This window comes from Rhizobium sp. SG570 (assembly GCF_012275345.1).
GTDB lineage: Bacteria > Pseudomonadota > Alphaproteobacteria > Rhizobiales > Rhizobiaceae > Rhizobium > Rhizobium lusitanum.
In genome coordinates this window covers 1-55,323 of the sequence record NZ_JAAZQI010000013.1, presented here as the reverse complement: position 1 = coordinate 55,323, position 55,323 = coordinate 1, and the positions used below count along the sequence as shown (strand labels likewise).

The window sequence follows — 55,323 nt, the reverse complement described above, 5'->3', positions numbered from 1 at the left end:
GGCTTTCCTGCGGGGCGCGGGCTCAGTCATAGATATCGAGATGTCCTCCCGACAGAATCATGCGCCTAGCCTCGATCTGGTCCATCAGGCCGAGGTCGTGCGTGGCGATGACGACCGCAGTGCCGAGGCGATTGAGCTCCAGGAACAGGTTGAGCAGCCGTCGTGCCATCGGCGGATCGACATTGCCTGTCGGCTCGTCGGCGAGCAGGATTTCCGGGCGGTCGATGAGGGCGCGCGCAATGGCGGCGCGTTGCTTTTCGCCGCCTGACAGAACCGGCGGCAGTACGTTGATGCGCTCGCCGAGGCCGACCCATTTCAGCAGTTCCAGCACATCGGTACGATAGGAACTTTCATCCTTGCCGCGCACACGCAGCGGAAGGGCGACATTCTCGTAGGTCGTCAGATGGTCGAGCAGCCGGAAATCCTGAAAGACGATGCCGACGCGCCGGCGCAGGAGCGGCAGCTCGTTGCGCGGGATCGAGGAAATCTCCCGATCGAACATGCGGATCAGCCCACGGGTCGGCTGCAGCGACATGAAGAGCAGCCGCAGCAGAGTCGTCTTACCGGCGCCGGAAGGTCCGGTCAGGAACTGGAACGATTTTCTCGGAATGTCGAAGCTCAGGTCGCGGAGGATTTCCGGACCCATGCCGTAGCGCAAACCGACGTTCTCAAAGTGAATCAACGGGCAGTCCAGTCTTCCGCAGGGTTCAATCAGGCGACTTGTTAACCAATGGCATTAACAGCCGGTAAATTTTTCTGGAAAGGCGCCCCATTCATGGCGATCTTTGCGAAGCATTAACCATTAAAATTTACGACTGGGCAGGATTCGTTTCAATGCCCAGATTAGCAATGGGCGTCGAAACCATGTGGATCACCGCAAAGGGAGGTCATCATGGGCGCTTTTCGCCACCGGCAGCAGCAGGCGGGGCTGGTTTATGACCTCATTCCGCCCGAACCTGGGTCCGGTTCGGGTCAGTCGCGCCGTTTCGTGCCGAAGCAGGATATCATCGATGCCGAATTCGTGACCGTCATTGGCGGCCGCGGCAGGAGTGCTTCGGTCGTCAACATGCGCCACGACGGTCCCTCCGGATCGAAAGCGCCGTCACGGCCGAAGCGCGGGAATGTCCTCTCGCGAATCCTATCCGCTTTGCGTTTTGCCGAAGGCGTTTTGCAGCAGGCGTCGCGGCGCTGCTTCGTGGCGCTCATCGTCGCCCTTGCCGTGCTCGTCTTCGGACTTGCCGGCGGATTTTCCGGATTGTCCAGCGCACCGAACGAGGCGGCGGGCGAACCGCTGCAATTCTCGCATGTGACGCTGACACCGCGCGACGAGAACGGCATGCGCGTCCTGACACTGAATGGCATCATCGAGAATGCGAGCGGCGCCACCCTGTCGATACCATCGATGCGCGCCGATCTCTTTGCCGGCGACCAGCTGGTGCGAAGCGTCGTCGTCAATGCGCCGATGAACCGTCTCGGGCCGCATGAAAGCCGCGGATTTTCCACACGATTGCAGCATCCTGGTGGAAAAACGCCGGATGTTCGTCTTTCCTTCATGCCCTAGGGAGTGATGCCGAAAAGTGTAAGCTGTTTTCGGGCGACATCATGCTCTACCTGTTTGATTCGAGAGCGGATTCAGATTTTAGGTCGATTCGACCTAAAATCATCCGGCTCTAGGGGGTGTGTCAGGCTTGCCGATTGTGCTACGGGCTTGTGCTTGATCGGCGGCCGAGCGCCGCAGCAGCCATGGAGCATGCCAATCAATGCCTGTCGTACGCGGGAAGAACATCGAGCCGCTTTTCACTGCCGAGCAGATTGCCGAGCGCAATCATGCCATGGCGAAGGAAATCGCCAGCGGACCGACGAAGGATCTCCTCGTCATCGCCATCCTCAAGGGTTCGTTCATTTTTGCCGCCGACCTGTTGCGCGCGCTGCACGAGACGGGGCTGGCGCCGGAGGTCGAGTTCATCACCCTTTCGAGCTATGGCGCGGGCACGGTCTCCCAGGGCGTGCGCATCGTCAAGGACATCGACAGCGATGTGAGGGATCGCGACGTGCTGCTGATCGACGATATTCTGGAATCGGGCCGTACGCTGCGTTTTGCCAAGGAACTGCTCTATGAGCGCGGCGCCCGCAATGTGACGCTCGCCGTCCTGCTGGACAAGAGCGTCAAGCGCCAGGAGGAGCTGGAGGCCGATTATGTCGGCTTCGAATGCCCCGACTATTTCGTTGTCGGCTACGGTATGGACGTTGCCTATGCCTTCCGCGAACTGCCCTTCGTCGGCGTGGTCCTGGGCGACGCCACCCCGTAATCTACGTTAATGGGGGCAGTCGGCCCGGCTGTCCCATTCTGCTCCGGCGATGACGACTCATTAACCACGGAGCCTAATCGTCCCCCCGTCGTTTACCTATCGCAAACGGAATTCTGGTGATTTCTGTCGCGGAACATGATGGACCACGGAGCACAGACCATGGCAAAAATTCTGATTACGGAAGACGAGGACTCTCTTCGCACCTTTGTCGCCCGCGCCTTGCGCTTGGACGGCCACGAGACCGAAGAAGCGGCCGACGGCGCCGAAGGTCTGGAAAAGCTCAAGCAGGGCGGTTTCGACCTGCTTCTCTCGGATATCCGCATGCCGGTCATGGACGGCATCGAGCTCGCGCATCAGGCGCATTCGACCTGGCCTGGAATGAAGATCCTGCTGATGACCGGTTATGCCGAGCAGCGCGAGCGCGCCGACGACCTTATGGAAAAGATCGTCGATGTCGTGGCCAAGCCCTTTGCGCTGCCGGATATCCGCAAGGCCGTCGCCCGCGCATTGGCTGCTTGATCTGCGCTGCCTGTCTTATTGCCCCAGATTCAGCAAACGCTCCAGATAACGCCGTTCCTCGCTTAGCGAAGGATTGTTGCTCAGCCGCTCGCGAATGGCATCGAGGATTTCGCGGGCGCGTTGGGCGTCGATAATCTTCGGCACCATGTCTCCGTCCGGATTGTCCATAAAGTTGCCGTCGTTGTTGCGCGATCGGCCAAGCGGATCGCGGCCGTTCTGATTACCCTGGCCCGGTTGCCCCTGCAATTGGCCTTGGCCCTGCCCCTGCTGCTGCATCTGCGCCATAAGCTGGTTCATCATGTCACGGGTGCCCTTGCGCAAGGCGTCCAGCGCACGGGCTTGGCCCTGTACGGCGCCTTCGCCGTTGCCTTCGGTCAGCTGGCCGGATGCGCCCTTCATCTCCTGCTGAGCCTTGCCATAATTCTGGTTCGGCTTCATCCCCATTGAACCCAAGTTTTTCTGGAGTTCGCCGAGTTGCTTGGCGAGATCGTCCTGCTGCTGGCGCAGCTGCTTCAAGGCATCGCGCAGTTGGTCGGCCGTCATGCCGTCGGTGGGGTCGCTGTCCTTCTTGCCTTGCTGGTTCTGGCCCTGTTGCTGATCCTGATTTCGCTGCCCCATGTCCGGGCGCATCTGGTCACCGAGATTGGGCAGTGGCTGGTCCATCAGGCCATCGCCGTCCTCGTTGGAGTCGCCGCGCTGCATGCGGTCGCGCATAGCCTGATCGAACTTGAAGGTCTGATCCATCAGCTTCTGTTGATCGCGCATGATGCGGCCGAGCTTGTCCATCTGCTCTCGCATCTTGTCATTTGCTTGGTTCTGTTGCTGCTGCCCAGGTTGCGGCTTGCCGGCCTGGAGGCTGTTCATCAGCTGCTGCAGCTCGGATAGCATCTGCTGCGCTGCCTGGCGATTGCCGGAGCGGGCGAGGTTTTCGATCTGGTCCATCATGCGCTGCAGGTCCTGCTGGCGCAGAATATTGGCTGAACGCTGGTTGGGCTGGGCGGGCATGTTGCGCATGCGTTCGGCCAGTTCCTTCATGTAGGCGTCCATCGCCTTGCGCAGCTCGGCCGTCAGCTTCTTGATCTCGTCATCGGAGGCATTGCGCTGCAAGGCGTCGGAGAGCTTCTGCTGGGCATCCCGCAGCGCTTTTTCCGCATCGGTCAGCTGCGCGTCTTCCATGCCGAGCGCGATCTGCCAGAGATAGTCGGCCGTATCCTTCAGCGAGGCTTCGCTGCTGGCGAGCTTCATGCGCGTCAGGGCCGATCTGATCGCCAGATAGTTGCCGAGATCGGAAATGGTTTCTTCCGGCCGGACGGTCAGCGATTTATTGAGCTCGATCGCCTCCGGCATCTTGCGGGTATCGAGCGCGAAGACCTGGCGTTCCTCGGCGACGGCAGCGGCAAGCGGCTGGCTGAAATTGCGCGGCGGCAGCACCATCTCATAGGGCGCGCTGCGCCCGGTCTGCCCGGCGCCGTCCTTGGCGACCAGGGCGATGCGAACACGCTTGCCGGCAAGGGGATCCTGCGTCAGATCGTGGCTCGCCAGACCCTTGCCGTTGCGGCGGTCTCGGCGCGGAATGTCCAGCTTGAATTCCGGCAGGTCATAGAGCGGCGTCGCTGAGGGATCGGAATCGACGGGCAGGATCTCCGCATGGGCTTCCTCGACGCCGTAATCGTCCTTGACCCTGAAGCCGAGTTCCAACGCGCCGTTGGCGGTCGCGTGCGGAATGCCGTCAAACGTGATTTCCGGCGGCTTGTCGGAGATCACCTTGAACGACCAGGACTTGCCGTTGACCGTCAGTTCGCCACCCTTTTCGAGCTTGAGAACATGGGTGCGCGCAATCATTGCATCGGTGCTGGACGCGTTGGCGGCGTTATTGACCACCGGCTGCGCGACGGGCGGGGCCGCCGGTCCGCTACCGGCAGGGGCTTGATTGCCGGCATCGGCGACCTGTTCCGGAACCTCGGTGCCCTTGTCGGCGCCAGTTGCCTGGAACAACACTTTTTCATCCGTGGAGGCGCCCGTAACCCGCACCGTGAGTTCGGAGAATTGCGGCACGTTGAGATTGTCACTGGCATTGGCGACGTTGCCTGTGAGATAGATCGGCGCCTGGCCGGTGTAATAGGGCGGAGTGACCCAGGCGTCGACGCGGACATCCGGATTGCTTGATGCGGAGGCCGATGCCGTGAAGGCATCGCTCAGCGAGCCGCCGCCATTGGATCCGGAAAAGCTGAAGGCGGTCACCAGCAGCAAGGCCGGAATGGCACGCAGTGCGAAGCGGTCGTAACGCGCGATATCCGGCCTCGGCAGGCCCGCATCCAATGCGGCGATACGCTGCGCCATGCGGGTCTGATGCTCGCGCCAAAGTGCGCGGGCAAAGGGCGTGTCGAAAGCCGGCTCGTCCTCCTGCACGGCGACCGGCTGGTGCGCCAGACCATTGCGTTCCTCCAGCAGGCGGTCGGCCTCTCTGACACTCGGCCAGCGCAGACGGCGCAGCGGATAGAGGGAGATGGCGAAACCGACGGCGAAGACGGCGAGCAGCAGAAAGCGCAGGACATCGGGCGCGATGCGGAAAATGCCGAACCAGGCGGCTGAAAGGAAGAGAGCAATAATGGACGCCGGCAGCAGCAGCCCCGGCAGCAGCTGCTCGGAAACCAGCACGAGCCGAGCAAACAGACGCTTGACCGCAACCATGCGCGCCAGCGCCGGGCGGGTGGCGAAAGCGCCCTTCTTAGGGTTGCTGGGGCTGGTCATCGGTCCGGTTTTCTCCCGATCTGACGTTGATGGCTAGTTGCCCGTTGGAAATGGCCGGGCATCCCACACGCCCGCGCTCGCGGCGCCCGGCGAGACGCCATTCGAACAAAGATAACATTCTTTGTGGCGAAGACGAGGGCAAGGGGTGCCAAAGGCTGCTTTTTCATCGGACTTCGCTGAAACGTGATCGATCGGACAGGGACGGATGGGTCTGCCCTTGCTGCCCGAAATCCGCGAGCAAAGCCGATTATCCCTCGAGCCAGGCCGGGATGGAATCCAGCCCGATCAGCTCCTCATAGGTGCCGCGCGGGCGGACGATATGGAATTCGCCGCCCTTGACCAGCACTTCGGGAACCAGAAGCCGGCTGTTGTAGGTGCCGGCCTGCACGGCGCCATAGGCACCGCCGGAGCTGACGGCGAGGAGATCGCCGGGCTTCGGCATCGCCATTTCGCGGTCGAGCGCCAGATAGTCGCCCGTCTCGCAGACCGGGCCGACGACATCGGCCTTGATGCGTGGAGCATTGGCAGCGGTGATCGCGACCGGCCGGATCTCGTGATAGGCCTCGTAAAGCGTCGGGCGGATCAGATCGTTCATCGCGCCGTCGACGATGACGAAGCTCTTGTTGCCGCCATCCTTCACATAGATGACTTCCGTCACCAGAATGCCGGCATTACCGACGATCAGGCGGCCAGGCTCGGTGATGATCTTGCAGTTGAGGCCGCGCAGCTGGTTCTTGACGATCTGCGCATAGGCATCGGGCAAAGGCGGCGGATCGTTGTCGTCGCGATAGGGGATGCCGAGGCCGCCGCCGATGTCGACATGATGGATATCGTGGCCGTCGCCGCGCAGCGTTTCCACAAGATCGCGCAGCAGCTTGAAGGCATCGTCGAAAGGCTGCAGCTCGGTGATCTGGCTGCCGATATGCATGTCGATGCCGGTGGCATTGATGCCGGGCAGGCTGGCGGCTCGGGCATAGACGGCGCGGGCGCGCTCCCAGGAGATGCCGAACTTGTTTTCCTTCTTGCCGGTCGAGATCTTCGCATGCGTGCGGGCATCGACATCCGGGTTGATACGGAAGGAAACGGGCGCGATCTTGCCGGCGCGGACGGCGCGCTGGTTCAAAACTTCCAGCTCGGGCTCGGATTCGACGTTGAAGCAGTAGATGCCGGCTTCGAGCGCGACGTCCATTTCCTGCGCCGTCTTGCCGACGCCGGAGAACATGATGCGGTTTGCCGGGATTCCCGCAGCCAGGGCGCGGCGCAGCTCGCCGACGGAGACGACGTCAACACCGGCGCCGAGGCGGCCGAGCGTCTTCAGCACCGCCTGGTTGGAATTGGCCTTCATGGCGTAGCACACCATGGCATCGACATCGCTGAAGGCTTCGGAGAAGACGCGATAGTGGCGCTCGAGCGTCGCCGTCGAATAGACATAGAAAGGGGTGCCGACCGCCTTGGCGATCTCGGGAACCGGAACATCCTCGGCATAGAGGATGCCGTCGCGATACTGAAAATGGTTCACGATCGATGCCTATTTAGAGAAGCGGATCAAGGAAGAACTTCTTGTCCGGGCTGGGCTCTTTGGTCGGCTTGGAGACGTCGCCGCCCTTGGTCGCGTGAGCACTGGGCGGGTCGAGATCGCCTTTGCGGCCACATCCGACGACGGCAAGGCCGACGACCGAAAGCACGACGGTCAGGCGGATGATATGCGGCATGTTGATCTGCATCGAAATCCTCTTGGGCGACAAACGCGAAAGTCACCCTTCTTAGCGAAGTTTCCCGCGTTTGTGCACCCTGATTGTTTGGGTGCGTTTTCGTCAGTCTTTTCAGTTGCGGGCACGCCAGAAGGCGATCTGCTTGCGCACTTCCGAAGGCGCCGTGCCGCCGAAGCTCTTGCGGCTGGCAACCGAGGCTTCGACCGTCAGCACGTCGAAGATCTTGTCGGTGATCGAGGGATGGATTCCTTGCAGTTCTTCCAGCGACAGTTCGGCGAGCTCGCAGGACTTGCTTTCGGCAAGCGCCACGGCGCGTCCCGTCACATGATGGGCATCGCGGAAAGGCAGGCCTGCTTCGCGCACCAGCCAATCGGCAAGGTCGGTCGCGGTCGAATAGCCGGAGCCGGCGGCAGCCTTCATGCGGGCGGTGTTGATCGTCAGGTCGCGCACCATGCCGGTCATGGCGGCGATCGCCAGTTCCAGGCTTTCGGCGGCGTCGAAGACCTGTTCCTTATCTTCCTGCATGTCCTTGGAATAGGCGAGCGGCAGACCCTTCATGATGGTGAGCAGCGCTACCAGCGAGCCGTTGATGCGGCCGGTCTTGGCGCGCACCAGCTCCGCCGCATCCGGGTTCTTCTTCTGCGGCATGATGGAGGAGCCGGTGGAGAAGGCGTCGGACAGGCGCACGAAGCCGAATTGCGGCGTCGACCAGATGACGATTTCCTCGGCAAGGCGCGATAGGTGCATGCCTGATATGGCGGCGATCGACAGGAATTCGATGGCGAAATCGCGGTCGGAGACGGTGTCGATCGAGTTGCGGGTGGGCTCGCGGAAGCCGAGCGCCTTGGCCGTCATGTGGCGATCGATCGGGAAGCCGGTGCCGGCAAGCGCTGCGGCGCCGATCGGCGATTCGTCCATGTGTTCGATGGCGTGGCGCACGCGCGAGCGGTCGCGGCCGAACATTTCCACATAGGCCATGCAGTGATGGCCGAAGGTGACGGGCTGCGCCGTCTGCAGATGCGTGAAGCCGGGCATGACACTATCGGCATGTTCTTCGGCGCGGTCGAGGAAGGCTGCGATCAAACCAGTCAGCGCCTGCTCGCACTTCTGCAGCTCTTCCTTCACCCAGAGGCGGAAATCGAGCGCCACCTGGTCGTTGCGCGAACGGGCCGTGTGCAGCCGGCCGGCAGCCGGGCCGATCAAGGTGGCAAGCCGTGCCTCGACGTTCATGTGGATGTCTTCGAGGCGGCGGGAGAATTCGAAATTGCCGCTTTCAATCTCTGACAGGATCGTGTTCAGACCGTGAACGATCTTGTCTTTATCCTCGGTGGAAATGATGCCTTGATGGGCGAGCATGCCGGCATGCGCGATTGAGCCGCGGATATCCTGTGCAAACAGCTTCTTGTCGAAACCGATCGAGGCATTTATCTCCTCCATGATCGCCGCGGGGCCGGAGGCGAAACGCCCGCCCCACATCTGGTTGGAGGATTTGGTGTCCGTGCCGTCAGTCATGAGATGCCCACCTGGAGAATGAAATGACAGCAAAGAAGCCGTTCGGTCTGCCGTCCATGAAACTCGTTATGCTTGCCGCCGTCGCTGGGGTTATCGCCGGTGCGGCAGCGGTATACGTGAAGGAGGCAGGGTATGGCAATGGCATTGGTGAAACGGCCGCAGCCGATCAATGCGGGACTGCCAAGGATCGCGCCGCCGCTCTGACGCCCTTCACCAGGGGGCAGGTTGCCGCCATGAGCGTGCCGCCGGCGCCGATCTCGCTGAAGGATGTGTCCTTCAAGGGTTCCGACGGGCAGCCGCTTTCGATCGGCAGTTTTGCCGGCAAGACCGTGCTGTTGAACGTGTGGGCGACCTGGTGCGTGCCGTGCCGCGAGGAGATGCCGGCGCTGAATGCGCTAGAGAAGAGCGTCGGCAACGACAAGTTCGAGGTGGTCGCCGTCAACATCGACACGGGCGATGAGGAAAAGCCGAAAGCGTTCCGCACGGAATATACCATCGACAAGCTCGGCTATTACCGTGACAACACGATGGGCGTGTTCAATGTGCTGAAGAAGCAGGGATTGGCCTTCGGCCTGCCGGTGACGCTGCTGATCGACGACAAGGGCTGCCTGCTATCGGCGATGAACGGGCCGGCGGTATGGGATAGCGACGATGCGAAGAAGCTGGTGAAGGCGGCGGCCGGAATTTGATATTTCCCCCCTTCTCCCCTCGGGGAGAAGGTTCCCGTAAAGGCGGATGAGGGCCGTGCGTCGCATTCATATTCATCTACTGGGGGAACCGTGGCATTCCCGGTAATCCCCCTCACTCCGCGCTGTCGCGCGACCCTCTCCCCGTTGGGGCGAGGGTGTTTTACCGCGTCGGAACCGGCACTTCGCCGCGATAGTCGTAGAAGCCGCGGCCGGATTTGCGCCCGAGCCAGCCGGCTTCGACATATTTCACCAGCAGCGGGCAGGGGCGGTATTTCGAATCGGCGAGACCGTCGTGCAGCACCTGCATGATCGACAGGCAGGTGTCGAGGCCGATGAAGTCGGCGAGCTGCAACGGCCCCATCGGGTGATTGGCGCCGAGCCGCATGGCGGTGTCGATGGCATCGACGGTGCCGACGCCTTCATAGAGCGTGTAGATCGCCTCGTTGATCATCGGCAGCAGGATGCGGTTGACGATGAAGGCCGGGAAGTCCTCGGCGACGGTGATCGTTTTTTCCAGCGAGGTGACATATTCCCTGGCGGCGGAGAACGTCGATTCATCGGTGGCGATACCGCGCACCAATTCCACCAGCTTCATCACCGGAACCGGGTTCATGAAGTGAATGCCCATGAAGCGTTCGGGCCGGTCGGTGGCGGAGGCGAGGCGTGTGATCGACAGCGACGAGGTGTTGGTGGCGAGGAGTGCCTCGGGCTTCAGGATTGGGCAGATCTGCGCGTAGATCTTGCGCTTGACGCTTTCGTCCTCGGTCGCGGCCTCTATGGCGAGATCGACCTGGGCGAGATCGTTGAGGTCGTTCGATCCGGTGATGCGGGCAAGTGCGGCCTTTCGGTCCTCATCGCTGGTCTTGCCGGAGGTGACCTGTCGGGCAAGATTGCCGTTGATGGTGGCAAGCCCGCTTTCGATGCGATCCTGCGACAGATCGTAAATATGGACCTTGTAGCCGGCCATGGCGGATACGTGGGCGATGCCGCAACCCATCTGGCCGGCGCCGATAATACCGATCGTCTTCAGCGAACTCATTGCCAACTCCCCGGCGGCGCGCTCTTGGCGGTGCGCTATGTTTTACATCACAAATTTGCCGGGCTATTTCTAGCCCGGCAAGATTGATAGACCTATAAGAGACGATTTTCCAGTCTCTCGCAACTGCGAGAAGATCGATAGGCGCGTTCAAAGCGCCTTTTCGAGTTCCGGCAGTGCTTCGAAGAGGTCGGCGACGAGGCCGTAGTCGGCGATCTGGAAGATCGGGGCTTCCTCGTCCTTGTTGATGGCGACGATGACCTTCGAGTCCTTCATGCCGGCCAGATGCTGGATGGCGCCGGAAATGCCGCAGGCGATGTAGAGCTGCGGCGCAACCACCTTGCCCGTCTGGCCCACCTGCCAGTCGTTCGGCGCGTAGCCGGCATCGACGGCGGCGCGCGATGCGCCGACGGCGGCACCGAGCTTGTCGGCAACCGGCAGGATGACTTCGCGGAACTTCTCGGCCGAGCCGAGCGCGCGGCCGCCGGAGATGATGATCTTGGCAGACGTCAGCTCCGGACGGTCGGAACTCGACAGCGCATCGCCGACGAAGCTGGAAAGACCGGGGTTTGCAGCTGCCGAAATGCTTTCGATCGCGGCATTGCCGCTTGCGTCAGCTGCGGCAAAGGAGGCCGTGCGCACGGTGATCACCTTCTTCGCGTCGGTCGACTGCACGGTCTGGATGGCATTGCCGGCATAGATCGGCCGCTTGAAGGTATCGGAAGAGACCACTTCGATGATCTCGGAGACCTGGGCGACATCAAGCAGGGCGGCAACGCGCGGCAGGACGTTCTTGCCGACCGAGGTGGCCGCACCGATGATGGTGTCGTAGGAACCGGCCAGCGAAACGATCAGCGCTGCCAGAGGTTCGGCGAGATTGTTGGCAAGCGACGCATCCTCGGCAACCAGCACCTTGGAGACGCCTGAAAGCTTGGCAGCCTGCTCGCCGGCAGCCTTGGCGCCCGAGCCGGCGACGAGCACGTGGACGTCACCGCCGATCTTGGTCGCTGCCGTCAGTGTCTTGGCGGTCTGGTCGGAGAGGTGTGCATTGTCGTGATCAGCCAGAAGAAGAATGGCCATGATGTCTAACTCCTCGTTCGGACTGGTTTACAGGACGCCGGCTTCGGTCTTGAGCTTCTCGACGAGCTCGGCGACCGACTTGACCTTGACGCCCGCCTTGCGGCCACCAGGTTCTTCCGTCTTCAGGACCTTCAGGCGCGGCTCGGTCGACACGCCGAAATCGGCCGGCGTCTTCTTGTCGAGCGGCTTTTTCTTGGCCTTCATGATGTTCGGCAGCGAGGCATAGCGCGGCTCATTGAGGCGCAGGTCCGTGGTGACAACAGCCGGAAGCTTGATCTCGATGGTCTGCAGGCCGCCATCGACTTCGCGGGTGACCTGGGCCTTGCCGTCGCCGATCTCGATCTTCGAGGCGAAGGTTGCCTGCGCCGTGCCGAGAAGGGCAGCCAGCATCTGGCCGGTCTGGTTCGAATCGTCATCGATCGCCTGCTTGCCGACGATGATCAGGCCGGGCTGCTCCGCATCCGCGACACCTTTCAGGATCTTGGCAACGGCGAGCGGCTCGACGGCATCGTCGGTCTCGACCAGGATGGCGCGGTCGGCACCCATGGCAAGCGCCGTGCGCAGCGTCTCTTCAGCCTTGGCAGGCCCGATCGACACGACCACCACTTCTTCGGCCTTGCCGGCTTCCTTCAGCCGCAGCGCTTCCTCAACCGATATCTCGTCGAACGGGTTCATCGACATCTTGACGTTGGCAAGCTCAACGCCCGAACCATCCGGCTTCACGCGGATCTTGACGTTGTAATCAACTACCCGCTTCACGGGGACGAGAATCTTCATGAGGTCCTTCCTTCAACACTGCGCTCCAGACCATGGCCTGTTCAGCGCCGCTCCGTTTGTCGAATGGCGACATGGATACGCGTTTTTTTCCCAATTACAACGCTTCCATGCCGCAGACAGGCAAATTGCTTTAGGGGTGTAAATAACGTTTACGTTAACGTCAATAAAAATGCGCCCCGAGTGTGGGAAACGTCCCGCTACCGATTCTTGCCGGGAACCCAGAGCACATCGGCCCGCCCATGGTCGTTGGCATGACGCGCGGCAACGAAGAGGAAATCGGACAGCCGGTTGACATATTTCAGCGCCGCCGGGCTGACGCGCTCGCCCTCGCTGCGGGACAGCGCCACCATGAGGCGTTCGGCGCGCCGCGCGATTGTCCGGGCGAGGTGCAGATGGGCGGACGCAGGGCGGCCGGCGGGGAGAACGAAGGACTTCAGCGGCTCGAGATCGGCGTTGAGTGCATCTATGTCGTGTTCGAGGCGTTCGACCTGATGATCGACAATGCGCAGCGGTTCGTAGGCCGGCGGCTCATCCGTTTCCGGCGTCGAAAGATCGGCGCCGAGATCGAAGAGATCGTTCTGGATGCGCATCAGCATGGCGTCGAGATCGGGCATATCGGCCGTGTGCAGCCGGGCGACGCCGATCGCGGAATTGGTTTCGTCGACGGTGCCGTAGCTTTCGACGCGCAGATCGTGCTTCAGCCGCCTCGGGCCGGCGACGAGGCCAGTCGTGCCGTCATCGCCGGTCTTGGTGTAGATCTTGTTGAGCTTGACCATCGTCTTCCTGTTGTCAGGCGGGGCGCCCGCCGCCCGTCAGCCAGAGCGTGAGCATGATCAGAATGACTGCGATCGCCTGCAGCAGGACGCGCAGCTGCATCAGCCGGTTCGAACGGTTGGGATTATCGCCTTTCATCATGTTCAGCAGGCCGCGAACGAGAACGATCGCGACGAGACCCATGACGATGACGGCGGCGATATAAGTAACGGTCGACATGGCTCCTCCATCCTTGTCTTCAGAGCAGTTCAGCCTTTCCTGGGCTCTCCGATCCGCTCTTTCTCATTATTCTTCCGCAATCCCAGGAAAACCGCTCAGCGCTTTTCCTGGGATTGCTCTAATCCAGCCGGCGCATCAGACGATAGAAAAGGTTAGCCGGCAATAGCCTTTTCAAGAGGACGCCCTGCTTGGCAGGGGTGGTTACAAGATAATGTGGACGCGGATTTTTCACATTCAAAGCCAATTTTAACACATCGTAGACCGCTTCGGGCCCCAATTTATGTTTACTGATCGGACCCGAGCCATCAAGCCGCCGCAGCTGCCGGCGGTATTCAGCGGCATGAGCCGAGCCTTCGAGGTCGATATGCTCGCGGATCTTTGCGAGCGCATTGGCGGTGAAGCGCGTCGCGATCGGGCCGGGTTCGATCAGGCTGACATGGATGCCGCTGTCCTGCAGCTCCATCCGGAGCGTGATCGTCAGACCTTCCAGCGCGAATTTCGAGGCCGTGTAGGCACCACGGAAGCGATAGGGAATGAGCCCGAGAATGGACGAGCAGTTGACGATGCGGCCATGCCCCTGCCTGCGCATCAGCGGAATGATCTGGCGCGTCAGTTCGTGCCAGCCGAAGAAGTTGGTCTCGAACTGCTCGCGCAGAACTTCGGTTGTGAGATCCTCGACGGCCCCTGGCTGACCGTAGGCGCCGTTGTTGAAGAGAGCGTCGATGCGGTCGCCCGTCCGTTCACGCAGCGTTGCCACGACGGACGAAATCGTCTCGGGTCGCGTATAATCCATGAGCAGCGCTTCAATGCCGTCGGCTTCGAGCGGGCCGAGGTCTTCCTCTCTGCGCACGGTTGCAAAAACGCGCCATCCGTCCGTCTGCAACGCCCGGGCACAGTGAGCGCCGATTCCGGACGAGCAACCAGTTAGCAGGATAATGCGTTGTTCTGTCATAGGATGTTTCCTGTACAAACAGAAACTCGTTTCCCATATTTGGGGGGCCGACACAATCGACAACCGGCGGGTGAATGCCGAGGTCAAGTGGAGATGGAATGCCGACAGTCCTGCGGACGGTTTACAAGGTGGTTTACGATGCGGTGTTTCATTTCGTCGAGGATGACGGCTTCGCCATGGCAAGCCATGTGGCGCTTTCGACGCTGCTGGCGGTTTTCCCCTTTCTGATCTTCGGCACGGCGCTGGCAAGCTTTCTCGGCGCGAGCCAGTTTTCGTCCACGGCCGTGCATCTCATCTTCGATACCTGGCCGGAGGCGATCGCCAAGCCCGTGGCGGATCAGGTGGTGCAGGTGCTGACGATCCCGCGCGGCGGCCTTTTGACGATCTCGGTGCTTGCGGCTGCCTATTTCGCCTCGAACGGCGTCGAGGCGCTGCGCATATCCCTTAACCGTGCCTACCGCGTGCTGGAGACGCGACCCTGGTATTTCAATCGTCTTGCCAGTCTTGGCTATGTGCTGATCGCGGTGCTGATCTTTGCGATCCTGAGCATCCTGCTCGTCGCCGTGCCGCTGGCGGTCAACTATGCCAGGCAATGGGTGCCGGCGCTGGCCGATATCCTTGATATCGTCTTCAGCTGGCGAATCTACGGCACCATTTTCCTGCTGCTGGCCGGGTTGCTGATCTTGCATCTGTGGCTGGCGGCCGGTCGGCGCCGCCTGCTCGACGTCATCCCCGGCGTGGTGCTGACGATGGTTTTCTGGTCGATCGGCGCGTTGCTCTTTGCCTATTATCTTTCGACCTTCGCCAATTATACCGCCACCTATGCCGGTCTGGCATCTGTCATGATCGTGCTGATCTTCCTCTATATGCTTGCCGTGATCTTCATCATGGGGGCGGAGATCAACGCCGCGCTGATGAAGTTCCGGGTGCGGCGCCTGCTCTTCGGCAAGGCGGCAGCAAGCCGCGCAGCGGAAAAGGCGTCGTCAGAGGCCGATGCGGCGGCGAAGCTCCGCCGGTGACAGGCCCTGCCTGCGCCATTCGGCAATGCCGGTATCGCCCATGCTCTTGGAAAGCTTCCGGCCGTCGCTGTCGAGGACCAGGCGATGATGATGATAGAGCGGTTCGGGCAGGCCGAGCAGGGTCTGCAACAGGCGGTGGATCGAGGTGGCGTGGAAAAGGTCGAGGCCACGCACGACATGGGTAATGCCCTGCACGGCGTCATCGACGACAACGGAAAGATGGTAGCTCGACGGCGCGTCGGAACGTGACAACACGACGTCGCCCCAGGCGGCCGGATCGGCTGCTATATCGCCTCTCTCGCCATCGCCGCTTTCCCGCCAGTGGAGCGGCCCATTCGTCGCCGCCATGGCCTTTTCCATATCGAGACGCCAGGCATGCCTGAGGCCGGCCTCCAGCAGGCGCTGCCGCTCCGCATCGTCACGCTCGCGATCGTCAGGGGGATAGAGCGGCGTGCCGTCCGGATCGCGGGGCCAAGGCCTGCCGCCCGCCTCGAAGGCTGTCACCCTGGCCTTGACTTCGCCGCGCGTCAGAAAGGCGGGATAGACGAGGCCGCGCTCGATGAGCGCCTGCAGGGCCTCCTGGTAAGCCGGAAAATGTTCGGACTGCCGGCGCACCGGCTCCTGCCAGCGAAGACCGAGCCAGGCGAGATCGGTGAGGATGCCGGCTTCGAAATCGAGTGTGCAGCGGGCCTGATCTATGTCTTCGATACGCAGCAGGAAATCGCCGCCGGCCTTGGCCGCCATCTCGTGATTGAGGATGGCCGACAGCGCATGGCCGAGGTGCAGCGGGCCGTTCGGGCTCGGGGCAAAGCGGAATTTCGGCTTTTGACGGGATATCTCGATCATGCTTTCTTCTGCCACGAATTTAAACCGGAGACTACGAGACGCCATGCAGATCATTCGCGACGATGGCGATATCGAACGGGGATTGGCCGCCCTGCTGGAGCTCGATCCGCGCCTGCGGCCCGTTGCCGCAGAGGCGGGCGCGGTGCCGCTGCGGCTGCGCGAGCCGGGCTTCGAGGGGCTTGCCCATATCATCGTCTCGCAGGTCGTGTCGCGCGCCAGCGCCGATGCGATCTGGGGGCGGATGACGGCACGGCTGGGAAGCGTGACCGCCGATGGCTATGCCGGCCTTGAGCCGGACGCCTGGCGAGCCTTCGGCCTGTCGCGAATCAAGCATGATACCTTGGCGCGCGTGGCCGATGCCGTCGTTGGAGGCGGCCTCGATCTGCATGCGCTCTGCGACGAATCACCTGAAAAGGCGCTCTCCGAGCTGATGGCCATCAAGGGAATCGGCCCCTGGACGGCCGGGGTCTACCTGATGTTTTGTGCTGGTCACGCAGATGTGTTTCCGGTCGGCGATGTGGCGCTGCAGGCCGCCGTCGGCATGGCTTTCGGCTATGAAGAACGGCCGCCGGCCAAGGCTCTGGCCCGGGAAGCGGCGGTTTGGGCGCCCTGGCGCTCGGTCGCGGCCCGGCTTTTCTGGGCCTATTACGCCGCGAAAACCCGGCGGGATGCGCTGCCTATCGTTTAACCAGCGTTTCCTTGGTTTTGCCTTTATGCACTGAATTTATTGGACTTCACAATCCTGTAACAACCGGCCTAATATACAGGTGCAGATGCCGAATCGATCAGGAGGGTTCCTTGACGATTGCAGTCTCCCCGCAGTCCTTACCGGCGCTCGTCCTGAACGCTGACTATAGGCCGCTGAGTTATTACCCCTTGTCGCTCTGGTCCTGGCAGGACGCGATCAAGGCGGTTTTCCTTGACCGTGTGAATATCATTGCTGAATACGACCACTGCGTATCGTCGCCGAGCTTCTCGATGCGGGTGCCGAGCGTCGTCTGCCTCAAGACATACGTGCAGCCATCCCGCAATCCCGCCTTCACCCGGTTCAACGTTTTCCTGCGTGACCGGTTCGAATGTCAGTATTGCGGCTCGCATGACGACCTGACCTTCGATCACGTCATCCCGCGCGCCCATGGCGGCGAGACGACCTGGGAGAACGTGGTGGCCGCCTGCTCGCCGTGCAATCTGCGCAAGGGCAGCAAGCTGCCGAAGCAGGCCGGCATGTTCCCGGCGCAGAAGCCCTATCAGCCGACCGTGCAGGACCTGCACAACAACGGCCGCCTGTTCCCGCCGAACTACCTGCACGACAGCTGGCTCGACTATCTCTACTGGGATTCGGAACTGCAGCCGTAAGGGATGGCGCCTCTTTCGCGGCCGTTTTCGCGGAGCGCGTCACCCCCTTTGTCACGACAGTGACAGAGGGGGTATCGGAGGAGCGGCATACGAAAGATGCTGCCGATTGGCCAGATCAGGCCGCCTTCTTCACGCCGACAAAGGCGATTGCGGCGAGGATGATGCTGGCGATCACATTCCATCCGGCCATCGACAGGCCGAGGATGCGCAGGGCGGCTTCCGTGCAGGAAGGCCCCTTGATGGTGCTGAGCTCGTTCAAGAGGTCGCCGGCATTCTGCGTCATGCTGCTGGCCGTCGTCGAGCAGGTCGTCGGTCCTGCCCAGAAATGCCATTCGACGCCCGCGTGATAGACGCCGATACCGCCGCCGACAATCATCATCAGGCCGGCGATGGCCAGCAGCCCCCGCGTGATCCAGGAGGGCATGCCGGCGACGGCCGACAGCGCGGCGGCGATGGCGACCGGAATGCCATAGTAATAGGGCTGGCGCTGATCCAGGCAGAGGGCGCAGGGAATGTAGCCGCCGATATGCTGGAAGCCGAGGGCCGAACCGATGACGACGATCATGCCGAGCGTCAGCAGCACGCTATAGCTAAGGCCGGCGCGTCGGGAAGGCGAGGTCGTGGACATGCGTGGGGGCTCCTTGGTCAGCGCGCCAGGGCATAATGGAAGATGAGGTAGAGGATGATCAGCACGGCAGCTGCGGCCATGGTGATCTGACCGAGGCGCTTCTCGATGAAATGGCGGATGGATTCGCCATAGCGGCGCAGCAGGAAGGCCAGGAAGAAGAAGCGGGCGCCGCGGGCAACGATCGCCGAGACGATGAACAGGCCGAGATCGATATGGGCGACGCCGGACAGGATGGTCACCACCTTGATCGGCGGCAGATGCGCAAGGCCAGAGGTGATCAGCAGCAGCACCACCCATCCATAGGTGACGCCGGCGCTCATCTGGTTGAAGGCGTCGAGCTTCCCGTAGAATTCCAGGATCGGCTTGGCGATGGCCTCGAAGGCAAAATAGCCGAGCGCCCAGCCGGCAATGCCGCCGAGTACCGAGGCGACCGTTGCCGTCAGCGCATAGCGCCAGGCGCGCTCGGGCTTGGCGAGCGACATCGGCAGGAACAGCACGTCCGCAGGAACGAGAAAGATGGAGCTCTCGACGAAGGCGATAACAGCCAACCAGATTTCCGCCGATTTGCGGCCGGCGAGCGACATGGTCCAGTCGTAAAGTCTTCGAAGCATGAGGTCCCCTGTTGCTGCGTTGCAAACCTTTAGGGGGCAGGATTATGGCTGTAAATGGTCGCCGGGTGACGGAAGCCGCACAAAATCAAAATTTTTCGTGATGGTGGGGAGTTTGGCGTTCAAAGATACCGCCATCTTGCTTTCGTGGGAAGACTGCGCGAATCTCCCGTTTTGCGTGTTTTAGAACAATGAATAGAAACCTCAGGTCAAGAATCTCGGGAGGTATCAGTACGCGCAATTTATATCGTAATTATGGGGGCGATCTTCGCCGGATGCAACGGCAGCGCATCTAATGGTTGGCACCGCGTTTCATCTACAGAGCAAGGGCAAATTGAGCGGGCAAAAGCAATCTGTAGTGGTCGAGCTTCCGACACGCAGGTAATTGCCGGCAGGTACTGGATTGCCGGTGCTTTTGCCTCAAACGAGACATTTAAAGGATGCATGGCCGAACAAGGGTCGTGCAGTAATCTGGGCAGCCGAACGGGAGTTTTTGTTGAAGCGCTGCGCGTGTACCAGTGTGAAGGCAGCTTGCATTGCCTGAAAGATGGTGCCCCATGCCGGAGTCGAACCAGCACTTCTTTCGAAACTCGATTTTGAGTCGAGCGCGTCTACCAATTCCGCCAATGGGGCAACGGATCCTGACGAGGCGGCTGTCTAGCATGTGATCGGCGGGGCGCGCAAGCCGGGTGGGGCAGATATTGCGAGTGTTTCCGCAGGGTTGCGGTTTGGCCCATGGCGTGGGTGGACGCCATGGGCTTTTGCGTTGCGGAGCCTAGTGGGCCAGGGCCGGGCCCTTCGTGGCGGAGCCGGACTTTTGCAGCGTGATCGCGAGGATCGCGGCGAGCAGGCAGAAGGCGCCGGCGACGAAGAAGGCCGGCAGGTAGGTGTTGAGTTCGGTGCGGGTGAGGCCGGCGCCATAGGCGGCGGTTGCGGCACCGAGCTGGTGGCCGGTAAAGACCCAGCCGAAGACGAGGCCGGCCTTTTCGCGGCCGAAGCGATCGGCGGCGATCTTGACGGTCGGCGGCACGGTGGCGATCCAGTCGAGGCCATAGAAGACGGCGAAGATCGACAGTCCGTAGAAGGTGAAGTTGCTGAAGGGCAGATAGACCAGCGACAGGCCGCGCAACCCGTAATACCAGAAGAGCAGCCAGCGATTGTCGAAGCGGTCGGACAGCCAGCCCGAGCCGATCGTGCCGAAGAAATCGAAAATGCCCATGACGGCGAGCATGCTGGCTGCTGCGACCGGGACGATGCCGAAATCGCCGCAGAGCGTGACGAAATGCGTCTGGATCAGGCCGTTGGTCGACAGGCCGCAGATGAAGAAGGTGGCGAACAGGATCCAGAAGGTGGAGGTCGTGGATACCTCCCTCAGGACCGACAGGGGCGAGGCGAGTGCGGCCTTCAGGTTCTTGGTGGCGGGCGGCGCAGGCGTGACGTGGATCTCGCCGACCAGCGGCAGATTGACGTCCGAGGGGCGGTCACGCATCAAAAGCAGTACGATGAAGGCGGCAACGACGATCATGCCGCAGACGAAGATCACGGTCGCGCGCCAGCCGTAGCGCGTCGTCAGCTCGGCCATCAGCGGCAGGAAGACGAGCTGTCCCGTGGCGGAGCTCGCCGACAGCATGCCGATGACCAGGCCGCGATGCTTGGTGAACCAGCGGGTCGAGACGGTCGCCGCCAACACCATGGCGGTCAGCCCGGTGCCGAAGCCGACGATGATGCCCCAGCAGAGCAGCAGCTGCCAGACCTGCGTCATGAACAGCGAGCCGATGAAGCCGACGCTGATGGTCGCAAGCGCGAAAACGATGACCTTGCGAACGCCGAAATAATTCATGAAGGCGGCGGCGAAAGGCCCCATCAGGCCGAACAGCAACAGCCGGACGGCGAGCGCCGAGGAGATCGACGACGTGCTCCAGCCGAACTCGTCCTGCAGCGGCTTGATGAGCACGCCGGGCGCGCCCATGGCGCCGGCCGTGACGAGCATGGTGAGGAAGGTGGCGCCGACGACCACCCATCCATAATGGATGTTGCGCCGGGCGAGCGTCGAAGCAAGAGCGGTGGAGACCATGAGTGCGTTCCAATAAAGTTTCGTGTCTTGGCGTCAGGTTGGGCGAGCGGTGGAAGCGCTTTTCCGCGAAAGACCGGGGGGCCGTTTTCGCTTGTAGCGCCATGCCGCTCTCCCGGCTTGAACGTTCGTGTAAAGGCATTTACATGATTGCAATCATATTTGTTGCGTATTGATGATGGCCATCATATAAATTGTCAATTCATATTTATTGAAGCTCTGATGGAGTTTTTTGATGAGAGTGAGCCGGGAAAAATTCGCCGAGAACCGCGAGAAGATTCTTGCGGTCGCGGGAGAGCTTTTTCGCGAAAAGGGCTTTGACGGCATCGGTGTCGCCGAGATCATGAAGGCCGCCGGCCTGACGCATGGCGGCTTCTACGGTCATTTCGAATCGAAGGACGAGCTGGCCTGCGAGGCGAGCAAGGCGCTGGTGTCGCGCTCGCTCGAGCGCTGGAAGGAAGTGGCGGCAAGCTCGCCGGAGCAGCCGCTCGAAGCGCTGCTTGCCCATTACCTCTCGCATCGCAACGTCGTCGAGCATGCGACCGGCTGTGTCTTCGCGGCACTGACGCAGGAGGTCAGCCGTCATGGCCCCGAAATGCAATCGACCTTTACCGGCGGCCTGATGGGACTGGTTGATGTCCTCGAGCAGATTGTTCCCGGCGAAGCGCCGGAGGACCGTCGCCGCAAGGCCTTTGCCAGCCTTTCGGCCATGGTCGGCGCCGTCATCCTGGCGCGGGCGATGGACGATCCGGCGCTGTCGCAGGAATTCCTGTCGGCAACCCGGCAGGAGCTGACGCCTCCGCCGGGTAAAGACGAGGGCTGACTATAGCGAGCGTTTTTACGCAATTCCGGACGGAAAACCGCTACGCACTTTTCCCGGAATTGCTCTAGTCGCGGAAGGCGAGCAGCCCGTTCGCCTCGACGATCTCCTTGAACTTGCCGTCGGGTGCGGCCGCAAGCAGTTCCGCGCGGAGCGCCGCTTCGAATTCCGCCGCCTTGTCGCCCAGCGCCTGCGGCGAGGTAGACGACATCGAGAAGACGCGGCCGACGATGTCTTCGATATCCCGAGTATATTCCGTGACGATGCCGATGCGTTCGAGATTGCGGAAGGGCGAGGCCAGCAGCATGGCTTCATGCGGCGCCCAGGCCTTGCTCTTGCGCAGCAGGCGGTCGGCGTTGCGTTCGGGCGAATAGGCTTCCGCCAGCGGCTCGACGATCCCGCGCCAGTCCGGTTCCGCGAGGATGCTTTTATCGTGGAAGAGGACGACCGCACCATCAGGCTCGATCAGCTTGTCCAGCGCGGCAAGCGTTGCCGGCCTGTCCATCCAGTGGAAGGAGCGGCCCATGACGCAGAGATGCAGCTTGCCGATATCAGGTCCGAGATCGTAGGAGGAGCCCTGGCGTACGGTGATTTCGACGCCGGCATCCTGAGCGCCGGCTTCGGCGGCGGCGAGCATTTCCGGCTCGGGATCCATTGCGGTGACAGCGGCGCCCTGCAGCCGCGCGAAAGCGATGCCGAGTTGGCCGGGGCCGCAGCCGAGGTCGAGCACATGGTCGCCGGGCTTCAGGCCGCTGCGCTCGGCGACGCGGTCAATCAGCCTGTCGGGATAGGGGATGCGATAGCGCAGGTAGTAGGCCGCGGTCGATTGAAAGCGCCGCGCTATGAAGGGAACTGTGGTCATGAGCGGTCCTCGGGGGGCAAGGGGAACCTCATCCCGTTATGACTCAACTGTGACCGGCGCGTGAAATAACTTTTGCGCGATTTGCCGCGGGCTCAACGGTACCGTTGCGGCGGAACCCCTTCTCCCCGAGGGGAGAAGGAGCTTGCTGCACCAGCATGCCCGTAGGCGATTGCGCGCATATGCGGGCGCAGGGGCCAGGCAAGTCCGATGCTGCACCGGTGCATGCGCCTGGCCAGCTCCAAAATCTCCGGTCACTTAAACCCGGCAACACCATGCGGGATATAGGGCGATTCCAGTGCCTCGATCTCTTCCGGCGTCAATTTGACGGCCAGCGAAGCGACGGCGTCCGTGATGTGGCCGGGCTTGGAAGCGCCGATGATCGGCGCGGTGACGGCGCTCTTCTGCAGGATCCAGGCGGTGGCGACCTGCGCGCGGGCGATGCCGCGAGCCTTGGCGATGGCGCCGACGGCGTCGACGATCTTGTGATCGGCGTCGACAGCCTGGGTGTAGAGCGTCTTGCCGAATTCGTCCGATTCCGTGCGTGCCGTCGCTTCGTCCCAATCGCGGGTAAGGCGGCCGCGGGCAAGCGGGCTCCAGGGGACGACGGCGATCTTCTGGTCCTCGCAAAAGGGCAGCATCTCGCGCTCCTCCTCGCGATAGAGCAGGTTCAGATGGTTCTGCATGCTGACGAATTCGGTCCAGCCGTTGAGGCGCGAGGTGTAGATCGCCTTGGCGAATTGCCAGGAATACATGGAGGAGGCGCCGATATAGCGAGCCTTGCCGGCCTTGACGACGTCGTGCAGCGCTTCCAGCGTTTCCTCGATCGGCGTCGTATAGTCCCAGCGATGGATCTGGTAGAGGTCGACATAGTCGGTGCCGAGGCGGCGCAGGCTGTTGTCGATCTCGTCGAAGATCGCCTTGCGTGAAAGGCCGGCGCCGTTCGGACCCGGGCGCATGCGGTTGAAGACCTTGGTGGCGAGCACGATGTCGTCGCGGCGCGCGAAATCCTTGATGGCGCGGCCGACGATTTCCTCGGACGAGCCGTTGGAATAGGTGTTGGCCGTATCGAGGAAATTGATGCCGGCCTCGATCGCCTGCCGCAGCAGCGGACGGCTGTGTTCCTCGTTCAGGGACCAGGCGTGCGTGCCCTTGTCGGGATCGCCATAGGTCATGCAACCCAGGCAGATGCGCGAGACTTCGAGACCGGTCCTGCCAAGCTTTACGTATTCCATCGATATTCTCCGTCCGTTCAAGTATCCGGCGCAACAACGCTCTGCCGCCGAGGGGCAGGCAAAGTGGATGCGTCACCAAGGGTAAGCCAGCGGAGCAAAGCCGCCGATCAGTGTATCTGTTCGTGAAGAGCTTCGAAATATTACTCAATAAATAAGGCGATTCGCGCGGCGGGGAAGACGGGAATTTCAAATGTTTCCTTGAACCCCTGGGGGGACAGGTGTTAGCTGCACCGCACCATATTTCGGAATTCCGCATGAAATTGCCCCCGCGTGATACTTATGAAGCCCTCTATCGCGATTTTCGTTGGGAAATTCCGGCGAAGTTCAACATTGGGCACGCCGTTTGCGATGCCTGGGCCGAAGGCGAGCCGGATCGGATCTGCCTGCAGCATTTCGATCCGGATGGCGATCATCTCTCCATGACCTATGGCGCGTTGCGGGATCGCTCCGCCGCGTTCGCCAATGCGCTTTCGGCACTCGGGGTCCGCGCCGGCGACCGGGTGGCGCTGCTCTTGCCGCAAAGTTTCGAGACCGTCGTGGCGCATGTGGCGATCTACAAGATGGGGGCGATCGCCCTGCCGCTGGCGCTGCTGTTCGGTGCCGAGGCGCTGGAATATCGGCTGAAGGTCTCGGGTGCATCCGCGATCGTCACCAACCAATTCGGCCTCGAGCGGCTACGGCCGATCCGCGACCGGCTGCCGGAGCTGGTTCAGGTGATCAGCATCGACGGTGCGGAGAAAGATGTCGCAGGCTTTGCCGATCTGGTGGCCGCATATCCGCCGCTCTTCGAGCTGGCCGATACGGGTCCGGACGATCCGGCATTGATGATCTTCACGTCAGGCACGACCGGGCCGCCGAAGGGCGCGCTGCACGGCCATCGCGTCCTGCCGGGGCATATTCCCGGCATGCAGTTCGCTCATGAGGGCTTTCCGCAAGCCGGCGACAAGCTCTGGACGCCATCCGACTGGGCCTGGGCCGGCGGCCTGTTGAACGCCCTGCTGCCGAGCCTGATGCTCGGCGTGCCCGTCGTCTCCTCTCCGGCTCAGAAGTTCGACCCGCACACGGCTTTCCGCATCATGGTCGAAATGGGCGTGCGCAACGCCTTCATCCCGCCGACGGCGCTAAGACTGCTGAAAGCCGTCGATGATCCCCGGGCGCATTACGATCTCAAGCTGCGCACCATCGGCTCGGCCGGCGAGGCGCTCGGCCGCGAGACCTTCGAATGGGCGCGCTCGGCGCTCGGCATCAGCGTCAACGAGTTCTTCGGCCAGACGGAGTGCAATTTCGTGCTGTCGTCCAGTGCGGCCTTCGGTGTCAGCCGCCCCGGCGCGACGGGAAAGCCGGTGCCCGGACATCGGGTTGCGGTCGTCGATGCCGATGGCGTCGAGGTCGCCTTGGGCGAAAGCGGGCAGATCGCGATAAGGCGACCTGATCCGGTGATGTTTCTTGGCTATTGGCGGGATGAGAAGGCGACGGAAGCGAAGTTCGCCGGTGACTGGCTGCTGACCGGCGATATCGGCCGGCAGGATACCGAGGGCTATGTTTCCTTCGTCGGCCGCGACGACGATGTCATAACCTCTTCCGGCTATCGTATCGGCCCAAGCGAGATCGAGGATTGCCTCGGCGGCCATCCGGCGGTTCAGCTTGCCGCGGCCGTCGGCAAGCCGGATGCGGTGCGGACCGAGATCGTCAAGGCCTATGTCGTCCTGGTGCCCGGCCGCGAGCCGAGCGAGGCGCTGGCAGTGGAGATCCGCGAGTGGGTGAAGACGCGGCTTTCCATGCATGAATATCCGCGCGAGATAGAGTTCGTCGACGCGCTGCCGCTGACGACCTCGGGCAAGGTGATCCGTCGCCTGCTGCGCGAGCGGGCGACCGCCGAAGATAGAGCATTTCCGTCTTAGACGGAGTCACGGAAATGCCCTATCTCTTTGTTTTCACGCAATTCCGGACGCAGAACCGCGGCGCACTTCTGCTGGAATTGCTTTAGCGCTTCGTGAGCGACAGGATCTTTTCGCGCAGCAGTTTCGCCATGTTGCGGGTGCTGCGATACATGTGCAATTGCGTGGCCACCTGCCGGACGTCGCGGTCGCCGTTTTGGGCGAGGCCGATGATCAGTGTGCCCATTTCTTCGCGCTCGTGCCAGAAGCGGCTCATGATCGGATGATCCGGCACCGCGCAGGAATCAGAGCGGACGACATTGGCATCGTCGAGATGCCACTCCGTCAACTCGGCCATCAGCAGCTTGCCCGGCGAATAGCGGGCATAGGCCTCGTCATAGGCCGTCTTCCAGGTATAGGCCTCGCCGCCCATGATCAGCACGATCATCGAGGCGATGGCCTTGCCGTTGAGATCGATGGTGTGGATACGCACGGCGTCGACGGCCGCTAGGTTGGAGATCGCTTCGCGGGCAAAGGCGGCATGATGGCGATCGGTGACCAGAGCCGAACGTTTTTTGCCCTTCCAGCCGCTTGCCTCGAGCGCCAGGTATTCTTCCATGCGCTGGTGAACGTCGCGAGGCTGGCGGGCGACGCTATAGGTGACCTCGCCCTGGTTTTCCAAGAGACGCCACTGCCGGCGCATTTCGCGCAGATGCGCGTTCGAGATCGTCCGCTTCAGATAGGCGAGAGCATCGTCCTTGCTGTCGAGTATCGGGCGCTGGAAGGGGTTTGCGACCGCAATGGGCAGATTTCGGCCGATGGCAATGACCTTTGCCATCTGCGCGAAACGGCCGTTCAGGCGGATATCAGGAAGTACGAGCGTGGTCGGCAGGTGCAGTTCCTGTCGGGCCAGCGCTTCGAAAAGATTGTCGAGCGTTTCGCCGGCATCCTCCGCATCGACCAGCGGTGTGCCAAGCGGGCCGAACGAATTCGACCAGACGCGGATGATCGAGGGGCCGAGCGCAAAGCCCGGCTTGTCGACGGTAAAGGGCATCAGCAGGCGCATGCGGCTGCGCGTACTGCTGTTGTCGCGCATCAGGGCGAGCCGTACCTGCCGGTCTTCGAGCCGCGGCATGGCAGGCGCCAGGAAGCGTCCGGAGAAGAAGACGTTCGGCTCCATGGCGCGATTGGACAGGAAGTCCAACTCGTCCTGCAGCTCATAACCGAGCTTGCCGGGATAGAGGCAAAGTTCACGGCCGGCCCGGCCGACTTCGGCGCGGGCCTCGGCCTTCGGCGTTTCGAAATGCAGCGATGCAAGCGTATGCGTCAGGGCATTCACTTGGCTGTCGGTACTTTCGGTAAAGGGAGGGCGCGCCATGATCAGAGAGCCCCGTTCGTCGTTGCGAGTGCCGCCGGGCGGCGGATGAGGGCGAATAGCGTGATGCCGAGCGCATGGCGCACGGCAAGATGCAGAAGCAGGGCCTCGACCGCCATGGCGGCGGCACCGGCAATGGCCGCACCCTCGATGCCGAAATGCGGAATGAGGATGACGTTGAGGATGATATTGGCGACGAGCGCGGCAGCATAGAGATAGACGCAGAGCATCTGCTTGTCCGCCATCGTCAGCAGCACTTCGGCGGGACCGACCAGCGCCTTGACGAGGATGCCGGCAAGCAGGATGGCCATCACCACCTGACCTTCGGCGAAGGCAGCGCCGAAAAGCGACAGAAGGAACTGCCCGGCCGCCAGGACGGCAAGCCCGACGGCCAGCGCCGGGAAGAAGGTCCAGCGCGTTGCTTCGGTGGCGAAGGCGGCGAGCTTGGACCGGTCGTTTTCGGCGATGATGGCGGCAAAGCGCGGGCCGATGGCTGCCTTGACGGCGAAATAGACGAAATGAACCAGAGCCATGGTCTTGGCGGCGGCGAAATAGACGGCGACCTCCTCCGGATCAAGAAAGATCCCGACGACGATGACGTCCGAATTGGTAAGGAGATAGCCGACGCCTTCGACCAGGAATATCGGAAAGGCGACCGCCAGCCAGGCATTGAACTCGGTGGCTTTCGCTCCGCTCGGATAATGGCGGCGCAGGCGCAAAGTCACGGCGAGGTATTGCAGGAGGACGCTCGTAAACGCGCCTGCCAGCGCCGCTGCCATTGCCGTGACCGCATCGCGCGGTGCGCCTGCAAGGACAGCGGCGAGCATGAAGAGCAGGGTCAGCGTCGGACGGATCAGGAAGGTCGGGCTCAAGGCCATGATCGGCCAGTGTTTGGCGCGCGCCGTACCATCCAGAACGTCACCGAGCGCGATCATCGGCACGGCAATCAGCCCGAGGAAAACAGGCATGACGTAGTAGTGCTCGATCTTGCCGCTGAAGGCGTAAAGCAGGATCGCGCCGATCAGCGCCAGGGCGCCGGAGACCGCGACGACGAACAGGCGCGCCGTCGCATTCAGGCCGCGGACGGCGTCATGATTGTCGCTGGCTTCATATTGCGGCAGGAAACGGATGACGGCGGTGGGGAAGCCCAAGCAGGCGAGGTTGCCGAAGAGGATCATCAGCACCCAGACGAAGACGAAGACGCCATACTCGAATCTGCCCATCAGGCGGGCGAGGACGATCTGCGAGACGAAGGCGAGTGCTGCGCCGGCAATGCGGATGGCGAAGGCGATCAGTGCCATGCGCTGCGAAACGGACTTTTCGTCGTGGCCCGTGAGAAGGTCGGCAAGTTTATGCAGATATGGCGATAGCGCAGTCCGCAATGCGGACGGCAGCATTCTCTCTGCTGTTTGAAAGACCGCCATCATCGATACGCAATACTTTAAATATGACATCAACCTGCGATAGTCTTGGCAGAGGAGAGTTAAGAATCAGTTCTTTATAACCTTTGAAAGCGACATAAGCGATGGCGGCTCACCGCAACAAAAAATGCCGCCCGAAGGCGGCATCCTGTTGATTTTCAAAAGCAACGATATGTCAGACGACTTCGGTGCTCTCGAAGGCGCCATGGCAATGCTTGTATTTCTTGCCGGAGCCGCAGGGGCATGCCTCGTTGCGGCCGACGCGGCCCCAGGTTGCCGGGTTTTGCGGGTCGCGACTTTCCGGAGACACGAAGCTTTCGCTTGCGAGGCTAAACGGCGCGAACTCGTCTTCGCCTGTCGTGGCGTCGATATGGCGTGCCTGCATCGGCGGGGTCTGCGGTTCGGCCGGCTGCTGCACGAGTTCGACACGTGAAAGCTGGGCTGTCACGGCCTGGCGCAGGTTGTTCAAGAGTGCCTGGAACAGCTCGAAAGCCTCGGCCTTGTATTCCTGCAGCGGGTCGCGCTGGGCATAGCCGCGGAAGCCGATGACCGAACGCAGATGGTCGAGGTTGACGATATGCTCGCGCCAAAGATTGTCCAGCGTCTGCAGGACGATGGAGCGCTCGACATAGGTCATGATCTCGGGGCCGAAACGCTCAGCCTTTTCGGTGGCGGCCTTTTCGGTGACTTCCGTCAGGCGTGCGCGAATGTCGTCCTCGGCGATGCCCTCTTCCTTGACCCAGTCGTGGATCGGGAGGTCGATGTCGAAAAAGTTGGCGACCGCCGCCTTCAGGCCATCGGCGTCCCACTGCTCGGCATAGGCGCGTTCAGGAATATGCTTGGCGACGAGATCCTCGATGACGTCGTGGCGCATGTCGCCGACGGTTTCCGTGAGATCCGTCGCGTCCATCAGCTCGACGCGCTGCTCGAAGATGACCTTGCGCTGGTCGTTCAGCACGTCGTCATACTTCAGAACGTTCTTGCGGATGTCGAAGTTGCGGGCTTCGACCTTCTTCTGGGCGCGTTCCAGCGCCTTGTTGATCCAGGGATGGACGATGGCTTCGCCTTCCTTGAGGCCGAGCTTCTGCAGCATGCCGTCCATGCGGTCGGAGCCGAAGATGCGCATCAGATCATCCTGCAGCGACAGGTAGAATTTCGAGCGGCCGGGGTCGCCCTGACGGCCGGAACGGCCACGCAGCTGATTGTCGATGCGGCGGCTTTCATGGCGCTCGCTGGCGATGACGTAGAGACCGCCGGCGGCGATCGACCGCTGCTTGAGTACTTGGATCTCCTCGGCGATCCTGGCGATCGCTGCGTCGCGCTCCGGACCGGGCTCGACATCGTGCAGGTCGCGCTCGACGCGCATTTCGAGGTTGCCGCCGAGCTGGATGTCGGTGCCGCGGCCGGCCATGTTGGTGGCGATCGTCACGGCGCCGGGAACGCCGGCCTGGGCGACGATGTAGGCTTCCTGCTCATGGTAGCGGGCGTTCAGGACCTGGAAGTTGTTGAAGCCCTGCTTGCGCATAAGGTCGGCGAGAAGTTCCGACTTTTCGATCGACGTGGTACCGACGAGCACCGGCTGGTCGCGCTTGTGCGCATCCAGGATCTCGGCGATGATCGCCTTGAATTTCTCTTCATGCGTACGATAGACCTCGTCGTCCTCGTCGATACGCTGGATCGGCAGGTTGGTCGGCACTTCGATCACGTCGAGGCCGTAGATGTTGCCGAATTCTTCCGCTTCCGTCGACGCCGTGCCGGTCATGCCGGCGAGCTTGCCGTACATGCGGAAATAGTTCTGGAAGGTGATCTGCGCCAGCGTCTGGTTTTCCGGCTGGATCTGTACCCGTTCCTTGGCTTCCAGAGCCTGGTGCTGGCCGTCCGAATAGCGGCGGCCCGGCATCATGCGGCCGGTGAACTCGTCGATGATGACGACTTCATCGTTGCGCACGATATAGTCCTTGTCGCGCTGGAAGAGCTTGTGGGCCTTGAGCGCGTTGTTGATGTGGTGGACGATCGCGACGTTCTCGACGTCATAAAGAGATTCACCCTTGAGCAGGCCGGCCTCGCTCAGCATGTTTTCCAGCTTCTCGGTGCCTTCTTCGGAGAAGTTGGCCGAGCGCTGCTTTTCGTCGATTTCGTAATCTTCCTTCGAAAGGCGCGGGATGAAGGCGTCGATCGTCGTGTAGAGATCGGAACGGTCGTCGAGCGGGCCTGAAATGATCAACGGCGTGCGCGCTTCGTCGATCAGGATGGAGTCCACTTCGTCGACGATGGCGAAGGGATGGCCGCGCTGTACCATCTGCCCGCGCTCGTATTTCATATTGTCGCGAAGATAGTCGAAACCGAGCTCGTTGTTGGTGCCGTAGGTGATGTCGCAGGCATAGGCGTCGCGCCGCTCGTCGTCGGACATGCCGTGGACGATGACGCCCGTGGTCATGCCGAGGAAGCCATAGAGGCGGCCCATGGTGGCGCTGTCGCGCTGTGCCAGGTAGTCGTTGACTGTGACGACATGCACGCCCTTGCCGGCCAGCGCATTCAGATAGACCGGCAGGGTCGCCACGAGCGTCTTGCCTTCGCCGGTCTTCATTTCGGCAATGGCATTGGAATGAAGGATCATACCGCCGACGAGCTGTACGTCAAAAGGTCGCATGCCGAGAACGCGGCGCGACGCCTCGCGGGCCACCGCAAAGGCGGGAACGAGGAGGTCGTCGAGGGTCTTGCCATCGGCGAACTGCTGGCGGAACTCAACCGTCTTGGCGGTCAAAGCTTCATCGGACAGCGCGCGCATCTCTTGCTCGAGCGCATTGATGGCAACGACATTCGGCTGGAACGACTTCACGCGGCGGTCGTTGGACGAGCCGAACAACTTGCGGGCAATTCCACCTAGGCTGACCATGTTACTGGTCCTTTCTGAGATTTCATCCTGCCGTATCCTGCTTTATCCATTCCCAAAAAAAACGGGAGTTTAGCACAAAACGGCCGGAAACTGTTCTGGACGCGAGGTTGCGTGACAGATAAGAGGGGGGTCGATTGATGTCAACGGGATTTGGCCGATACACAAAGGCCACATTCTCCTGCTGAAGGCTTTTTCACGCCGGAATCATAACTGTCGAGCCGGTCGAGACCACCGAAGGGTTATTTTATGTTGAAGTACAACAAACTTGCTGCGGTTGCTTTCGCAACAATCATCACCTTCCAGGCGCCTGTCTTTGCGGCTGATGCCCAGGATCCCGTTGTCGCCAAGGTCGGCGACGTTGAAATCCATCAGTCCGAACTCAATCTGGCGATCGCCAATCTTGATCCGCAGCTCGGCCAGCTTCCGGACGACCAGAAGAAGGTCGCCGCGCTTTCGGCTTCGATCGACGTGAAGCTGCTTTCGCAGAAGGCTGCCGCCGAGAAGCTCGATCAGACTCCGGACTTCCAGGCTCACATGGCCTATCTGCGCGACCGCGAGCTGCACAATGCCTATTTCAAGGCGCATGTTGCCGACGCCATCACGGATGCGGAAGTCAAGGCCCGCTACGACAAGGAAGTCGCCGCCCTTCCGAAGCAGGAAGAAGTGCATGCCCGCCATATCCTGGTGAAGACCGAGGATGAAGCCAAGGCAGTCATCAAGGAACTCGACGGCGGCAAGGATTTCGCCGCACTCGCCAAGGAAAAGTCCACCGATCCGAACAAGGCCGACGGCGGCGATCTCGGCTATTTCGGCCATGGCCGCATGGTCAAGGAATTCGAAGACGCTGCCTTTGCCCTGCCGGTTGGCACTTACACGAAGACTCCGGTCAAGAGCGATTTCGGCTGGCATGTCATCAAGGTCGAAGACAAGCGCGTGGCTCCGCCACCGCCGTTCGATCAGGTCAAGGACCAGGTTCGTCAGCTCGTCATGCGCGACAAGTATCTTGAACTCCTGAACAAGGCCAAGCAGGACAGCAAGGTCGCCATCAGCGACCCGGCGCTCAGCAAGGCCTATGAGGATGCGCAGAAGCAGCAGGACGCAGCACCGGCGGACGACGCCGTCTCTCCTGACGCCCAGCCGCAGCAGTAAGCAGTCGCAAGCAAGATCATCAGGGCCCGGATTTTCCGGGCCTTTCACTATCAGGTGGCTCTCATGTCCGGTTCCGTCTCTCCGCTTGCACCCAAAACCTTCGCTTCCATGCCTGCCCTTCGCGGTGTGCGCATGACCACGGCCTCCGCCGGCATCAAGTATAAGAACCGGACCGACGTCCTGCTGATGGTCTTCGACAAGCCGGCAGCCGTCGCCGGCGTTTTCACACGCTCGAAGTGCCCCTCGGCTCCCGTCGATTTCTGCCGGGCGAACCTGGCGCATGGCAGCGCTCGCGCCGTCGTCGTCAATTCCGGCAATGCCAATGCCTTTACCGGCCTGAAGGGCCGCCAGGCGACGGAACTGACCGCCAAGTCCGCTGCCTCTGCCGTCGGTTGCGGTGAAAACGAAGTCTATCTCGCCTCGACAGGCGTCATAGGCGAGCCTCTGGACGCGACCAAATTTGCCGGCGTGCTCGACACCATGGCGAAGGATGCCGTCAGCGATTTCTGGTTCGAAGCGGCCAAGGCGATCATGACCACGGATACCTATCCGAAGGTTGCGACCCGCAGCGCCGAGATCGATGGCGTCAAGGTCACCATCAACGGCATCGCCAAGGGTGCGGGCATGATCGCCCCCGATATGGCGACGATGCTTTCCTTCGTCGTGACGGATGCCGATATTTCCTCTTCCGCGCTGCAGGCGCTGCTGTCCGATGGTGTCGGTCCGAGCTTCAATTCCATGACTGTTGATAGCGATACCTCGACCTCGGATACGCTGATGCTGTTTGCCACCGGCGCTGCCGCGGCTGACGGACAGGCGCGCATCGACCGCGCCGATGACCCGAAGCTTGCGGCGTTCCGCACGGCACTCAACGAACTCCTCAAGGACCTCGCCATCCAGGTCGTCCGGGACGGCGAAGGCGCCACCAAGATGCTCGAGATCACCGTGACCGGCGCCGAAAATGACGCTGCCGCGAAGCGCATTGCGCTTTCCATCGCCAATTCGCCGCTGGTCAAAACAGCGGCCGCCGGCGAAGACGCCAATTGGGGCCGCGTCGTCATGGCGGTCGGCAAGGCCGGCGAGATGGCGGATCGCGACAAGCTCGCCATCTGGTTCGGCGATGTCCGCGTTGCCGTTAACGGCGAACGCGACGCTTCCTATTCGGAGGAGGCGGCGTCGAACGTGATGAAGCAGCAGGATATTCCCGTGAAGGTCGATCTCGGCCTCGGCAATGGCCGCGCGACGGTCTGGACCTGCGACCTCACCAAGGAATATGTTGCCATCAATGGCGACTACCGGAGCTGATATCTCGCTGATGCATGCGCAGTCCACGATAAACAAGCTGCCCTTGGTGCGCAGGCTCGAAGCTGTTGGCTTTCGGGCATGGCCTGCTTCGTCCGTGCAGTATGATGGCAGCTGGCAGGTGCGGCTGACGGCGGGTCATCCGTCGAAGCGGCTCAATTCGGTGGTGCCGCTCGACCCCTCCGATCATCGCGATCTCGAAATCCGGCTGGCGAAGGCGCGGCGGAAGTTCGAAGCTTATGGCAGGCCGATGGTGGTGCGCGAGACGCCGCTCGCCTCGTCGCAGCTCATCGATCTCCTGCAGAAGCGCGGCTGGACGCGGTTCGACGAGACGCTCGTCATGATCGCCGATCTGGTCGATCTGGAGCTGCCGGATATGCTCGATCACCTTCCGAGCCATGACGTCGGCCGCTACGTCGATGCGAGCCTGCTGGTTGATGGGGCTGATCCGGCCCTGAAGCCCGCGCTGGCCGAGGTGGTGAGCAGCATTAAGCCGCCGTCGGGTCTCTTCGTCATCGAAAATAACGATGCCGGACCCGTGGCGACGACACTTTGCGTACAGGATAATGATCTTGCCGGTATTCTGTCGGTTTCCGTTTCGGCGCAGCATCGGCGCAAGGGGTTGGGTGCCGAAATCCTGACGTCGGCGTTGCGTTGGGCGCGGATGCGCAGCGCCAAGACGGCCTGGCTTCAGGTCGCCGCCGACAACGAGCCGGCCCTGGCGCTTTATGCCCGCTTCGGATTCCGCGAGGCCTATCGCTATTGCTATTGGCAATCTTCGGAGGAAGCATGAGCGAAGCTGGCCGCAAGATCGTCCTCGTTGCCGCCTGCGCGCTCATCGATACGGATGGCCGGATTCTTCTGGCGCAGCGGCCCGAGGGCAAGTCGCTGGCCGGTCTCTGGGAATTCCCCGGCGGCAAGGTCGAGACCGGCGAGACGCCGGAGGAGACATTGGTGCGCGAGCTTGAGGAAGAGCTCGGTATCCAGACCAAGATTGCTTGCCTGGCACCGCTGACTTTCGCCAGCCACACCTATGAAACCTTCCATCTGCTGATGCCGCTCTATATCTGCCGGCGTTACGATGGCATCCCGCATGGCCGGGAAGGGCAGGCGATCAAATGGGTGCGGCCGCAGGCCCTGCGCGACTATCCGATGCCGCCGGCCGATGAGCCGCTGATCCCATTCCTGCAGGATCTGCTTTAGGGTTAGATTTCCTTGAAGCGGAAGTTCGACTGAGCGAGCTGATCGAGATTATTCGCCTTAGCCTCTCGATGGGAAGGCTCTGTCTTCGGTGTTCTCCGGAGCAACTCCGTCAGCATTTCCGATTGTCTGGCTGAATCCCGGCGGATTGCCTCTAGATGCTCGAGCATCAATCCGAAGGTAAAAATCACGGCACCGCAAAATGCATAGAAAAGCGCCGCGACCGGCCCCGCGACAAAGCCGCCGATGCCACCGATGAAAAGCATCGAGACGGCCAACACGATCGCGAAGGCGACAACGAGGCCGCCGACCGCTTTGAACAACCCCACCATATGTCAGCTCCGCCACAACTTATGAGAATGGTATCTTTGTCATGCGTCGCATTCGCGCGAGTGGGCGTCAACGTCAATCTATTGGTGTAATCTATTTATAACTATTCTTTGGCGTGCTATTCTGAGAGAAGTTTGTCGCCTGATGACGCACCGGGTCTTGTTTGAGTTTGCAGCGCACATATTTGGCGCGCTCAGAGACGGCATCGGGCAAGTATGGTTAACAGAAATTAGCCATTTAATATCAGGCCTATAGCCCGAATCGGGCGCTGTCCCGGAATATTACGCCTCATTAATTTGCATGTGGATATTAAGGGATCGTTTATGACCTTCTGGCATTCAATGCTCTCAATCAAGCGGTTGTTGGGTGCGTTAGAGAAGGCTTGACACAATGGACGACGATTTCTGGAAAGCTGTTCAGGAAAAAGAGCAGTCCTATTCCACGTCGCGCAAGACGGGCGCGTTGAATATCGCTTTGCTGTTCGGTACGGCGGCGGTCGCGCTTTCGCTTATCCTGACGCCAATGCTCTCCGACAAATCCAAGTCGCGTGTGCTTGCAAGTGCACCGGATCTCGACAATATTACCACCGGTTCGATCCCACAGACTGAAAACGGCAAGCGTTATACGATCCGCCGCAGCGTGCTGCAGCATGAGCCGGGTTCGGTCTGCATCGTTCAGGGGTACGGAGCCGACAGCGGCTGCCAATAGAGCTTACGCATAGCCTGCCAGATGCCATGACGAGCATCGGATTCACGAGATGTTGATGTCCAATGCTGGAGCTGGGAGCTTTGAGCGTATGCGTTCTGTACGGCGTTTTTTCAATGACAAGACCGGTGCAACGGTCATCGAGTACGGCCTCATCGCTGCCCTCATGTCCGCGGCGATCATCAGTGGTGTCGGCGCTTTCGGCGGGAGCCTTGCGAGCGCCTTCAATATATTGTCCAACACGATTCAGAATTCGTCTGCCTCCGGGAATTGAAGCGGCCGCCCGCTCCATTCGCCTCGACTGACGGACTATTGTTTGAGCTTGTGCTCCTCGACCTTGAGCGCATCGGCCAGGCGTGCCTTGGCCGAACCCGGCTGAAGCGGCTTCTGCTGGCTTTCATGCGGCGTCCAGCCGGATGCATAGATGATCGAGAAGGTCGCTCTGATCCTGCCGTCGGCATCGGAATAGCGCTCAGAGTAGAGTTCGGCGGCGCGCAGGAAAAAGGCGCGTGTCAGCGGCTTGCGGCTGCGGTCGGCAAGCGGATTGGTCATGCCCATGGCGCGCAGGTCGCGCATCAGCGCGAACAGATTGTCGTAGCGCACCGTATAGGTCTCGGCGTCTATGACGGGCAGAGTAAAACCGGCACGCTGCAAAAGGCCGCCGACATCGCGGACATCGGCGAAGGGGATGACGCGCGGGCTGGCTCCACCCGTCAGTTCGATCTCGGTTGCCAGCAGCACATCGCGCAATTCCTGCAGGGTTCCCAAGCCCGGGATCGCCGCCAGGAAAAGGCCGTCGGCCTTGAGCGCGCGGCGGACCTGGATGAAAACGCCAGGCGTATCGTTGGTGACATGCAAGCTGAGGGGAGAGAGGACAAGATTGACCGACTCGGCTTCGAGCGGCAATTCCTCGAGCGGCGCCGCGATCAAGGTCTCGCCGGGTGCGGCAAAGCCCGTCTCGCTTTCGATCCTGCTGAGATGGCCGATCTTGCCGGTCGCCAGCGCGAGGCGCGCCGCGATGCCGGTCGCGCCGTGAAGCTCCACCGCTTCGTCGAAATGCCGTTCGATGACACCAAGTCGCTCCGCCAGTTCGCTCGCCGCGATGTCGAGAAGAAACGCAGCCTTGGCGTCGCCCTGTCGCAGCGCCCGGTGTTTGCGGGCAGCGAGCAGCGATTGGTCGAACACGATTTCCATGGCGGTTTCCTGCAATATCATCACTTCGGCGGGGCGTGGCGAGCACGCACGTTTTCCCTTCGCAAAGCCTGCGGGAAAAAGCTAGTGCCAATCATATGGGGATGATGGCGCGCGAAATCACGCTAACGAAATTGCGGTCCGGGCTGATAAGGCCCTGGCTGGCTCTGGCTGATCTGGTCTATCCGCCGGCCTGTCCCGGTTGCGGGGTTTCGGTTGGCGCGCATCGCGGCCTTTGTCCCGCCTGCTGGTCCGGTATCCGGTTCATCGAGCGGCCCTATTGCGAGATCCTGGGCAGCCCGTTTTCCCATGATCTCGGCGCTGGGATCCTCAGCGCCGAGGCGATCGCCGACCCGCCGGTTTTCGACCGGCTGCGTTCCGCCGCGGTTCACGACGGCATCGTGCGCGACCTCGTTCTCAGCTTGAAATATCGCGATCGTACCGATCTGGCGCCGATGATGGCCGGCTGGATGCTGCGCGCCAGCGACGGCATGGTCACCGCTTGCGACGCCATAATTCCAGTGCCGCTGCATCGTGCGCGGTTGTTTGCGCGCAAATACAACCAGGCAGCCGAACTCGCCCGCCATCTTGCCCGGCTTTCGGGCAAGCCGCTGCTTCCTGCGACGCTGCTGCGCGTCAAGCGCACGAGCCAGCAGGTCGGTCTTGGCGCCAAGGCGCGGCAGGACAATGTGCGCGGGGCGTTCGCGGTGTCAGAGCATCGCGCGGGCGATGTGTTCGGCCGGCGCGTCGTGCTTGTCGACGATGTCTACACCACCGGCGCGACGGTGGCGGCGGCGACACGCGTCCTGAAGAAAGCCGGTGCGGCGGATGTGACGGTTTTGACCTTTGCAAGGGTCGTCGGCCATCTTATATGACTGTGAACCTGTACTTTTCCGGAGTGGATCATGACATCCGTCGTTATCTATACGCGTGAATTCTGCGGCTATTGCGCCCGGGCGAAATCGCTGCTCGAATCCAAGGGCGTCGATTATGTCGAGCGCAACGCAACCTATTCGCCCGAGCTGCGCCAGGAGATGATATCAAAGGCAAACGGCCGCTCGACCTTCCCGCAGATCTTCATCAATGGCGAGCATGTCGGCGGCTGCGACGACATCCATGCGCTCGATCGGGCCGGCAAGCTCGATCCGATGCTCGCCGCCTGAACCGCTTCGCAAGGGAGACGACGATGACCTTCAAAGCCGCCGCCATTCAGATGTGCTCCGGTGTCGATCCGGTGAAGAACGCAGCCGACATGGCGCGTCTGGTCCGTGAAGGCGCTTCGCAGGGCGCTGTCTATGTGCAGACGCCGGAGATGACGGGCGCCGTGCAGAAGGACCGACCCGGTCTGCGCGCCGTATTGCGCGATGAGGCAGGCGACATCATCGTCAAGACGGCCGCCGAGCTGGCGAAGGAACTCGGCATCTACCTCCACATCGGCTCGACAGCCATCGCGCTCGACGACGGCAAGATCGCCAATCGCGGCTTCCTCTTCGATCCTGACGGCAAGCTCGTCAACCGTTACGACAAGATCCATATGTTCGACGTCGATCTCGACAATGGCGAAAGCTGGCGCGAGAGCGCGGTCTATCGGCCTGGATCGGAGGCACGGATCACGTCGCTGCCCTTTGCCGAGCTCGGCTTTTCCATCTGCTACGACGTGCGCTTTCCGCAGCTCTTCCGCGCCCAGGCTGTTGCCGGCGCCGAAGTAATGACGGTCCCTGCCGCTTTCACCAGACAGACCGGCGAGGCGCATTGGGAAATCCTCTTGCGCGCCCGCGCCATCGAGAACGGCATGTTCGTCATCGCCGCCGCGCAGGCCGGCAAGCATGAGGACGGCCGTGAGACCTTCGGTCACTCGATGATCATCGATCCCTGGGGCAAGGTGCTGGCATCCGCCGGCGGCATAGGCGAGGCGGTGGTTATCGCCGAGATCGATATCGCGGCGGTGAAAGCGGCCCATGACAAAATTCCAAACCTGAAGAATGCGCGTGAATTTTCGCTGGAAAAGATCGCGACGCCGGCGGCTGGAGGCGTCGCTGCTTGATCCGCTACTCCCTTAGTTGTGACAATGCCCACGAGTTCGAGGGCTGGTTTTCGGAAAGTGCCGATTTCGACCGGCAGGTCGAAAGCGGTTTCCTGACGTGCCCCGTCTGCAATTCGGCCGCGATTTCAAAGCTCCTGATGGCGCCGTCTGTATCTACCGCGCGCAAGAAGACCGAGATGCAGACGCTTGCCATGGATGCTGCCCGTAAGGAAGCGATGGCCAAGCTCAAGGAAGCGGTCGAAGCCATCAAAGCCAATGCCGAGGATGTCGGCACGAAATTTCCCGAAGAGGCCCGCAAGATCCATTATGGCGAGGCGGATGCACGCGGGATTATCGGCAAGGCGACGCCGGACGAGGCGAAGGCTCTTGTCGACGAGGGTATCGAAATCGCCGCCATCCCCGTCCTACCCGACGATACCAATTGATGCCTGCAGACGGCCGCAGGCATCTCGCCATGTATAATTTCGGGCTGCATGTCGCGGCTTATGAAAGTCCCGACGTGGAAGGATTTCGCCTGCGGGAAGCGGCGAATTTCGAGGCGGCGGCTCGGGCCCATGGCTTCATCGGCCGCTCCGGCTATGCAGGGGAGCCTGGCATAGCCTGTTGGGGCGAACAGATCTTTCCGCGCTTCATCGCGGGTAGCGGCTTTGCGACCGCTCCGTCGTCGCTATCGCTCTGGGCGGATATCGAATCGCTGATGGCGTTTAGCTATAGCGGTGTGCATGCGGATGCCTTGAAACATGCTCGGCATTGGAATGTCAGGCAAAGCTGGCCGCCGCTGGTTCTCTGGTGGTTGGATGCCGATACGGTTCCGGCATGGAAAGACGGTGTCGAGCGGCTGGAACAACTTCACGACAACGGGCCGAGCGCTCGGGCCTTCTCGTTCAAGCACCCCTACGGCCCTGACGGCCATCCCGCAGAGATCGACCGTGGCCGGGTGAAGGAAATCGCAGCCCTGAATGCCATAGGCCAGGGCGACCTGCTGGCGCATGTCAGGGCGCTGAAAGTCTAGGCCAAATTGCCTGCTTTCGCAGATAGTGGCTTTAGCCCGGCCGCTTCGCCAGCAGCATGTAGTTCACATCCATATCCTTCGACAGGTTCCATCGGTCCTGCAGCGGCGAATAGAACACGCCGGTGCGGGCTATGATGTCCATCCCATCGGCGGCGAGCGGCTTTTCGATCTCTTCCGGGCGAACGAGCTTTTCATACTGGTGCGTGCCGCGCGGCAGCCAGCGCAGGACGTTTTCGGCGGCGAAGATCGCAAGCGCTGCCGCCTTCATCGTACGGTTGATGGTGGCGACGAACATCAGGCCGCCGGGCCGCACCATTTTCGCGCAGGTCGACAGGAAGAACTCGACGTCGGCAACATGCTCGACCACTTCCATGTTCAGCACGATATCGAAAGTCTCGCCGGCTTCGGCCAGCTGCTCGGCGGTGACGGCGCGATAGTCGACGGCGACGCCGGAGGACTTCGCGTGCGTCGAGGCGATGCCGATATTCTTTTCGGAGGGGTCGGCGCCGACGACGGAGGCACCCATGCGCGCCATCGGCTCCGACAGCAATCCGCCGCCGCAACCGATATCGAGCACGCGCAGGCCCTCCAGAGGCCGGCCGCTCTTCGGATCACGGCCGAAGTTTTCGCAGGCGTGATCGCGGATATAGGCAAGGCGAACGGGATTGAATTTGTGCAGCGGCTTGAACTTGCCGGTCGGGCTCCACCATTCGGCCGCCATGGCGGAGAAACGGTCCACTTCGCTCTGGTCGATCGTGCTTTTCGCCGCTTCGGTCATGGCTCACTCCCTGGTCTGTGCCGCGCCACTCGTTCGGACGGTTGCGAGGAATAATCTGTCGGATGTGAAGTCGGACGATCGGCGGCCGATGTCAAGGGCCGGGCCTTAGATGCTGTCCGCCGGCTGTCCCGATCGGTGAGAGCGGCTGGACGGTGGTTGACAGTGAACCGTCGCATGGCCGATCAATCGCCGGGGCTGTCAAATGGACTTGCAGAGCCGGATCGATTTCGATCGGCCGACTTATGGAGGAGTTCCTTATGAGACCACTATGTTTTGCGGCGGCAATTGCAATTGCCTGTCTCGCGGTCGCGCCGGCGAAGGCCGGAGACGGCAAGGGTTTTCGCCTGACCATCGATGGTGTCGAAGTGGGAATCAATCCCGGCGACACGCTCGACATGACGATGAAGGATGGACGCAAGCTCTCGGTGGCGCTGCAGCGCAGCGAAACGGTGACGTTCACCGGGACCAAGTTCTCTTTCGATCACGATGGCCAGTTCTCTGTCGCCAAGACTGACCTTGGCGGCACCGTGCAGCAATATGCGCTGATAACGCCGATTGGCACCGGTATCATCGTGCAGGAATACAAGGGACTCAATCCTTCAAGCATCACGGATTTCGTGCTGCAGCAGATGGTTCAGGAAAGCATCAATGCCGGTGCCAAGATGACGAAGCAGGCCACGCAGCGCTCAATTACCGGCGGGGTCATGCTGAAAGGCGTCAAGGCGGAAACCTCAACGGAAAATGATGTCATGGAGTATGAGATCGTGGCTACGGGGCGTCCGGATGGCGGCGTACTCGTTGCCACCTTCTCCAACAAGGAAAATATCCCCAAGGAAGGGGCTATCCTCGACGAGATGTGGTCGAGCCTAAAAGTGGAGTAGTAGAGAATAGTTTTAGGGGCGCCGGCTGTGCCAAGCTATTGCACCCGCCTGCCAAACTCGCTAAGAGACGCCCCCATTGAGATCAAGCTTTTCCGGCTACCAAACCGGAAGGGCGATTTTGCATGCCGGGCTTATCGCATTTCGGCCGCCCGGCGCCGGGTACTGGTAGAGGCACATGGCACGCATCGTGATGAAATTCGGCGGAACGTCCGTCGCGGATCTGGACCGTATCAAGAATGTCGCACGCCATGTGAAACGTGAAGTCGACGCCGGCCATGAGGTCGCGGTCGTCGTTTCCGCCATGTCCGGCAAGACCAACGAGCTGGTCGGCTGGGTCCAGAACATGCCGAAGGTCGCCGGTGCCGATCATTCGATCTATGATGCGCGCGAATATGACGCGGTGGTGGCTTCCGGCGAGCAGGTGACATCGGGTCTGCTGGCGATCGCGCTGCAGGCCATGGGCATCAACGCCCGCTCCTGGCAGGGCTGGCAGATCCCGATCCGCACCGACAATGCGCATGGCGCGGCGCGCATTCTCGAAATCGACGGCGGCGAAATGATCCGCCGCATGGGAGAAGGCCAGGTGGCTGTCGTCGCGGGCTTCCAGGGGCTTGGCCCGGACAACCGCCTCTCGACGCTCGGCCGCGGCGGTTCCGATACATCGGCGGTGGCGATTGCCGCTGCCGTCAAGGCCGATCGCTGTGATATCTATACCGATGTCGACGGCGTCTACACGACCGATCCGCGCATCGAGCCGAAGGCACGCCGCCTGAAGAAGATCGCCTTCGAGGAAATGCTCGAAATGGCCTCGCTCGGCGCCAAGGTGCTGCAAGTGCGCTCGGTCGAGCTGGCAATGGTCTTTAAGGTTCGCACCTTCGTGCGCTCCTCTTTTGAAGATCCCGATGCTCCGGGCATGGGCGATCTCTTGAACCCGCCCGGAACGCTGATTTGTGACGAGGAAGAAATCGTGGAACAGGAAGTAGTCACCGGCATTGCCTATGCCAAGGATGAGGCCCAGATCTCGCTGCGCCGTCTCGCCGACCGGCCGGGCGTTTCCGCCGCCATCTTCGGGCCGCTGGCCGAAAACCACATCAATGTCGACATGATCGTCCAGAATATTTCCGAGGACGGCTCCAAGACCGACATGACCTTCACGGTTCCCTCGGGCGATGTCGACAAGGCGCTGCGCGTTCTCGGCGAGAACAAGGAAAAGATCGGCTACGACGTGATCCAAAACGAATCAGGTCTGGTCAAGGTTTCGGTCATCGGCGTCGGCATGCGTTCGCACGCTGGCGTTGCCGCGACCGCTTTCCGGGCACTTGCCGAAAAAGGTATCAACATCAAGGCCATTACGACGTCAGAAATCAAGATTTCCATTCTGATCGACGGTCCTTATGCGGAACTGGCAGTCAGGACTTTGCATTCCTGCTACGGTCTGGATAAGAGTTGATACAGGACTGCTGACGACGGACCGTGACGGAGGCAAGCTTCGGCCGGCTCAGAGGCGGGCAAGAATGGCATGACATCTTGATTCGGGAGCTAGAGACGCAATGAGAGACCTATCCGGCGGTCCACGCGTTCTGCTCAAGCGGCTGCGCGAATTGATGGCGGAGCCGCTGGAGCCGCAGGAGCGTCTTGACCGGATCGTTCGCCAGATCGCCAGCAACATGGTCGCCGAAGTCTGCTCGGTCTATGTGCTGCGCGCCGACGGGGTACTCGAGCTCTATGCTACAGAGGGCCTCAACAAGGAAGCCGTCCACCTTTCGCAACTGAAGATGGGGCAAGGCCTGGTCGGCACGATCGCCGCCTCCGCCCAGCCGCTCAACCTGTCCGACGCGCAATCGCATCCCGCCTTCCGCTACCTGCCGGAAACGGGCGAAGAGATCTACCATTCCTTCCTCGGCGTGCCGATCCTGCGCACCGGCCGGTCGCTCGGCGTTCTCGTCGTTCAGAACAAGGCGAGCCGGAACTATCGCGAAGAAGAGCTGGAAGCGCTCGAAACCACGGCGATGGTGCTCGCCGAAATGATCGCCACCGGCGAGCTGAAGAAGATCACGAAGCCGGGACTGGAACTCGATCTCACCCGTTCGGTTACCATCGACGGCGACTGCTACAATGAAGGCATCGGCCTCGGCTATGTCGTGCTGCACGAGCCGCGCATCGTCGTCACCAACCTCTTGAACGAGGATGCCGACAAGGAAATCCGCCGGCTGGCCGAAGCGCTCGGTTCGCTGCGTATTTCGATCGACGACATGCTGTCGCGCCGCGACGTCTCGATGGAGGGCGAGCATCGCGAGGTGCTCGAAACCTATCGCATGTTCGCGCATGACCAGGGCTGGGTGCGCAAGCTCGAAGAAGCCGTGCGCAACGGCCTGACGGCGGAAGCCGCTGTCGAAAAAGTGCAGAGCGATACCAAGGCGCGCATGATGCGCCTGACCGATCCTTATCTGCGCGAGCGCATGCACGATTTCGAAGACCTGGCGAATCGGCTGCTCAGGCAGCTTATCGGCCATTCGGGCCGCACAAGCGCCGAAGGTTTCCCGAACGATGCGATCATCTTCGCGCGCGCCATGGGTGCTGCCGAGCTGCTCGACTATCCCCGCGCCAATATTCGCGGCCTGGTGCTCGAAGAGGGCGCCGTCACGAGCCACGTCGTCATCGTCGCCCGTGCCATGGGCATTCCGGTCATCGGCCAGGCGACCGGGATCGTCGCCCTTGCGGAAAACGGCGATTCGGTCATCATCGATGGCGATGGTGGCCATGTGCATCTCCGGCCGATGGCCGATCACCAGCGTTCCTACGAGGAAAAGGTGCGTTTTCGCGCCCGCCGGCAGGAGCAGTTCCGCGCGTTGCGCTCGGTCGAGCCGGTCACCAAGGACGGGCAGCGCATTTCATTGCAGATGAATGCCGGCCTGCTGGTCGATCTGCCGCAGCTTGCCGAATCCGGTGCCGAAGGCATCGGCCTGTTCCGCACGGAGCTGCAGTTCATGATCGCTTCCACCATGCCGAAGGCGGATGAGCAGGAGGCGTTCTACCGCAATGTGTTAAAGCAGGCGGACGGGCGCGTCGTCACCTTCAGAACGCTTGATATCGGCGGCGACAAGGTCGTGTCTTATTTCCGCGCGCATGAGGAAGAGAATCCGGCTCTCGGCTGGCGCGCCATTCGTCTCTCCCTGGATCGCCCGGGCTTGCTGCGCATGCAGCTGCGGGCCATGCTGAAGGCGGCGGCCGACGGCGAGTTGAAGTTGATGGTGCCGATGGTCACGGAGGTCTCCGAGATCAAGGCGGTGCGCGAGCTGTTGCAGAAGGAAGTGCAGCATCTCTCCCGTTTCGGGCATAGCCTGCCGCGCAAGCTGCAGTTCGGCGCCATGCTGGAAGTGCCGGCGCTGCTCTGGCAACTGGACGAGCTGATGGCGGAAGTCGATTTCGTCTCGGTCGGTTCCAACGATCTGTTCCAGTTCTCGATGGCGGTGGATCGCGGCAATGCCCGCGTGTCGGATCGCTTCGATCCGCTCGACCGGCCGTTCCTGCGTGTTCTTCGGGATATCGTGCGGGCCGGCGAGCGCAACAAGACGCCGGTGACGCTTTGCGGCGAACTGGCCGGCAAGACGATTTCGGCCATGGCACTGCTCGGCCTCGGCTTCCGTTCGGTATCGATGTCGCCGGCCTCGATCGGTCCGGTCAAGGCGATGCTTCTTGGGCTCGATCTCCAGGCCCTCTCGACCGTCATGGAGGAGGCACTGAACGACAAGCGTCCGACGACCTCGATGCGCGATATCCTTGTGCGCTTCGCCGAAAGTCACAATATTCCGCTTTAGCGTGTGATCCCGAAAGACCGTAAGCGGTGTCCGGACGAGATCATGCGCATCACATCACAGCAGATATAATAAGAAGAATTGGAGTCTAGGGTGGCCAAGCTTCCCGTTGAAAAAATGCGCGAGCTGGAGCGCCGTTTCGGTGAAATCGAGGCGCGCATGTCCGCCGGTCCCGCCGCGGATGTCTATGTGAAGCTTGCTTCCGAATATTCCGAATTGCAGCCGGTCGTCGCCAAGATCCGCGACTATGAGAAGGCGATTGCCGAGGCTTCGGATCTGGAAGCCATGCTCACCGACAAGTCCGTCGACCGCGAGATGCGCGATCTTGCCGATATGGAATTGCCCGAGGTCAAGGAGCGGATCGAGGTGCTGGAACAGGAAATCCAGATCCTGCTGCTGCCGAAGGACGCCGCCGACGAGAAGAGCGCGATCCTGGAAATCCGCGCCGGGACCGGCGGCTCGGAAGCCGCGCTTTTCGGCGGCGATCTCTTCCGCATGTATGAGCGCTTCGCCGCGAACAATGGCTGGAAAGTCGAAGTTCTCTCGGCGAGCGAAGGCGAGGCGGGCGGCTACAAGGAAATCATCGCGACCATCAGCGGCAAGGGCGTGTTCTCGCGGCTGAAGTTCGAATCCGGCGTGCATCGCGTGCAGCGCGTGCCGGAGACCGAAGCGGGCGGCCGAATTCATACCTCGGCGGCAACCGTCGCCGTGCTGCCGGAAGCCGAGGAAATCGATATCGAGATCCGCGCCGAGGATATCCGCATCGACACGATGCGCTCTTCGGGTGCCGGCGGCCAGCACGTCAACACCACGGACTCGGCGGTGCGCATCACCCATATTCCCTCCGGCATCGTGGTAACGAGCTCGGAAAAGTCGCAGCATCAGAACCGCGCCAAGGCGATGCAGGTGCTGCGCTCGCGTCTCTTCGACATGGAGCGCCAGCGCGCCGACAGCGAACGCTCGGCCGATCGCAAGAGCCAGGTCGGCTCCGGCGACCGATCCGAACGCATCCGCACCTATAATTTCCCGCAGGGACGGGTTACCGATCACCGCATCAACCTGACGCTCTACAAGCTCGACCGGATGATGGAAGGCGAGATCGACGAGGTGGTCGATGCGCTTCTGGCGGATTACCAGGCGAGCCAGCTCGCCCAGCTTGGCGAACAGGCATGAGCGGCGGGCAGGGGTCGACCGTAGCCGGGCTCCTGCAGGAGGTGCGCGCCAGCTTTGCGGAGGCAGACCTCGATGATCCCGCCACCGAGGCGCGCATCCTGGTCGGAGGGCTTCTCCGCCTTTCACCGACGGAGCTTGTGACACGGGGTTCCGAGGCGGTGCTGCCGGATGATGTGACGACGGCGCGGGTGGCGGTCGCCCGCCGTTTGAACCATGAGCCGGTTTACCGAATCCTCGGTGAGCGGGAATTCTACGGTCTGTCGTTGCGGCTGTCGCCCGCCACGCTCGAGCCGCGTCCCGACACCGAAATCCTCGTCGATACCATGCTGCCGCATGTGCGCCGCCTTCAATCCGAGCTTGGGAATGTCCACATTTTGGATCTGGGAACGGGAACGGGGGCCATTTGTCTGGCCCTGCTGCGTGAATGCCCGCAAGCGACGGGCGTCGGTTCCGATATCTCCGCTAAGGCGCTGGAGACTGCCCGCGGGAACGCGGAGCGGAATGGCTTGGCGGCGCGGTTCGAGACTGCGCAAGGAAGCTGGTTTGATGCCATCCACGAACGATTTCACGTGATTGTCTCAAATCCGCCCTATATTGCGTCCAGTGTCATTTCTACTCTCGCTCCAGAAGTAAAGGATTTCGATCCTCCCGCGGCCCTTGACGGGGGCCTTGATGGGCTGGATGCATATAGGGCGATCGCAAAGGATGCGGCGCGGTTTCTATACCCGGATGGCAAGATAGGGGTGGAGATCGGGTACGATCAGCGTGAAACGGTGACTTCGGTTTTTGAAGGAGCAGGATTTCTCCTTGTCGAGGCGGTTCGTGACTACGGCCAGAACGACCGGGTGCTTGTGTTTCAATTTCATCGGTAACGCGACACGTTGCTGCAGGTTTGTAGGCCCCCTGTTGTTATCGCAAATAAAAAGCTTGGATTTCCTGAGGAAGCGATATAGGTTGCGCTCACGCGTTGGGCGGCTGGGAATAGACGGGACGATTCGTCTATCTTGGACAGGCCTCGGGGATCCGCTCTTTGGTAAGAGTGTCAAAGGTTGAAGATAACCCAATGCGTGATCAGTTAATCTGACGTAGTCGAGCGGCAGACCGGCGCTAAAGCGCAGTTTGCTTGCGGCACGCAGGCCCTGGCTCGGAAGTATCCGAGCCGCGGCGGCAGGTGTCGTGTATGATTTTATCCCAACGAAGAGAATTCAGGTGAAGGATCTATGAGGCCAGGACAGCAGAACAAGCGCGGTCGGGGGCGTGGTAACAACAACGGCGGCGGCGGCGGAAATAACAACAACAATAACAACTTCAACCGCAAAGGCTCGAATCCGCTGACCAGGACTTATGACAGCTCCGGTCCCGATGTGAAGATTCGCGGAACCGCTCAGCATATCGCCGAGAAGTACGCGGCTCTGGCTCGCGACGCACACAGCTCCGGCGACCGCGTCATGGCTGAAAACTACCTTCAGCATGCCGAGCATTACAATCGGATTATCGCCAGCGGCCAGGCGCAGATGCAGGAGCGCTTTCAGCGCGACGATCAGAATAATTATAACGACCGCGATGCGGGCGACCGTGATATGGACGATATCGACGGAAACGACATGGACGACCAGCCGCAGATGGCTCCGCCTCCGGTTCGTCAGCATGCTCCCGTCGTTGCGCCCGCTCCGGCTCCCGAACCCGAGGTTATCGACGGCACCGGCCCGCAGCCGGTGATTGAAGGCATCCCGGCCGAGGTGGCAATCGAGGAAGAGACGCCTCCCGGCGGAGCCGCCGAGCGCCAGCCGCGCCGCCGCAATGCCGGAAACCGCCCGCGTCGCCAGCCCCGCCGCGCGGCTGATGCGGAAGGGAAGGACGAGGCCGCCGCGGGCGACGCCCCGGCTTTGGCCGACGCTGCATCGGGATAAGACGACCTCCCCTCAGGGGAAGCCGGTCAAAATACTGAAATGGGAACGGCGGTGCTGAAAGTGCCGCCGTTCCCATTTCTGCTTTCGGTTCCTTTTTTTCTCAGAGTACGGCCAGAAGTTTCCGGAGCCGTTATCATTCGCTTCCGAAACGGAACTTGTCCTTCTCCGGCCTATCGAGTGGAGAAATTTGATGCTTTCGACTGATAAAGCCGGCTGCCGTTTCTGTCTGGGGAATGAATTGCTCGCCGATGAGCCTCTGGGTGGCAACCGCTCCTTCTATATGCTCGGCAGTATCGATCCGGAAATGCCGCATGCCGTCACGATCATCCTGCGTCGGCATGCGGAAAGCCCTTTCGATATCCGTTCCGAGGAGTGGGCCGGATTGGGCGAAATGCTGACAATGGCAAAGGCTCACCTGGAATATTGCGGCCCGGATGGCTTCACTCTCGGTTGGAATGTCGGAGCCGTTGCAGGGCAGCACGTGTTTCATGTTCATTTGCACGTGGTTGCCCGTTTTGCCGATGAGCGCAACGCGGGTAGGGGAATCCGCGCCATCGTTCGCGGATGACATGTCCTTCCTGCTTTGCAGAGGCCGATGTCGCTGCAATCTTCCGCCTTTGGGTCAACGCGGCTCAACCCGGCAAATCCCTCACTTTTTTCGCTTTTGCCGCCCTTTAAACTCCTCAGATACCCTCCCATATTCTCCTCAGTTGCCTTGCCGCAAATCTCAACAGCGACAAGGCGGGGTCCGCCTCTTGAGGGGGCTCAATCTCAATCATCGATCTGCGCCGGTTAGGGCAGGCCGATCCATGGAGGTCCAGTATGAATATTGAAAAATACTCCGAGCGGGTGCGCGGTTTCCTGCAATCCGCCCAAACCTATGCGCTTGCGCAGGGTAATCAGCAGTTCACACCCGAACATGTTCTGAAAGTGCTTTTGGACGACGACCAAGGCATGGCCGCGTCGTTGATCGAACGCGCCGGCGGTGATGCCAAGGCTGCCCGTCTTGCCAATGACGCCGCGCTTGCCAAGTTGCCGAAGGTTTCCGGCGGCGATGGCCAGGTCTATCTCGCACAGCCGCTCGCCAAGGTATTTGCCACCGCCGAGGATGCGGCAAAGAAGGCGGGCGACAGCTTCGTCACCGTCGAGCGCCTCTTGCAGGCACTGGCGATCGAGTCGTCCGCTTCCACTTCCGCAACGCTGAAGAAGGCCGGCGTGACGCCTGTTACACTCAATCAGGTCATCAATGATATCCGCAAGGGTCGTACCGCCGATTCCGCCAATGCGGAGCAGGGCTTCGATTCACTGAAGAAATATGCACGCGACCTCACCGCCGAGGCTCGCGAGGGCAGGCTCGACCCGGTCATCGGCCGTGACGACGAAATTCGCCGCACCATTCAGGTTCTCTCCCGCCGCACGAAAAACAACCCCGTGCTGATCGGCGAGCCCGGCGTCGGCAAGACGGCGATCGTCGAGGGCTTGGCGCTCCGCATCGTCAATGGCGACGTGCCTGAATCGCTGAAAGACAAGAAGCTGATGGCGCTCGACATGGGCGCCTTGATCGCCGGCGCGAAATTCCGCGGCGAGTTCGAAGAGCGGCTGAAGGCCGTGCTCAACGAGGTCCAGTCGGAAAACGGCGAGATCATCCTGTTCATCGACGAAATGCACACGCTGGTCGGCGCGGGCAAGGCGGACGGCGCCATGGATGCTTCCAACCTGTTGAAGCCTGCGCTCGCCCGCGGTGAGCTGCATTGCGTCGGCGCGACCACGCTCGACGAATATCGCAAGCATGTCGAAAAGGATCCGGCTCTCGCACGACGCTTCCAGCCCGTCATGGTCGAGGAGCCCACAGTCGAGGATACGATTTCGATCCTGCGCGGCTTGAAGGAAAAGTATGAGCAGCACCACAAGGTCCGCATCGCCGATGCCGCCCTGGTGGCCGCCGCCATGCTGTCGAACCGCTATATCACCGATCGTTTCCTGCCGGACAAGGCCATCGACCTGATGGACGAAGCTGCGGCCCGCCTGCGCATGCAGGTGGACTCGAAGCCGGAAGAACTCGATGAACTCGATCGCCGCATCATCCAGCTGAAGATCGAGCGTGAGGCGCTGAAGAAGGAAACCGACCAGGCCTCGGCCGACCGGCTGAAGCGGCTGGAGACCGAGCTTATCTCGCTGGAAGAGGAAGCCGATGCGCTGACGGCGCGCTGGCAAGCCGAAAAGCAGAAGCTGGGTCTTGCCGCCGATCTGAAGAAGCAGCTTGACGAAGCCCGCAACGAGTTGGCGACCGCCCAACGCAAGGGTGAATTCCAGCGTGCCGGCGAGCTCGCCTATGGCGTGATCCCGAAGCTGGAGAAGGAGCTGCAAACTGCGGAAGAGCGGGACAGTGCCCGCGATTCCATGGTGCAGGAAGTGGTCACCGCCGACAATATCGCCCAGATCGTTTCCCGCTGGACCGGGATTCCGGTCGACAAGATGCTGGAAGGTGAACGCGACAAGCTGCTCCGGATGGAAGACGAACTGGCGAAGTGGGTCGTCGGCCAGGGCGATGCCGTTCAAGCGGTATCGCGTGCCGTCCGCCGGTCGCGCGCCGGGCTGCAGGATCCGAACCGGCCGATCGGCTCGTTCATCTTCCTCGGCCCCACCGGCGTCGGCAAGACGGAGCTGACTAAGGCGCTCGCCCGCTTCCTCTTCGATGACGATACGGCCATGGTGCGCATGGATATGTCCGAGTACATGGAGAAGCACTCCGTGGCCCGGCTGATCGGCGCCCCTCCCGGCTATGTCGGCTATGAGGAAGGCGGTGCGCTGACCGAAGCCGTCCGTCGCCGACCCTATCAGGTCGTGTTGTTCGACGAGATCGAGAAGGCGCATCCCGATGTCTTCAACGTCCTGCTCCAGGTTCTGGACGACGGGCGTTTGACGGATGGCCAGGGCCGCACGGTCGACTTCCGCAACACCATGATCATCATGACCTCCAACCTGGGCGCCGAATATCTGACCCAGCTGAAGGAAGGCGATGACAGCGATCTGGTGCGCGAACAGGTGATGGATGTGGTGCGGTCGCATTTCCGCCCGGAATTCCTGAACCGTGTCGACGAGATCATCCTGTTCCATCGCCTGAAGCGCGAGGAGATGGGCGCGATCGTCGATATCCAGCTGGAGCGGCTGCTGAAGCTTTTGTCGGAGCGCAAGATCACGCTCGAGCTCGACGACGATGCCCGCAACTGGCTCGCCAACAAGGGCTACGACCCCGCCTATGGTGCAAGGCCGCTGAAGCGGGTGATCCAGAAATATGTCCAGGATCCGCTCGCCGAACAGATCCTCTCCGGGCAGATTCCGGATGGCTCGCTGGTCAAGGTCACCAGCGGTTCCGACAGGCTGTTGTTCCGCCCGCGCCATGCGGTGAACGAGGCGGCATAAGGTCGAGAATGTTTGATGAAATGCGGATGGCGGCCTTTCGGCCGCCATCTTGCTTTTGAGAGCCTGCTTGCCTGACCCTGCCTCCTCTGTGATGCTGGCGCGGGTTTGGAGAGGGACGGAGGAAACCATGCTTGTTATCTTCGGTGGCCTGCCGGGCAGCGGAAAAACCACCATTGCGCGCGCGCTGGCGCAGCGGTTGGGCGGTGTGCACGTCCGGCTCGACACGATCGAGCAGGCGTTGCGGAATTCCGGTATGTTGAGAGCTGATGTCGGACCTGCCGGATATATGGTTGCCTATGGGGTCGCCGAAGACAATCTGAAACTGGGGAGAACCGTGATTGCGGATACAGTCAATCCCATTTCGGTGACGCGCGAAGCCTGGAGGCACGTCGCGCAGCGGGCGGGTGTGCCGTCAATCGAGGTGGAGGTCATCTGTTCCGACAGGACCGAGCATCGCCGGCGCGTGGAAACGCGCGAGGCCGATATCGAAGGCCTTGTGAATCCGACCTGGGACGAGGTCGTTACGCGAAACTATGATAGCTGGAGCTCGGGGCCTATCGTCGTCGATACGGCTTTCAAGGCGGTGGATGAGCTCATGGCGGAACTGGTTGTTCGGATGGAATCCGTTCGGGCCTAACTGGTTGCCCGCTGACCGGGATGTCCCAGCCTTCAGGGCTACTTGCTTGCGACCTGTTTCGACTTGTCGTCGCTGAGCAGCGTATCGATGCGCTTGCGCTCTTCCTGGAATTTGGCGAGAGCCTCGCCCTCGAGGGACTTGCCGCCGGGAAGGCGGATGCGCAGCGGGTCGACCTTCGTCCCGTTGACGATCAGTTCATAGTGGAGGTGCGGGCCGGTCGCGAGGCCGGTCGAGCCGATGAAGCCGATGACTTGTCCTTGAACCACCTTCGCGCCCGGCACGATGCCCTTGGCGATGGCGCTCTGATGGTTATAGGAGGAGACGTAGCCATTGGCATGACGGATCAGCGTCTGATTGCCGAAGCCGCTTGAATCCCAGCCGGCCTTTTCGACGATGCCGTTGCCGGCGGAGATGATCGGCGTGCCGCGGGGCGCAGCCCAATCCACGCCTGTATGCATGCGCGCAAAACCGAGGATCGGATGGCGTCGCATGCCGAAGCCGGATTTGAACACGCCGGTCGGAACAGGATTGCGCAACAGGAATTGCCGGATGCTCTTGCCGCCGTCATCGAAGTAATCGATCGAATTATCGGCCGGATCTTCGAAACGGTAGAAGCGGGTCACGGTATCGCCGAACTTGGCGTTGACGAAGAGCAGTTCGGAATCGGCTGTCGCCTGGCCGTTTTCATCGGCAACCGAGAAGAAGGCTTCCAGCGAATCCGCCGGTTTCAGCTGCGCCTGGAAATCGACATTGCTGGCAAGCAGCTTGACGATCTGCGCCACCATTTCCTTGTTCATGCCGTAGGAAAGCGCTGCGCGATAGATGCCGTCATAGACGCTCGGCAGATCGCGGCCGGCCACAGAGGGGGGGGCGTCGTTGTCGAAGGCGGTGGCGATGGCGTCAAGCATATGCGGTTCGCTGCCGGCGACGAAATCGCCACGATCGTTCTGCGCGATGGTCAGCAAATGCTTGGTGCCGCGGTAGATGCTGGCGCGGATGATCTTGGCCTGCTCGCCCTTCTGCAGGATGCCGATGCGAAGCACGTCGCCTGCGGAAACATCGGACGAGCCGAAGAACGGCTGGATCTTTGCCGTGATGTCGTCGGCATCCGCCTTGAGATAGCCGGCATTGGTGAGGGCCGTGACAATCGGCATGTTTTCCCGAACCGGAATGATGTCGTCGGCAAACTCCTGTGTCTGCGCGGTCACAGCCTGGGAGGGGGAGACGGACATGTTTTCCTCGACGATGCGGGCGGTCAGGCCGGCTGTCAGGTCGACGTCGGCATCGTCGTTGGCGAAACGGCGCGGATCGACATAATAGAGTGCCGAAAGCTGGGTATTGCCGTCTGTCAGGACCGAGCCGTTGGAGCGTACATTCTCTTCGACTTCGTCGAGCGACATGGAGCCGGCAAGCTGGAAGGGAATATCCTTGGACGGAAAGGGCACCGTCTTCAGGCTGACCTCCGATTCAACATCCGATCCGTAGATCGCGCCGGTCCGGTTGGCCGGCGGCGGTATATTCTCATCGGCGGAGAAGATCGCCAGCGGATCAAATGGTGGATAGCTTTCGTTGGCGATGCGATTGGTGGCTAAGGCGATCTTCACATGCGCGAAGGGCTGGCGACGCACCACCTCCTTGTCGCCGTCTTTCACAACGGTCGATACTTCGAGAATGTTGCGGTCTGACGGCTTGGACGCGATGGCGGTGGAAATCAGGCGCCCGCCGCGGGTGACCTGATCATCTGAGGCATCGTGATTGTCCGATGTCGCATAGGCTTCGGCCGGAATAGCCAGTTGCTGTCGTCCGTCGAGCGCTGCGAACAAGGCGACGCCCATCAATATGCTCGAGGTGACGCCGGTAAGGAAGGTGCCCGAGAGCCAGCGCAAGGAAACCTCGCGTCGATCCGGCGCCCGCCTGCCATCGGCCAGGATTGGCGGCTCGTTGCCGAGCGATCGGAGCATCATCTTGTCCGTCATCATGCCAATCGAAATCCGGTTCCTTCATGCGAGCCGCAGGCTGGGGGCGAAGATGTGCATATTTATGACAGGCGAGTCAAATCAACCGGGTGATATTCACTCTTTGGGGGCCTCGTTTCCTATAGAAATCTATGGTGCAGGTGATAGGGCTTGTGGGACGTTGCCGATGATCCGCCTCATATTGTGCCGCCAGCGGCGCCCGATTGGGTAGCGTGAGCATGCCAGGGAAGGAATGCGCGGGTGGCTTCGCCGCATCTTCAGCCGGAGCTCGGCATCCCTTCATAAATAGTTCATGAGAATCAATCACTTATTTGTTTTTCGATTTTTTTCAAAATCGCTTGTTGACTTGGTTCGTTGGGTGGGATTATAAGCCCACTCACTGAACGAGGGCGGCGGCGCTGCTGGCGACGACGACTTTCGCTCTAGTGTTTCCTGGATTGGCTGCGATGCTGATTG

54 protein-coding genes and 1 tRNA gene (1 of these 55 only partly in view) are annotated in these 55,323 nt (G+C 61.4%); 29 read left to right on the top strand and 26 right to left on the bottom strand.

The features are described from left to right. Both FHT28_RS24130 and ftsE read right to left on the bottom strand, forming a co-directional pair. Positions 1-30: the 5' end (the start) of an ABC transporter permease gene (locus FHT28_RS24130; protein WP_186453452.1), read on the bottom strand. 1,017 nt of this gene lie to the left of the window's left edge; the window shows 30 of its 1,047 coding nt (coding positions 1-30); the start codon lies at positions 28-30; its stop codon lies beyond the left edge, outside the window. Further along, positions 23-682, bottom strand: coding sequence for a cell division ATP-binding protein FtsE (gene ftsE / locus FHT28_RS24125; protein ID WP_034511554.1), 660 nt, complete (start codon positions 680-682; stop codon positions 23-25). Before ftsE ends, FHT28_RS24130 begins: the two co-directional genes overlap by 8 nt. Positions 683-892: 210 nt before the next feature. Between ftsE and FHT28_RS24120 the strand changes: the two genes are divergently transcribed. The 3 genes from FHT28_RS24120 to FHT28_RS24110 all read left to right on the top strand — a co-directional run bounded on the left by FHT28_RS24120 (position 893) and on the right by FHT28_RS24110 (position 2,828). Next, on the top strand, positions 893-1,561 hold the full coding sequence (locus FHT28_RS24120; protein ID WP_047553488.1) for a hypothetical protein: 669 nt from the start codon (positions 893-895) through the stop codon (positions 1,559-1,561). A 199-nt stretch (positions 1,562-1,760) separates the two neighbouring features. Further along, on the top strand, positions 1,761-2,309 hold the full coding sequence (hpt, locus tag FHT28_RS24115; protein ID WP_037196699.1) for a hypoxanthine phosphoribosyltransferase: 549 nt from the start codon (positions 1,761-1,763) through the stop codon (positions 2,307-2,309). Between the two features lie 159 nt (positions 2,310-2,468). Next, positions 2,469-2,828, top strand: coding sequence for a response regulator (locus tag FHT28_RS24110; RefSeq protein ID WP_037196697.1), 360 nt, complete (start codon positions 2,469-2,471; stop codon positions 2,826-2,828). Between the two features lie 15 nt (positions 2,829-2,843). Here FHT28_RS24110 and FHT28_RS24105 read toward each other — a convergent pair whose 3' ends face one another. From FHT28_RS24105 to argH, 4 genes are all read right to left on the bottom strand, one after another. Further along, positions 2,844-5,579 carry a TIGR02302 family protein gene (locus FHT28_RS24105; RefSeq protein ID WP_168597554.1) on the bottom strand — a complete coding sequence of 912 codons (2,736 nt, stop codon included), beginning with the start codon at positions 5,577-5,579 and terminating at the stop codon, positions 2,844-2,846. Between the two features lie 247 nt (positions 5,580-5,826). Next, positions 5,827-7,098: a diaminopimelate decarboxylase gene (gene lysA / locus FHT28_RS24100; RefSeq protein ID WP_168597553.1), complete on the bottom strand. Its 1,272-nt coding sequence runs from the start codon at positions 7,096-7,098 to the stop codon at positions 5,827-5,829. 13 nt (positions 7,099-7,111) lie between these two features. Continuing rightward, positions 7,112-7,303, bottom strand: a complete 192-nt coding sequence (locus FHT28_RS24095; protein ID WP_037196915.1) for a lipoprotein — start codon at positions 7,301-7,303, stop codon at positions 7,112-7,114. A gap of 99 nt (positions 7,304-7,402) precedes the next feature. Then, positions 7,403-8,803 carry an argininosuccinate lyase gene (argH, locus tag FHT28_RS24090; protein ID WP_047553481.1) on the bottom strand — a complete coding sequence of 467 codons (1,401 nt, stop codon included), beginning with the start codon at positions 8,801-8,803 and terminating at the stop codon, positions 7,403-7,405. Between the two features lie 23 nt (positions 8,804-8,826). On the opposite strand from argH, the gene FHT28_RS24085 reads away from it, so the two are divergent. After that, complete coding sequence (locus tag FHT28_RS24085) at positions 8,827-9,492, top strand: TlpA disulfide reductase family protein (protein ID WP_168597552.1); 666 nt, start codon at positions 8,827-8,829, stop codon at positions 9,490-9,492. Between the two features lie 160 nt (positions 9,493-9,652). Here the strand turns inward: FHT28_RS24085 and FHT28_RS24080 are convergent, their stop codons facing one another. From FHT28_RS24080 to FHT28_RS24055, 6 genes are all read right to left on the bottom strand, one after another. After that, positions 9,653-10,531, bottom strand: a complete 879-nt coding sequence (locus FHT28_RS24080) for a 3-hydroxybutyryl-CoA dehydrogenase (RefSeq protein ID WP_034511539.1) — start codon at positions 10,529-10,531, stop codon at positions 9,653-9,655. Positions 10,532-10,678: 147 nt separating this feature from the next. Next, positions 10,679-11,608, bottom strand: coding sequence for an electron transfer flavoprotein subunit alpha/FixB family protein (locus FHT28_RS24075; RefSeq protein ID WP_037196690.1), 930 nt, complete (start codon positions 11,606-11,608; stop codon positions 10,679-10,681). 27 nt (positions 11,609-11,635) lie between these two features. Further along, positions 11,636-12,385: an electron transfer flavoprotein subunit beta/FixA family protein gene (locus FHT28_RS24070; RefSeq protein WP_112440333.1), complete on the bottom strand. Its 750-nt coding sequence runs from the start codon at positions 12,383-12,385 to the stop codon at positions 11,636-11,638. Between the two features lie 197 nt (positions 12,386-12,582). Further along, positions 12,583-13,161: a cob(I)yrinic acid a,c-diamide adenosyltransferase gene (locus FHT28_RS24065; RefSeq protein ID WP_168597551.1), complete on the bottom strand. Its 579-nt coding sequence runs from the start codon at positions 13,159-13,161 to the stop codon at positions 12,583-12,585. Between the two features lie 13 nt (positions 13,162-13,174). Next, positions 13,175-13,378, bottom strand: coding sequence for a twin transmembrane helix small protein (locus FHT28_RS24060; protein ID WP_037196687.1), 204 nt, complete (start codon positions 13,376-13,378; stop codon positions 13,175-13,177). 118 nt (positions 13,379-13,496) lie between these two features. Then, the gene (locus tag FHT28_RS24055) at positions 13,497-14,330 is read right to left on the bottom strand and encodes an SDR family oxidoreductase (RefSeq protein WP_112440338.1); all 834 of its coding nucleotides are present in this window, start codon (positions 14,328-14,330) and stop codon (positions 13,497-13,499) included. A 98-nt stretch (positions 14,331-14,428) separates the two neighbouring features. Between FHT28_RS24055 and FHT28_RS24050 the strand changes: the two genes are divergently transcribed. After that, the gene (locus FHT28_RS24050) at positions 14,429-15,349 is read left to right on the top strand and encodes a YihY/virulence factor BrkB family protein (protein WP_037196685.1); all 921 of its coding nucleotides are present in this window, start codon (positions 14,429-14,431) and stop codon (positions 15,347-15,349) included. On the opposite strand, the gene gluQRS is transcribed toward FHT28_RS24050, so the two are convergent. Continuing rightward, positions 15,314-16,195, bottom strand: a complete 882-nt coding sequence (gene gluQRS / locus FHT28_RS24045) for a tRNA glutamyl-Q(34) synthetase GluQRS (RefSeq protein WP_168597550.1) — start codon at positions 16,193-16,195, stop codon at positions 15,314-15,316. The genes FHT28_RS24050 and gluQRS overlap by 36 nt on opposite strands. A gap of 43 nt (positions 16,196-16,238) precedes the next feature. Here gluQRS and FHT28_RS24040 point away from each other — a divergent pair, with 43 nt between their 5' ends. Both FHT28_RS24040 and FHT28_RS24035 read left to right on the top strand, forming a co-directional pair. Continuing rightward, positions 16,239-16,883 (top strand): DNA-3-methyladenine glycosylase, encoded by a 645-nt coding sequence (locus FHT28_RS24040; protein WP_168597549.1) that lies wholly within the window; start codon positions 16,239-16,241, stop codon positions 16,881-16,883. Positions 16,884-16,993: 110 nt separating this feature from the next. Next, positions 16,994-17,551 carry an HNH endonuclease gene (locus tag FHT28_RS24035; RefSeq protein WP_037196682.1) on the top strand — a complete coding sequence of 186 codons (558 nt, stop codon included), beginning with the start codon at positions 16,994-16,996 and terminating at the stop codon, positions 17,549-17,551. A 115-nt stretch (positions 17,552-17,666) separates the two neighbouring features. Here the strand turns inward: FHT28_RS24035 and FHT28_RS24030 are convergent, their stop codons facing one another. The 4 genes from FHT28_RS24030 to FHT28_RS24015 form a co-directional block, all read right to left on the bottom strand. Continuing rightward, entirely contained in the window at positions 17,667-18,179 is a 513-nt protein-coding gene (locus FHT28_RS24030) for a disulfide bond formation protein B (RefSeq protein WP_168597548.1), read from the bottom strand. A 17-nt stretch (positions 18,180-18,196) separates the two neighbouring features. Next, entirely contained in the window at positions 18,197-18,790 is a 594-nt protein-coding gene (locus FHT28_RS24025; protein WP_037196680.1) for a YqaA family protein, read from the bottom strand. A 545-nt stretch (positions 18,791-19,335) separates the two neighbouring features. Further along, positions 19,336-19,420: transfer RNA gene (locus FHT28_RS24020), tRNA-Leu, on the bottom strand. Positions 19,421-19,562: 142 nt separating this feature from the next. Further along, positions 19,563-20,861: an MFS transporter gene (locus FHT28_RS24015; RefSeq protein ID WP_047553461.1), complete on the bottom strand. Its 1,299-nt coding sequence runs from the start codon at positions 20,859-20,861 to the stop codon at positions 19,563-19,565. A gap of 232 nt (positions 20,862-21,093) precedes the next feature. Here FHT28_RS24015 and FHT28_RS24010 point away from each other — a divergent pair, with 232 nt between their 5' ends. Then, positions 21,094-21,681, top strand: a complete 588-nt coding sequence (locus FHT28_RS24010) for a TetR/AcrR family transcriptional regulator (protein WP_047553457.1) — start codon at positions 21,094-21,096, stop codon at positions 21,679-21,681. Positions 21,682-21,745: 64 nt separating this feature from the next. Here the strand turns inward: FHT28_RS24010 and FHT28_RS24005 are convergent, their stop codons facing one another. Both FHT28_RS24005 and FHT28_RS24000 read right to left on the bottom strand, forming a co-directional pair. Beyond that, positions 21,746-22,540, bottom strand: a complete 795-nt coding sequence (locus FHT28_RS24005; protein ID WP_047553454.1) for a methyltransferase domain-containing protein — start codon at positions 22,538-22,540, stop codon at positions 21,746-21,748. A 251-nt stretch (positions 22,541-22,791) separates the two neighbouring features. Continuing rightward, a complete protein-coding gene (locus tag FHT28_RS24000; protein ID WP_037196674.1) occupies positions 22,792-23,772 on the bottom strand; it encodes an aldo/keto reductase in 981 nt (326 codons plus the stop codon). Positions 23,773-24,026: 254 nt separating this feature from the next. Between FHT28_RS24000 and FHT28_RS23995 the strand changes: the two genes are divergently transcribed. Further along, on the top strand, positions 24,027-25,673 hold the full coding sequence (locus tag FHT28_RS23995; RefSeq protein WP_168597547.1) for an AMP-binding protein: 1,647 nt from the start codon (positions 24,027-24,029) through the stop codon (positions 25,671-25,673). A gap of 82 nt (positions 25,674-25,755) precedes the next feature. Here the strand turns inward: FHT28_RS23995 and FHT28_RS23990 are convergent, their stop codons facing one another. From FHT28_RS23990 to secA, 3 genes are all read right to left on the bottom strand, one after another. Then, the gene (locus tag FHT28_RS23990; protein WP_037196670.1) at positions 25,756-27,027 is read right to left on the bottom strand and encodes a GNAT family N-acetyltransferase; all 1,272 of its coding nucleotides are present in this window, start codon (positions 27,025-27,027) and stop codon (positions 25,756-25,758) included. 2 nt (positions 27,028-27,029) lie between these two features. After that, positions 27,030-28,448, bottom strand: a complete 1,419-nt coding sequence (locus FHT28_RS23985) for a lipopolysaccharide biosynthesis protein (protein WP_168597615.1) — start codon at positions 28,446-28,448, stop codon at positions 27,030-27,032. 172 nt (positions 28,449-28,620) lie between these two features. Then, positions 28,621-31,341 (bottom strand): preprotein translocase subunit SecA, encoded by a 2,721-nt coding sequence (gene secA, locus FHT28_RS23980; RefSeq protein ID WP_168597546.1) that lies wholly within the window; start codon positions 31,339-31,341, stop codon positions 28,621-28,623. A 246-nt stretch (positions 31,342-31,587) separates the two neighbouring features. Here secA and FHT28_RS23975 point away from each other — a divergent pair, with 246 nt between their 5' ends. The 4 genes from FHT28_RS23975 to mutT all read left to right on the top strand — a co-directional run bounded on the left by FHT28_RS23975 (position 31,588) and on the right by mutT (position 34,995). Continuing rightward, positions 31,588-32,490, top strand: a complete 903-nt coding sequence (locus tag FHT28_RS23975) for a peptidylprolyl isomerase (RefSeq protein WP_047553445.1) — start codon at positions 31,588-31,590, stop codon at positions 32,488-32,490. Positions 32,491-32,553: 63 nt separating this feature from the next. Further along, positions 32,554-33,795, top strand: a complete 1,242-nt coding sequence (gene argJ / locus FHT28_RS23970) for a bifunctional glutamate N-acetyltransferase/amino-acid acetyltransferase ArgJ (protein WP_037196659.1) — start codon at positions 32,554-32,556, stop codon at positions 33,793-33,795. Continuing rightward, positions 33,776-34,585 (top strand): GNAT family N-acetyltransferase, encoded by an 810-nt coding sequence (locus FHT28_RS23965; RefSeq protein WP_168597545.1) that lies wholly within the window; start codon positions 33,776-33,778, stop codon positions 34,583-34,585. Before argJ ends, FHT28_RS23965 begins: the two co-directional genes overlap by 20 nt. Further along, the gene (mutT, locus tag FHT28_RS23960) at positions 34,582-34,995 is read left to right on the top strand and encodes an 8-oxo-dGTP diphosphatase MutT (RefSeq protein WP_047640856.1); all 414 of its coding nucleotides are present in this window, start codon (positions 34,582-34,584) and stop codon (positions 34,993-34,995) included. Before FHT28_RS23965 ends, mutT begins: the two co-directional genes overlap by 4 nt. Before the next feature lie 2 nt (positions 34,996-34,997). Here the strand turns inward: mutT and FHT28_RS23955 are convergent, their stop codons facing one another. Next, positions 34,998-35,324, bottom strand: coding sequence for a hypothetical protein (locus FHT28_RS23955; protein ID WP_168597544.1), 327 nt, complete (start codon positions 35,322-35,324; stop codon positions 34,998-35,000). A 388-nt stretch (positions 35,325-35,712) separates the two neighbouring features. Between FHT28_RS23955 and FHT28_RS23950 the strand changes: the two genes are divergently transcribed. Further along, on the top strand, positions 35,713-36,030 hold the full coding sequence (locus FHT28_RS23950; protein WP_034481918.1) for a hypothetical protein: 318 nt from the start codon (positions 35,713-35,715) through the stop codon (positions 36,028-36,030). A gap of 88 nt (positions 36,031-36,118) precedes the next feature. After that, the gene (locus FHT28_RS23945) at positions 36,119-36,301 is read left to right on the top strand and encodes a Flp family type IVb pilin (RefSeq protein WP_037196651.1); all 183 of its coding nucleotides are present in this window, start codon (positions 36,119-36,121) and stop codon (positions 36,299-36,301) included. Positions 36,302-36,336: 35 nt separating this feature from the next. On the opposite strand, the gene FHT28_RS23940 is transcribed toward FHT28_RS23945, so the two are convergent. Continuing rightward, positions 36,337-37,221 (bottom strand): methyltransferase domain-containing protein, encoded by an 885-nt coding sequence (locus FHT28_RS23940; protein ID WP_037196913.1) that lies wholly within the window; start codon positions 37,219-37,221, stop codon positions 36,337-36,339. A 95-nt stretch (positions 37,222-37,316) separates the two neighbouring features. On the opposite strand from FHT28_RS23940, the gene FHT28_RS23935 reads away from it, so the two are divergent. Genes FHT28_RS23935 through FHT28_RS23915 form a run of 5 tightly spaced genes read left to right on the top strand, consistent with a single transcriptional unit; the run spans position 37,317 to position 40,274 of the window. After that, the gene (locus FHT28_RS23935; protein ID WP_168597614.1) at positions 37,317-38,093 is read left to right on the top strand and encodes a ComF family protein; all 777 of its coding nucleotides are present in this window, start codon (positions 37,317-37,319) and stop codon (positions 38,091-38,093) included. A 30-nt stretch (positions 38,094-38,123) separates the two neighbouring features. Continuing rightward, positions 38,124-38,381, top strand: coding sequence for a glutaredoxin 3 (gene grxC / locus FHT28_RS23930; RefSeq protein WP_047553427.1), 258 nt, complete (start codon positions 38,124-38,126; stop codon positions 38,379-38,381). A 23-nt stretch (positions 38,382-38,404) separates the two neighbouring features. Further along, positions 38,405-39,262: a carbon-nitrogen hydrolase family protein gene (locus FHT28_RS23925; RefSeq protein WP_168597543.1), complete on the top strand. Its 858-nt coding sequence runs from the start codon at positions 38,405-38,407 to the stop codon at positions 39,260-39,262. Beyond that, positions 39,259-39,687 (top strand): DUF1178 family protein, encoded by a 429-nt coding sequence (locus FHT28_RS23920; protein ID WP_037196647.1) that lies wholly within the window; start codon positions 39,259-39,261, stop codon positions 39,685-39,687. Before FHT28_RS23925 ends, FHT28_RS23920 begins: the two co-directional genes overlap by 4 nt. After that, on the top strand, positions 39,687-40,274 hold the full coding sequence (locus FHT28_RS23915) for a DUF3291 domain-containing protein (RefSeq protein WP_168597542.1): 588 nt from the start codon (positions 39,687-39,689) through the stop codon (positions 40,272-40,274). The genes FHT28_RS23920 and FHT28_RS23915 overlap by 1 nt, the downstream gene beginning before the upstream one ends. A gap of 31 nt (positions 40,275-40,305) precedes the next feature. Here FHT28_RS23915 and ubiG read toward each other — a convergent pair whose 3' ends face one another. Further along, the gene (gene ubiG / locus FHT28_RS23910; protein WP_168597541.1) at positions 40,306-41,052 is read right to left on the bottom strand and encodes a bifunctional 2-polyprenyl-6-hydroxyphenol methylase/3-demethylubiquinol 3-O-methyltransferase UbiG; all 747 of its coding nucleotides are present in this window, start codon (positions 41,050-41,052) and stop codon (positions 40,306-40,308) included. Between the two features lie 257 nt (positions 41,053-41,309). Between ubiG and FHT28_RS23905 the strand changes: the two genes are divergently transcribed. From FHT28_RS23905 to FHT28_RS23865, 9 genes are all read left to right on the top strand, one after another. Then, positions 41,310-41,933 (top strand): hypothetical protein, encoded by a 624-nt coding sequence (locus FHT28_RS23905; protein WP_168597540.1) that lies wholly within the window; start codon positions 41,310-41,312, stop codon positions 41,931-41,933. A 175-nt stretch (positions 41,934-42,108) separates the two neighbouring features. Then, positions 42,109-43,383 (top strand): aspartate kinase, encoded by a 1,275-nt coding sequence (locus tag FHT28_RS23900; protein ID WP_037196641.1) that lies wholly within the window; start codon positions 42,109-42,111, stop codon positions 43,381-43,383. Positions 43,384-43,483: 100 nt separating this feature from the next. Further along, a complete protein-coding gene (gene ptsP, locus FHT28_RS23895) occupies positions 43,484-45,751 on the top strand; it encodes a phosphoenolpyruvate--protein phosphotransferase (protein WP_168597539.1) in 2,268 nt (755 codons plus the stop codon). 90 nt (positions 45,752-45,841) lie between these two features. After that, positions 45,842-46,921 carry a peptide chain release factor 1 gene (prfA, locus tag FHT28_RS23890; RefSeq protein WP_037196636.1) on the top strand — a complete coding sequence of 360 codons (1,080 nt, stop codon included), beginning with the start codon at positions 45,842-45,844 and terminating at the stop codon, positions 46,919-46,921. Further along, positions 46,918-47,793 (top strand): peptide chain release factor N(5)-glutamine methyltransferase, encoded by an 876-nt coding sequence (gene prmC, locus FHT28_RS23885; RefSeq protein WP_168597538.1) that lies wholly within the window; start codon positions 46,918-46,920, stop codon positions 47,791-47,793. The genes prfA and prmC overlap by 4 nt, the downstream gene beginning before the upstream one ends. A gap of 348 nt (positions 47,794-48,141) precedes the next feature. Further along, on the top strand, positions 48,142-48,831 hold the full coding sequence (locus FHT28_RS23880; protein WP_168597537.1) for a DUF4167 domain-containing protein: 690 nt from the start codon (positions 48,142-48,144) through the stop codon (positions 48,829-48,831). Between the two features lie 190 nt (positions 48,832-49,021). Continuing rightward, complete coding sequence (locus tag FHT28_RS23875; protein WP_168597536.1) at positions 49,022-49,399, top strand: HIT domain-containing protein; 378 nt, start codon at positions 49,022-49,024, stop codon at positions 49,397-49,399. Between the two features lie 254 nt (positions 49,400-49,653). Then, positions 49,654-52,254, top strand: a complete 2,601-nt coding sequence (gene clpB / locus FHT28_RS23870) for an ATP-dependent chaperone ClpB (RefSeq protein ID WP_037196631.1) — start codon at positions 49,654-49,656, stop codon at positions 52,252-52,254. 127 nt (positions 52,255-52,381) lie between these two features. Beyond that, positions 52,382-52,891: an AAA family ATPase gene (locus tag FHT28_RS23865; RefSeq protein ID WP_168597535.1), complete on the top strand. Its 510-nt coding sequence runs from the start codon at positions 52,382-52,384 to the stop codon at positions 52,889-52,891. Positions 52,892-52,929: 38 nt separating this feature from the next. Here FHT28_RS23865 and FHT28_RS23860 read toward each other — a convergent pair whose 3' ends face one another. Further along, entirely contained in the window at positions 52,930-54,870 is a 1,941-nt protein-coding gene (locus FHT28_RS23860; protein WP_037196624.1) for a M23 family metallopeptidase, read from the bottom strand. Positions 54,871-55,323: the final 453 nt, after the last annotated feature.

What these genes read in the sequence shown, in the direction of transcription:
- FHT28_RS24025 (WP_037196680.1), bottom strand. Translation starts at nt 18,790, where the DNA reads ATGCTTCGAAGACTTTACGACTGGACCATGTCGCTCGCCGGCCGCAAA.
- argJ (WP_037196659.1), top strand. Translation starts at nt 32,554, where the DNA reads ATGTCCGGTTCCGTCTCTCCGCTTGCACCCAAAACCTTCGCTTCCATG.
- FHT28_RS24040 (WP_168597549.1), top strand. Translation starts at nt 16,239, where the DNA reads ATGCAGATCATTCGCGACGATGGCGATATCGAACGGGGATTGGCCGCC.
- FHT28_RS24095 (WP_037196915.1), bottom strand. Translation starts at nt 7,303, where the DNA reads ATGCAGATCAACATGCCGCATATCATCCGCCTGACCGTCGTGCTTTCG.
- FHT28_RS23935 (WP_168597614.1), top strand. Translation starts at nt 37,317, where the DNA reads ATGGGGATGATGGCGCGCGAAATCACGCTAACGAAATTGCGGTCCGGG.
- ptsP (WP_168597539.1), top strand. Translation starts at nt 43,484, where the DNA reads ATGAGAGACCTATCCGGCGGTCCACGCGTTCTGCTCAAGCGGCTGCGC.
- FHT28_RS24075 (WP_037196690.1), bottom strand. Translation starts at nt 11,608, where the DNA reads ATGGCCATTCTTCTTCTGGCTGATCACGACAATGCACACCTCTCCGAC.
- FHT28_RS23985 (WP_168597615.1), bottom strand. Translation starts at nt 28,448, where the DNA reads ATGGCGGTCTTTCAAACAGCAGAGAGAATGCTGCCGTCCGCATTGCGG.
- hpt (WP_037196699.1), top strand. Translation starts at nt 1,761, where the DNA reads ATGCCTGTCGTACGCGGGAAGAACATCGAGCCGCTTTTCACTGCCGAG.
- FHT28_RS24085 (WP_168597552.1), top strand. Translation starts at nt 8,827, where the DNA reads ATGACAGCAAAGAAGCCGTTCGGTCTGCCGTCCATGAAACTCGTTATG.
- FHT28_RS24065 (WP_168597551.1), bottom strand. Translation starts at nt 13,161, where the DNA reads ATGGTCAAGCTCAACAAGATCTACACCAAGACCGGCGATGACGGCACG.
- FHT28_RS24015 (WP_047553461.1), bottom strand. Translation starts at nt 20,861, where the DNA reads ATGGTCTCCACCGCTCTTGCTTCGACGCTCGCCCGGCGCAACATCCAT.
- prmC (WP_168597538.1), top strand. Translation starts at nt 46,918, where the DNA reads ATGAGCGGCGGGCAGGGGTCGACCGTAGCCGGGCTCCTGCAGGAGGTG.
- FHT28_RS23865 (WP_168597535.1), top strand. Translation starts at nt 52,382, where the DNA reads ATGCTTGTTATCTTCGGTGGCCTGCCGGGCAGCGGAAAAACCACCATT.
- grxC (WP_047553427.1), top strand. Translation starts at nt 38,124, where the DNA reads ATGACATCCGTCGTTATCTATACGCGTGAATTCTGCGGCTATTGCGCC.
- clpB (WP_037196631.1), top strand. Translation starts at nt 49,654, where the DNA reads ATGAATATTGAAAAATACTCCGAGCGGGTGCGCGGTTTCCTGCAATCC.
- FHT28_RS24060 (WP_037196687.1), bottom strand. Translation starts at nt 13,378, where the DNA reads ATGTCGACCGTTACTTATATCGCCGCCGTCATCGTCATGGGTCTCGTC.
- FHT28_RS24110 (WP_037196697.1), top strand. Translation starts at nt 2,469, where the DNA reads ATGGCAAAAATTCTGATTACGGAAGACGAGGACTCTCTTCGCACCTTT.
- FHT28_RS23945 (WP_037196651.1), top strand. Translation starts at nt 36,119, where the DNA reads ATGCGTTCTGTACGGCGTTTTTTCAATGACAAGACCGGTGCAACGGTC.
- FHT28_RS24005 (WP_047553454.1), bottom strand. Translation starts at nt 22,540, where the DNA reads ATGACCACAGTTCCCTTCATAGCGCGGCGCTTTCAATCGACCGCGGCC.
- FHT28_RS23975 (WP_047553445.1), top strand. Translation starts at nt 31,588, where the DNA reads ATGTTGAAGTACAACAAACTTGCTGCGGTTGCTTTCGCAACAATCATC.
- FHT28_RS23875 (WP_168597536.1), top strand. Translation starts at nt 49,022, where the DNA reads ATGCTTTCGACTGATAAAGCCGGCTGCCGTTTCTGTCTGGGGAATGAA.
- FHT28_RS24080 (WP_034511539.1), bottom strand. Translation starts at nt 10,531, where the DNA reads ATGAGTTCGCTGAAGACGATCGGTATTATCGGCGCCGGCCAGATGGGT.
- FHT28_RS23995 (WP_168597547.1), top strand. Translation starts at nt 24,027, where the DNA reads ATGAAATTGCCCCCGCGTGATACTTATGAAGCCCTCTATCGCGATTTT.
- FHT28_RS24070 (WP_112440333.1), bottom strand. Translation starts at nt 12,385, where the DNA reads ATGAAGATTCTCGTCCCCGTGAAGCGGGTAGTTGATTACAACGTCAAG.
- FHT28_RS24050 (WP_037196685.1), top strand. Translation starts at nt 14,429, where the DNA reads ATGCCGACAGTCCTGCGGACGGTTTACAAGGTGGTTTACGATGCGGTG.
- FHT28_RS24030 (WP_168597548.1), bottom strand. Translation starts at nt 18,179, where the DNA reads ATGTCCACGACCTCGCCTTCCCGACGCGCCGGCCTTAGCTATAGCGTG.
- gluQRS (WP_168597550.1), bottom strand. Translation starts at nt 16,195, where the DNA reads ATGATCGAGATATCCCGTCAAAAGCCGAAATTCCGCTTTGCCCCGAGC.
- FHT28_RS23905 (WP_168597540.1), top strand. Translation starts at nt 41,310, where the DNA reads ATGAGACCACTATGTTTTGCGGCGGCAATTGCAATTGCCTGTCTCGCG.
- FHT28_RS24010 (WP_047553457.1), top strand. Translation starts at nt 21,094, where the DNA reads ATGAGAGTGAGCCGGGAAAAATTCGCCGAGAACCGCGAGAAGATTCTT.
- FHT28_RS23965 (WP_168597545.1), top strand. Translation starts at nt 33,776, where the DNA reads ATGGCGACTACCGGAGCTGATATCTCGCTGATGCATGCGCAGTCCACG.
- FHT28_RS24120 (WP_047553488.1), top strand. Translation starts at nt 893, where the DNA reads ATGGGCGCTTTTCGCCACCGGCAGCAGCAGGCGGGGCTGGTTTATGAC.
- mutT (WP_047640856.1), top strand. Translation starts at nt 34,582, where the DNA reads ATGAGCGAAGCTGGCCGCAAGATCGTCCTCGTTGCCGCCTGCGCGCTC.
- FHT28_RS23925 (WP_168597543.1), top strand. Translation starts at nt 38,405, where the DNA reads ATGACCTTCAAAGCCGCCGCCATTCAGATGTGCTCCGGTGTCGATCCG.
- FHT28_RS23955 (WP_168597544.1), bottom strand. Translation starts at nt 35,324, where the DNA reads ATGGTGGGGTTGTTCAAAGCGGTCGGCGGCCTCGTTGTCGCCTTCGCG.
- FHT28_RS23990 (WP_037196670.1), bottom strand. Translation starts at nt 27,027, where the DNA reads ATGGCGCGCCCTCCCTTTACCGAAAGTACCGACAGCCAAGTGAATGCC.
- FHT28_RS23940 (WP_037196913.1), bottom strand. Translation starts at nt 37,221, where the DNA reads ATGGAAATCGTGTTCGACCAATCGCTGCTCGCTGCCCGCAAACACCGG.
- FHT28_RS23860 (WP_037196624.1), bottom strand. Translation starts at nt 54,870, where the DNA reads ATGATGACGGACAAGATGATGCTCCGATCGCTCGGCAACGAGCCGCCA.
- FHT28_RS23900 (WP_037196641.1), top strand. Translation starts at nt 42,109, where the DNA reads ATGGCACGCATCGTGATGAAATTCGGCGGAACGTCCGTCGCGGATCTG.
- FHT28_RS24000 (WP_037196674.1), bottom strand. Translation starts at nt 23,772, where the DNA reads ATGGAATACGTAAAGCTTGGCAGGACCGGTCTCGAAGTCTCGCGCATC.
- ubiG (WP_168597541.1), bottom strand. Translation starts at nt 41,052, where the DNA reads ATGACCGAAGCGGCGAAAAGCACGATCGACCAGAGCGAAGTGGACCGT.
- FHT28_RS23950 (WP_034481918.1), top strand. Translation starts at nt 35,713, where the DNA reads ATGGACGACGATTTCTGGAAAGCTGTTCAGGAAAAAGAGCAGTCCTAT.
- argH (WP_047553481.1), bottom strand. Translation starts at nt 8,803, where the DNA reads ATGACTGACGGCACGGACACCAAATCCTCCAACCAGATGTGGGGCGGG.
- FHT28_RS23880 (WP_168597537.1), top strand. Translation starts at nt 48,142, where the DNA reads ATGAGGCCAGGACAGCAGAACAAGCGCGGTCGGGGGCGTGGTAACAAC.
- FHT28_RS24105 (WP_168597554.1), bottom strand. Translation starts at nt 5,579, where the DNA reads ATGACCAGCCCCAGCAACCCTAAGAAGGGCGCTTTCGCCACCCGCCCG.
- secA (WP_168597546.1), bottom strand. Translation starts at nt 31,341, where the DNA reads ATGGTCAGCCTAGGTGGAATTGCCCGCAAGTTGTTCGGCTCGTCCAAC.
- FHT28_RS23915 (WP_168597542.1), top strand. Translation starts at nt 39,687, where the DNA reads ATGCCTGCAGACGGCCGCAGGCATCTCGCCATGTATAATTTCGGGCTG.
- FHT28_RS24055 (WP_112440338.1), bottom strand. Translation starts at nt 14,330, where the DNA reads ATGACAGAACAACGCATTATCCTGCTAACTGGTTGCTCGTCCGGAATC.